The 57671-nt window shown below is 43.3% G+C and carries 54 protein-coding genes (1 of these 54 cut by a window edge); 14 read left to right on the plus strand and 40 right to left on the minus strand.

The window, feature by feature from the left end; all coding sequences use genetic code 11:
• Positions 1–25 precede the first annotated feature (25 nt).
• From BGP76_RS06525 to BGP76_RS06535, 3 genes are all read right to left on the minus strand, one after another.
• Positions 26–985: a FecR family protein gene (locus BGP76_RS06525; RefSeq protein ID WP_119844039.1), complete on the minus strand. Its 960-nt coding sequence runs from the start codon at positions 983–985 to the stop codon at positions 26–28.
• A 66-nt stretch (positions 986–1051) separates the two neighbouring features.
• Positions 1052–1636 carry an RNA polymerase sigma-70 factor gene (locus tag BGP76_RS06530; protein WP_073123061.1) on the minus strand — a complete coding sequence of 195 codons (585 nt, stop codon included), beginning with the start codon at positions 1634–1636 and terminating at the stop codon, positions 1052–1054.
• Between the two features lie 47 nt (positions 1637–1683).
• Complete coding sequence (locus BGP76_RS06535; RefSeq protein WP_255416069.1) at positions 1684–2826, minus strand: ABC transporter permease; 1143 nt, start codon at positions 2824–2826, stop codon at positions 1684–1686.
• Positions 2827–2954: 128 nt separating this feature from the next.
• On the opposite strand from BGP76_RS06535, the gene BGP76_RS06540 reads away from it, so the two are divergent.
• Complete coding sequence (locus BGP76_RS06540) at positions 2955–4145, plus strand: exo-beta-N-acetylmuramidase NamZ domain-containing protein (RefSeq protein WP_119844041.1); 1191 nt, start codon at positions 2955–2957, stop codon at positions 4143–4145.
• Here BGP76_RS06540 and BGP76_RS06545 read toward each other — a convergent pair.
• On the minus strand, positions 4142–4525 hold the full coding sequence (locus BGP76_RS06545) for a rhodanese-like domain-containing protein (protein WP_119844042.1): 384 nt from the start codon (positions 4523–4525) through the stop codon (positions 4142–4144). The genes BGP76_RS06540 and BGP76_RS06545 overlap by 4 nt on opposite strands.
• Positions 4526–4690: 165 nt before the next feature.
• Between BGP76_RS06545 and BGP76_RS06550 the strand changes: the two genes are divergently transcribed.
• From BGP76_RS06550 to BGP76_RS06560, 3 genes are all read left to right on the plus strand, one after another.
• A complete protein-coding gene (locus tag BGP76_RS06550) occupies positions 4691–5302 on the plus strand; it encodes a DUF4136 domain-containing protein (RefSeq protein ID WP_119844043.1) in 612 nt (203 codons plus the stop codon).
• 1 nt (position 5303) lies between these two features.
• Positions 5304–5900, plus strand: a complete 597-nt coding sequence (locus BGP76_RS06555; RefSeq protein WP_073123069.1) for a hypothetical protein — start codon at positions 5304–5306, stop codon at positions 5898–5900.
• Positions 5901–5991: 91 nt separating this feature from the next.
• On the plus strand, positions 5992–7725 hold the full coding sequence (locus BGP76_RS06560; protein WP_073123071.1) for an ABC transporter ATP-binding protein: 1734 nt from the start codon (positions 5992–5994) through the stop codon (positions 7723–7725).
• A 19-nt stretch (positions 7726–7744) separates the two neighbouring features.
• Here BGP76_RS06560 and BGP76_RS06565 read toward each other — a convergent pair whose 3' ends face one another.
• From BGP76_RS06565 to BGP76_RS06585, 5 genes are all read right to left on the minus strand, one after another.
• Positions 7745–10336 carry a M1 family aminopeptidase gene (locus BGP76_RS06565; protein ID WP_158584107.1) on the minus strand — a complete coding sequence of 864 codons (2592 nt, stop codon included), beginning with the start codon at positions 10334–10336 and terminating at the stop codon, positions 7745–7747.
• Positions 10337–10441: 105 nt separating this feature from the next.
• Positions 10442–12226, minus strand: coding sequence for an ATP-binding protein (locus BGP76_RS06570; RefSeq protein ID WP_119844045.1), 1785 nt, complete (start codon positions 12224–12226; stop codon positions 10442–10444).
• 68 nt (positions 12227–12294) lie between these two features.
• Complete coding sequence (locus BGP76_RS06575; protein WP_158584109.1) at positions 12295–14943, minus strand: CHAT domain-containing protein; 2649 nt, start codon at positions 14941–14943, stop codon at positions 12295–12297.
• A gap of 10 nt (positions 14944–14953) precedes the next feature.
• On the minus strand, positions 14954–15937 hold the full coding sequence (locus tag BGP76_RS06580; protein WP_147407393.1) for a hypothetical protein: 984 nt from the start codon (positions 15935–15937) through the stop codon (positions 14954–14956).
• Between the two features lie 158 nt (positions 15938–16095).
• Positions 16096–16413, minus strand: a complete 318-nt coding sequence (locus BGP76_RS06585; protein ID WP_147407394.1) for a hypothetical protein — start codon at positions 16411–16413, stop codon at positions 16096–16098.
• Between the two features lie 217 nt (positions 16414–16630).
• On the opposite strand from BGP76_RS06585, the gene dnaX reads away from it, so the two are divergent.
• A complete protein-coding gene (dnaX, locus tag BGP76_RS06590; protein WP_073123084.1) occupies positions 16631–17746 on the plus strand; it encodes a DNA polymerase III subunit gamma/tau in 1116 nt (371 codons plus the stop codon).
• Positions 17747–18159: 413 nt separating this feature from the next.
• Entirely contained in the window at positions 18160–18339 is a 180-nt protein-coding gene (locus BGP76_RS06595) for a hypothetical protein (RefSeq protein ID WP_216011972.1), read from the plus strand.
• Between the two features lie 26 nt (positions 18340–18365).
• Here the strand turns inward: BGP76_RS06595 and BGP76_RS06600 are convergent, their stop codons facing one another.
• The 7 genes from BGP76_RS06600 to BGP76_RS06630 all read right to left on the minus strand — a co-directional run bounded on the left by BGP76_RS06600 (position 18366) and on the right by BGP76_RS06630 (position 28194).
• Positions 18366–20732 (minus strand): penicillin-binding protein 1A, encoded by a 2367-nt coding sequence (locus tag BGP76_RS06600; protein ID WP_119844049.1) that lies wholly within the window; start codon positions 20730–20732, stop codon positions 18366–18368.
• Positions 20733–20800: 68 nt separating this feature from the next.
• On the minus strand, positions 20801–21958 hold the full coding sequence (locus BGP76_RS06605) for a tetratricopeptide repeat protein (protein WP_221409850.1): 1158 nt from the start codon (positions 21956–21958) through the stop codon (positions 20801–20803).
• 90 nt (positions 21959–22048) lie between these two features.
• Positions 22049–24622, minus strand: a complete 2574-nt coding sequence (gene gyrA / locus BGP76_RS06610; protein ID WP_119844051.1) for a DNA gyrase subunit A — start codon at positions 24620–24622, stop codon at positions 22049–22051.
• Positions 24623–24770: 148 nt separating this feature from the next.
• Positions 24771–25847: a hypothetical protein gene (locus BGP76_RS06615; RefSeq protein ID WP_119844052.1), complete on the minus strand. Its 1077-nt coding sequence runs from the start codon at positions 25845–25847 to the stop codon at positions 24771–24773.
• Entirely contained in the window at positions 25844–26911 is a 1068-nt protein-coding gene (locus BGP76_RS06620) for an FKBP-type peptidyl-prolyl cis-trans isomerase (RefSeq protein ID WP_147407395.1), read from the minus strand. The genes BGP76_RS06615 and BGP76_RS06620 overlap by 4 nt, the downstream gene beginning before the upstream one ends.
• 94 nt (positions 26912–27005) lie before the next feature.
• Complete coding sequence (locus tag BGP76_RS06625) at positions 27006–27617, minus strand: hypothetical protein (protein ID WP_119844054.1); 612 nt, start codon at positions 27615–27617, stop codon at positions 27006–27008.
• Between the two features lie 97 nt (positions 27618–27714).
• Positions 27715–28194 carry a DUF4168 domain-containing protein gene (locus tag BGP76_RS06630; RefSeq protein WP_084190554.1) on the minus strand — a complete coding sequence of 160 codons (480 nt, stop codon included), beginning with the start codon at positions 28192–28194 and terminating at the stop codon, positions 27715–27717.
• Between the two features lie 126 nt (positions 28195–28320).
• On the opposite strand from BGP76_RS06630, the gene BGP76_RS06635 reads away from it, so the two are divergent.
• Complete coding sequence (locus BGP76_RS06635; RefSeq protein ID WP_119844055.1) at positions 28321–28671, plus strand: arsenate reductase family protein; 351 nt, start codon at positions 28321–28323, stop codon at positions 28669–28671.
• Positions 28672–28679: 8 nt separating this feature from the next.
• Here BGP76_RS06635 and BGP76_RS06640 read toward each other — a convergent pair whose 3' ends face one another.
• From BGP76_RS06640 to BGP76_RS06680, 9 genes are all read right to left on the minus strand, one after another.
• Positions 28680–31034 (minus strand): TonB-dependent siderophore receptor, encoded by a 2355-nt coding sequence (locus tag BGP76_RS06640; protein WP_119844056.1) that lies wholly within the window; start codon positions 31032–31034, stop codon positions 28680–28682.
• A gap of 42 nt (positions 31035–31076) precedes the next feature.
• Positions 31077–32729 (minus strand): S8 family peptidase, encoded by a 1653-nt coding sequence (locus tag BGP76_RS06645; protein WP_119844057.1) that lies wholly within the window; start codon positions 32727–32729, stop codon positions 31077–31079.
• On the minus strand, positions 32710–33405 hold the full coding sequence (locus tag BGP76_RS06650; RefSeq protein WP_119844058.1) for a hypothetical protein: 696 nt from the start codon (positions 33403–33405) through the stop codon (positions 32710–32712). The genes BGP76_RS06645 and BGP76_RS06650 overlap by 20 nt, the downstream gene beginning before the upstream one ends.
• The gene (mnmA, locus tag BGP76_RS06655) at positions 33392–34510 is read right to left on the minus strand and encodes a tRNA 2-thiouridine(34) synthase MnmA (RefSeq protein WP_073123110.1); all 1119 of its coding nucleotides are present in this window, start codon (positions 34508–34510) and stop codon (positions 33392–33394) included. The genes BGP76_RS06650 and mnmA overlap by 14 nt, the downstream gene beginning before the upstream one ends.
• A 405-nt stretch (positions 34511–34915) precedes the next feature.
• Complete coding sequence (locus BGP76_RS06660; RefSeq protein WP_119844059.1) at positions 34916–35827, minus strand: universal stress protein; 912 nt, start codon at positions 35825–35827, stop codon at positions 34916–34918.
• Positions 35828–35961: 134 nt separating this feature from the next.
• Complete coding sequence (locus tag BGP76_RS06665; protein WP_119844060.1) at positions 35962–36516, minus strand: hypothetical protein; 555 nt, start codon at positions 36514–36516, stop codon at positions 35962–35964.
• Positions 36513–36881, minus strand: coding sequence for a hypothetical protein (locus tag BGP76_RS06670; RefSeq protein ID WP_147407396.1), 369 nt, complete (start codon positions 36879–36881; stop codon positions 36513–36515). The genes BGP76_RS06665 and BGP76_RS06670 overlap by 4 nt, the downstream gene beginning before the upstream one ends.
• Before the next feature lie 284 nt (positions 36882–37165).
• Entirely contained in the window at positions 37166–37567 is a 402-nt protein-coding gene (locus BGP76_RS06675; protein ID WP_119844062.1) for an HU family DNA-binding protein, read from the minus strand.
• Between the two features lie 703 nt (positions 37568–38270).
• On the minus strand, positions 38271–38879 hold the full coding sequence (locus BGP76_RS06680) for a transposase (protein ID WP_073123120.1): 609 nt from the start codon (positions 38877–38879) through the stop codon (positions 38271–38273).
• A 265-nt stretch (positions 38880–39144) separates the two neighbouring features.
• Between BGP76_RS06680 and BGP76_RS06685 the strand changes: the two genes are divergently transcribed.
• Positions 39145–40158, plus strand: coding sequence for a zinc-binding alcohol dehydrogenase family protein (locus BGP76_RS06685; RefSeq protein WP_119844063.1), 1014 nt, complete (start codon positions 39145–39147; stop codon positions 40156–40158).
• Positions 40159–40249: 91 nt separating this feature from the next.
• On the opposite strand, the gene BGP76_RS06690 is transcribed toward BGP76_RS06685, so the two are convergent.
• Positions 40250–40756 carry a hypothetical protein gene (locus BGP76_RS06690; RefSeq protein ID WP_073123124.1) on the minus strand — a complete coding sequence of 169 codons (507 nt, stop codon included), beginning with the start codon at positions 40754–40756 and terminating at the stop codon, positions 40250–40252.
• Between the two features lie 256 nt (positions 40757–41012).
• On the opposite strand from BGP76_RS06690, the gene BGP76_RS06695 reads away from it, so the two are divergent.
• The 4 genes from BGP76_RS06695 to BGP76_RS06710 are packed head-to-tail and all read left to right on the plus strand — an operon-like array spanning position 41013 to position 43882.
• Positions 41013–41789: a hypothetical protein gene (locus tag BGP76_RS06695; RefSeq protein ID WP_119844064.1), complete on the plus strand. Its 777-nt coding sequence runs from the start codon at positions 41013–41015 to the stop codon at positions 41787–41789.
• A gap of 19 nt (positions 41790–41808) precedes the next feature.
• On the plus strand, positions 41809–42459 hold the full coding sequence (locus BGP76_RS06700; protein WP_073123128.1) for a hypothetical protein: 651 nt from the start codon (positions 41809–41811) through the stop codon (positions 42457–42459).
• Positions 42438–43223, plus strand: a complete 786-nt coding sequence (locus BGP76_RS06705) for a sensor histidine kinase (RefSeq protein WP_073123130.1) — start codon at positions 42438–42440, stop codon at positions 43221–43223. The genes BGP76_RS06700 and BGP76_RS06705 overlap by 22 nt, the downstream gene beginning before the upstream one ends.
• Complete coding sequence (locus BGP76_RS06710) at positions 43220–43882, plus strand: response regulator transcription factor (protein ID WP_073123131.1); 663 nt, start codon at positions 43220–43222, stop codon at positions 43880–43882. The genes BGP76_RS06705 and BGP76_RS06710 overlap by 4 nt, the downstream gene beginning before the upstream one ends.
• A gap of 217 nt (positions 43883–44099) precedes the next feature.
• Here BGP76_RS06710 and argH read toward each other — a convergent pair whose 3' ends face one another.
• From argH to BGP76_RS06780, 14 genes are all read right to left on the minus strand, one after another.
• Positions 44100–45434: an argininosuccinate lyase gene (argH, locus tag BGP76_RS06715; RefSeq protein WP_119844337.1), complete on the minus strand. Its 1335-nt coding sequence runs from the start codon at positions 45432–45434 to the stop codon at positions 44100–44102.
• 152 nt (positions 45435–45586) lie between these two features.
• Positions 45587–46666, minus strand: coding sequence for a M20 family metallo-hydrolase (locus BGP76_RS06720; protein WP_119844065.1), 1080 nt, complete (start codon positions 46664–46666; stop codon positions 45587–45589).
• The gene (gene argB / locus BGP76_RS06725) at positions 46654–47436 is read right to left on the minus strand and encodes an acetylglutamate kinase (RefSeq protein ID WP_119844066.1); all 783 of its coding nucleotides are present in this window, start codon (positions 47434–47436) and stop codon (positions 46654–46656) included. The genes BGP76_RS06720 and argB overlap by 13 nt, the downstream gene beginning before the upstream one ends.
• A gap of 11 nt (positions 47437–47447) precedes the next feature.
• Complete coding sequence (locus BGP76_RS06730; RefSeq protein WP_119844067.1) at positions 47448–48404, minus strand: N-acetylornithine carbamoyltransferase; 957 nt, start codon at positions 48402–48404, stop codon at positions 47448–47450.
• Complete coding sequence (locus tag BGP76_RS06735; RefSeq protein WP_119844068.1) at positions 48401–49525, minus strand: aspartate aminotransferase family protein; 1125 nt, start codon at positions 49523–49525, stop codon at positions 48401–48403. Before BGP76_RS06735 ends, BGP76_RS06730 begins: the two co-directional genes overlap by 4 nt.
• A gap of 2 nt (positions 49526–49527) precedes the next feature.
• Complete coding sequence (proC, locus tag BGP76_RS06740; protein ID WP_073123141.1) at positions 49528–50334, minus strand: pyrroline-5-carboxylate reductase; 807 nt, start codon at positions 50332–50334, stop codon at positions 49528–49530.
• A gap of 43 nt (positions 50335–50377) precedes the next feature.
• Positions 50378–51343: an N-acetyl-gamma-glutamyl-phosphate reductase gene (gene argC / locus BGP76_RS06745; RefSeq protein WP_073123143.1), complete on the minus strand. Its 966-nt coding sequence runs from the start codon at positions 51341–51343 to the stop codon at positions 50378–50380.
• Positions 51336–52523 carry an argininosuccinate synthase gene (gene argG, locus BGP76_RS06750; RefSeq protein ID WP_119844069.1) on the minus strand — a complete coding sequence of 396 codons (1188 nt, stop codon included), beginning with the start codon at positions 52521–52523 and terminating at the stop codon, positions 51336–51338. Before argG ends, argC begins: the two co-directional genes overlap by 8 nt.
• The gene (locus BGP76_RS06755; RefSeq protein ID WP_073123147.1) at positions 52520–53143 is read right to left on the minus strand and encodes a GNAT family N-acetyltransferase; all 624 of its coding nucleotides are present in this window, start codon (positions 53141–53143) and stop codon (positions 52520–52522) included. Before BGP76_RS06755 ends, argG begins: the two co-directional genes overlap by 4 nt.
• A gap of 323 nt (positions 53144–53466) precedes the next feature.
• On the minus strand, positions 53467–54432 hold the full coding sequence (locus BGP76_RS06760; RefSeq protein WP_119844070.1) for a GSCFA domain-containing protein: 966 nt from the start codon (positions 54430–54432) through the stop codon (positions 53467–53469).
• Positions 54433–54508: 76 nt separating this feature from the next.
• Positions 54509–54952 (minus strand): 50S ribosomal protein L9, encoded by a 444-nt coding sequence (gene rplI, locus BGP76_RS06765; RefSeq protein WP_073123151.1) that lies wholly within the window; start codon positions 54950–54952, stop codon positions 54509–54511.
• Between the two features lie 9 nt (positions 54953–54961).
• A complete protein-coding gene (gene rpsR, locus BGP76_RS06770; RefSeq protein ID WP_073123153.1) occupies positions 54962–55213 on the minus strand; it encodes a 30S ribosomal protein S18 in 252 nt (83 codons plus the stop codon).
• Positions 55210–55566 carry a 30S ribosomal protein S6 gene (gene rpsF / locus BGP76_RS06775; RefSeq protein WP_073123155.1) on the minus strand — a complete coding sequence of 119 codons (357 nt, stop codon included), beginning with the start codon at positions 55564–55566 and terminating at the stop codon, positions 55210–55212. The genes rpsR and rpsF overlap by 4 nt, the downstream gene beginning before the upstream one ends.
• 352 nt (positions 55567–55918) lie before the next feature.
• The gene (locus tag BGP76_RS06780) at positions 55919–56389 is read right to left on the minus strand and encodes a hypothetical protein (RefSeq protein WP_139281015.1); all 471 of its coding nucleotides are present in this window, start codon (positions 56387–56389) and stop codon (positions 55919–55921) included.
• Between the two features lie 322 nt (positions 56390–56711).
• Between BGP76_RS06780 and BGP76_RS06785 the strand changes: the two genes are divergently transcribed.
• Positions 56712–57194: a nucleoid-structuring protein H-NS gene (locus BGP76_RS06785; protein WP_119844071.1), complete on the plus strand. Its 483-nt coding sequence runs from the start codon at positions 56712–56714 to the stop codon at positions 57192–57194.
• Between the two features lie 26 nt (positions 57195–57220).
• Positions 57221–57671: the 5' portion of a hypothetical protein gene (locus tag BGP76_RS06790; protein ID WP_255416071.1), read on the plus strand. Its footprint extends 125 nt past the window's final position; the window shows 451 of its 576 coding nt (coding positions 1–451); its start codon is at positions 57221–57223; the stop codon falls past the right edge of the window.

Consider the following 57671-nt stretch of genomic DNA (forward strand, 5'->3'; position numbering starts at 1 on the left):
CAAATATTGTCCTATAACGGACGGATTAGCAACTCGGACCGCTCAGAACGACGACTTTCTCGTCATCAGAGACATTAGTAATATTAGCTATCACTTTAAGTACCTCTAGTATTTCAGACATGGTCTTCCCTTCAAATTTAGAAGTGATCAGACAACTATCAATCCCTGACTGTAGCTGAATCTCAACACCATAATGCTTGGTCAGCACCTGCGCTACTTCTCGCAGTGGTGTACTTTGAAAATTCAACTCACCTAATCTCCATACAAGTGTTTTAGTGTCTATGTGCTTAAAAGACTCCAATTTAGCATCAACGATCGTCGCACTATTATTCTTCTCTAAAACAACCTTATCATTCGATTTCCTTCCTTTAAAAGAGACGCTACCAGACAAGACATTGACTTGACTATAAGTTTGTTTAGCGATCAAATCAAAAGAAGTACCTAATACCTTCGTCACTGAAGATCTGCCAATAATTTTGAAAGGATGATCCTCGTCACGCTTCACTTCAAAGAAGGCCTGTCCATCCAGATACACCTTTCTTTCACTACCGTCAAAGGCTTCAGGATACTTTAGCGTAGAGTTTTCATTGAGTGTAATGCTCGTACTGTCACTTAGGATCACACTGAGAACCTCTCCTTCCCTAGTATTAACGGCCACCAAGTCAGGACTAGAAAAGTAAGAAATCGAAAAGAATACAAGACCTATTGTCACAGCTATAGCTGCGGCAATTTTATAAAAGACATTACCAGAATTAAGCGCAATGGAATGCTTCGCTATCTTCTTCTCTACTTTTAGCCAAGCCATCTCCACATTAGGGCAGAAACTACTTGTATCCAGCTCCGACAGCTCATACAACTTACGATGCTGAGCCAATAGTTTAGCGTTCTGTTCCGATGCATTCGCCCAGTTCTCTACTTCCTGACGCTCATCTTTGGACAGTTTCCCGCTGAGATAACCTTGAATTTTTTCTTCTAAATTTTGCATTCCAGTATTTCTTTCAATTATAGGTCAACAAGAATGTAAGCTCCCCCTATTCAAGGCTCGTGTTTTTTACAGAAATTGAATTAAAATCAAAACCATGATTTTGTCCCATATCGGATTGAGTTGTTCACGCAGTTTACGAAGGGCATGACCTATCTGATTTTCGACAGTTTTGACTGATAAATCGAGTTCTTCCGCAATCTCTTTATAGGTCATCCCAGCATTTCTACTCAAGTTGAATATAGTCTGGCATTTAGGAGGTAGTGTATCAATAGCTTGCTGAACGTAGACCCTAAGTTCATCCATGACCCAGGCCTCTTCTCTATTCTCTGCTACGTCACTGAGGTCTACCACGCCTTCCACATCTACCTTACGTAGTTCTTTAGGCATCTGTAACTTCAGGTAATTGAAGGATCGGTTGCGTACTGCAGTATATAGATATGCCTTAACCGAAGTATTGACAGACAGCGTATGACGCCTCTCCCATATATTGATAAATACCTCTTGTACGAGCTCCTCTGCTGCAAATTCATCTCGGACATACTTGAGGCAAAAACGAGACAACTCTGTATAGTAGTTACGAAACACTTGCTCAAATGCTGCACGATCATCATTGCCTATTTTGGCCAGTATATCTTCTTCTGTTAATTGCACTTAGATACTATCGTATGATTTATGTTTTAGTTTCCTTTTCGATGAAATTAATCAAATTTCAAAGCGGTCACTGGTTTTACCCGAGTAATCACCGCTAAAGGTATTCTCAAAGCCAACAACACGACGAAGAATGTCAATACATTCAGTAGCAACAATGCTTTGAAATCCCAAAATATCGGTACAAAATGCATGTAATAACTCACAGGGTCTAATGGGATCAAATGAAACTGATCTTGCAAAAAGGCCAACAAAAGCGCGATAGCATTGCCAAGTGTCATTCCTTTGATAACCAGAAGCATCCCATTGTACATGAATATCTTCTTGATCTGTCGCTTACCAGCACCTAGTGCTAGAAAAACACCTATCATGTACGTTCTTTCCATAATTAAAATCAATAAAATCGAGATCATATTGAAACAAGCAACAATCAAAATCAATATCAGAAAAACCGATACGTTTTGATTCAGAAGATCAAGCCAATCGAAAATCTGGGCATACTTATCACGAACTTTATCTACATATAGATGTGCATCCACATTTTCAAAAAGGGTATTTTCGGCTATTTCCAAATCATAACCATCCTTAACAAAAACTTCGACCCCTCCCACCAAAGTATCCGGCCAATTGTTTAGACGCTGAACCATACCTATGTCCCCCAGAACCATAGTCTTATCGATCTCCTCTAAACCAGTCTCATACAGCCCTACGATCTGTACCCTCCTAAATTTCGGTGGATTCTGGACGAAATAGATCGTCGCATCATCCCCTACTTCTAGTTTGAGTTTTCTAGCGATTCGCGCACTCAGTACTACCTCTTTGGAGTATTCAGAATCAGAATAAGCTATAAATCGACCTTTTGTCATATTCTCCTGAAAGCGCAGCGTATCAAAATCACGACTTACTCCTCTCAGTAGAACCCCCTCTACCTCTTCCTCCGTGCGAAGCATGCCTGCTTTATGGGCAAACGACTGTATATGATCAATAAATTCATACTGTTCTAAATCATTGAAAAAGTGAGCTCCAGTACTGATGTGATGATCTCCCAGCGCACTACCTAGCGTATATTTCGTAATCTCCAGATGCCCTTTGAAATTGTATATTTTATCTTTGACAGTCTGTTGAAAGCCTCCCAAAATAAAATAGGCTAATATCATAGCCGATAGTCCCAGAGCAATACTAACGACGGCCAATTTGGAGATAATTTTGGTAAAAGATGAGTGAACATCTTTAGAAATACGATGAGATATAAAATATGGGAAATTCAAACTTCTAAAATCTTGCTACATTCGTGTGGTGGCGTAAAATAAACCAAAATTCGATGAACAGAGATCACAATATTAAGAAATACTTGCTCGTAACTTTTCTATTACTTTTAGGGCTCAAACTGAGCGCTTGCACTCCTCCACCCGAGCAGTCTCGCCCAGTCATAACAGGTGCGGAACAATTGCATCGGTACCTCTCCCTGTTACAAGGCAAAAAGATAGGACTCCTCGTGAATCACACATCTTATATAGGTGATACGCACTTACTGGACACACTACTAAGTCATGGGATTCAGGTTCAGACAATTTTTGCGCCTGAGCACGGGTTTAGAGGTGATCTTGCCAATGGCGAAACAGTCTCCGATGGCAGAGATGAAAAAACTGGGTTACCTGTTATTTCCCTCTATGGGAAAAACAAAAAACCTAGTAAAGACCATCTGGCCGATTTAGATCTAGTCATATACGACATCCAAGATGTAGGAGCTCGCTTCTATACTTATATCAGCAGTATGCATTATATGATGGAGGCATGTGCTGATTCGGGATTAGAATTCCTCATTTTGGATCGTCCTAATCCTAATGGTCACTATGTAGATGGGCCTGTTTTGGATATGGACTACCAGTCATTTGTGGGGATGCTCCCTATACCTATAGTATATGGAATGACTGCTGGAGAACTAGCACAGATGATCGTCGGTGAAGCGTGGCTCGAAACGGCTTCTGACCTAAAACTCACGATAATCCCTATCGAAAATTGGGATCATCAACAGGTTTACCCTCTGCCTATCGCACCATCCCCTAATCTACCTAACGACCAATCTATCAACCTGTACCCTAGTCTCTGTCTATTTGAGGGAACGAAAATCAGTGTAGGTAGAGGTACCCACTTCCCATTTCAAGTGATAGGCTATCCTGGAGACTCTAGTCTATTGGGTAACTTTTCCTTTCGCCCCGTGAGTATGCCTGGCTATTCCAAACACCCAAAACATGAGAAGAAAACCTGCTACGGCACTGATCTACGCTCAACCAAACCACTCAGTGCTATCAATTTGGAATATATCATCGAACTCTACCACAAGACACCAGAGGAGTTTTTCAACTCCTTCTTCAACAAACTCGCAGGCAATAGTCGACTTCAAGAACAAATCCTAAATGGACGATCTGCTCAAGAAATCAAAGACAGTTGGGAGCCTAAGCTTGGGAACTTTAAAAAGGATAGAAAAAAATATCTGTTATATCAGGACTAGGGAGTCACTACGGGTAAGCCCTCAGTGATCCAATCGGATATCCCGCCATCAAGATCATAGACTTTTTGGAAGCCATTTTCCTTCATCAACTTAGCGGTACGACCACTTCGCCCTCCACTACGACAGTAGATGTAGTAGGTCTTAGACTTATCTAACGCTAAGAGGTCATTGTTAAAGCTAGGTTGATGAAAATCTAACTGAACGGCTCCATCTAGGGCTCCATCCGCCATTTCTTCAGTGGTTCGAAGATCCAAAAGCACAGCATCTTCATCGTCTTGGTAGGATTGATGAAAATCGTTGGCCGAAACCAGTTCTACTTTTTGAGAACCACAAGAACAAAAGATTATACTCATTACGAGCATTAGTAAGGTTGATTTCATAACAATGCTTTAAAGTTAGGTGTCCAAAATTAAGTAAATTTATTTTAGAACAAAACGGAGAATACTTTTCACTTATTTTAGTAAAGTCATTTTAATTCATTCTCGAACAATGAGCCATTGATTTTTACTAATTTCGTCTATTCACTATCTAACATTATCATTTCCATGAAAAATCTCATTTTAATTCTTATAGCCATTTCAGGGCTTTTATACGGATGTTATTATGACGATGTGACTACTGCCGACCAGCTGGATGTAGTAGCGACCAGTTATAATTTAGAAGCTATCGAATCTGGAAATTTCATCACCTATTCCATCCCAGACTCTATTCTTCATCATGATGCAAACAATGATTCTGATCATCAGTTTGATCAAATTATTCTTGACGAGATCAAACAAAACCTAGATGACTATGGCTATACAGAAGTAAACCCTAGTCTCACTACCCCGGACCTCATCGTTCTACCCGAGGTACTGACCAACGAGCAGTACGAATGGGGTGGTTGTTGGGACTGTTGGTACTGGTGGGATCCATGGTACCCTGGTTGGGGATGGGGATATTACCCTCCAACACCTGGATATGTCTATTCGTACGAGACGGGATCTATCATCATCACCATTATTGATCAAAATGCTATACAAGAGCAAGATGAAAACTCAAAGGCACTATGGGTCTCCGTTATCAACGGGGTGCTTCGCCAAAATTTGACTAAAGCCCGCATCAATGAGTTAATCGATCAAGCCTTTGTCCAATCTCCATATTTAGACCAGAATTAAGATGAAACTAAAATCAATCATATTAGCGCTAGTCCTCATAACTAGCTTCAACGTTGCGCGATCACAAGAATCCCTGTTCATAGCCAACTGGTCTATAGCGATACCTGTGGCCGAATTAGTAGACTACACAGATCAGCCTAGCTTCGGTGGATTCAACATTGGTGGCCGAAAATTCATCTATGATTTTGTCTCATTCGGGGGCTATGCGGGATGGCAATTGTACCATGACAAATCCACTGGACTACACGCTGTCAAAGACGGTCTAGATATATGGGGTAGAAAAATTCGACATCTCAACATCTATCCAATCATGGCCAACGTCCATATATACGGTGGTCAAGACGGAGGAGTCAGACCTTATTTTGGTATCAACACAGGGGTATCGATCGTCAATGAAAACATACAAATAGGTCTCTGGGAAGTATCCGAAACCACTGGAAACTACACCCTATCTCCCGAAATCGGTGTTTACATCCCAGTGGGTTTGAGAGGTGGTGGACTAAACCTCAGCGCAAGATATGATCAAGCCTTTCAGTCTTCAAATGATTACCAAATTCAGTCATTTATCATCAACATTGGTTACGGTGTAGGGTATTAATCTTTAGATCTACTTTTTTTATCTTTCATAATCTTAATCTATTTCGTAAAAGCTGCGTAAGTAGGTTAAGATTATTTTTTTACCCCTTTCTATGAGTCAAAAAACTACCCTTGGTCAAGTATTCAAGACCATCATCCTACCTAGAAAAAAGCTCCTTCTCATCGGTTTAGTATTGATTATCGTCAGTAGACTGGCGAGTTTGATTCTACCAGGCTCCAGCCAGTACCTGATGGATGATGTGATCGCCAAAGGTGACTATGAAATGCTCAAAGTCCTCGTAGCAGTCGTAGGCGGTGCTATCGTAGTACAAGCCATCACCAGTTATGCGCTGACTCGCCTACTCAGTGTAGAGGCACAACACTTGATCGCCCAACTCAGAGTCAAGGTGCAAAAGAAAATCATTCAGCTCCCGATCAACTTCTTCGATAACAATAAGAGTGGTGCACTGGTCTCTCGTATCATGAGTGATGTAGAAGGCGTCCGAAACCTTGTCGGAACGGGATTAGTACAACTCTTTGGTGGTATTCTCACTGCCATCATTTCCCTAGGGCTGCTCATCCGAATCAGTCCGATGATGACGCTATATGTACTGATACCCGTGGGAATCTTTGGTTTTATCTCCATGAAAGCCTTTAGTTACATTCGTCCGATATTTAGAACCCGAGGCAAAATCAATGCGGAAGTAACCGGCAGACTCACCGAAACACTAAATGGCATTCGTGTCATCAAAGGCTTCAATGCCGAAGAACAAGAAATCAAAACCTTCGAAGCAGGTACGATGAAGCTCTATGACAATGTCAAGAAAAGCCTCACCTCTACTGCCATTGTTACCAGTTCGGCTACTTTCCTGCTCGGAATCGCCTCTACAGGTATCATGGGTATAGGAGGATACATGATCATTCATGATGACTTGACGATTGGCGAATTCCTGTCTTTCACCCTCTACCTAGGGTTTATGATCGCACCCATCGTGCAGATGAGTAACATCGGCAGTCAACTCACAGAAGCCTTTGCAGGGCTGGATCGAACTGAGGAGATCATGACCATGGATAGCGAAGATGAAATCAGCGAACGAGACATTATCCTAGATCAGGTATCTGGTGATATCAAATTCGATCAAGTCTCTTTTGCCTATGAAGAAGGCAAGAATGTCATCAAAGAAGTATCCTTCGAGGCACCGAAAGGCAGTGTAACCGCGCTAGTAGGCACATCAGGGTCTGGTAAGTCTACGATCGCTGGATTAGTAGCTTCTTTTATTTCTCCTGCATCTGGGCAAGTGATGATCGATGGGAAAGATCTATCAAAAGTCACACTCCAGAGCTATAGAATGAATCTGGGTGTAGTATTACAAGATGATTTCCTATTCGAGGGGACAATTCGAGAAAACATCCTCTTTCCTCGTCCCGACTCTAGCGAATCAGACCTCATCAACGCAGTGAATGCTGCGCATGTGAGAGAGTTCACGGATCGGTTCGAAGATGGATTAGATACTGTAATCGGCGAACGTGGCGTCAAGCTATCAGGAGGCCAGAGACAAAGAATCGCTATCGCAAGAGCGATTTTGGCTGATCCCAAAATACTGATCCTAGACGAGGCAACTTCCAACCTAGACACGGAAAGTGAATCTTACATTCAAGAAAGTCTCAAATCACTGATGAAAGGACGGACAACCTTTGTAATCGCACATAGGCTCAGTACTATCAAACAGGCAGATCAGATACTCGTCATCGAGGGTGGACAAATAGAAGAATCAGGAACACACGACCAACTAATCCAAAAAGAAGGACGCTACTACGAACTCTACACCTATCAGGCTAGAATCTAATTCGATATACTCCGTCTAATTATTCTCCGAGATATTCGCTCAGGTTCTTCTCTGATCGAAACAAGAGATCGGAAGACTGTAGCAGTTTGTTGCGCGTATGCACATCGAGTGGTGCGGTCTCTATAAAATCACGAACCGTCTGTACTGCCGTAGCAGAGTTGTAACCATATAAGGTCTGATCTAGCCATCGTTTCGTAAAGAAAATATCTCCAGTCTGCTGTAGTTCCGCCAGCAGTTGCAGCGATGGTGCGATCATAGCCACAGACGCTTCGTTTCGTATCGGGTGATGCAAGTAGTACAAGGCAGAAATCACCCAAGGTTCATTTTTACGATTGGCTGGTTTTTTGAGTCCTTCGAAAAAAGACATCCTAACCGCCGAGTCATGCGACACAGCTGGCCGGATAAACTGTAGTCGTTTGATCCTATCCTCATTGTCCATGCGATCGATCTGCCAATCGATATATGACTCATCCTCTGCTGTCCCTTTGAGCGCAATATTGAGGGCAAGACTCTCGAACTGACGGCTGGAAAGCATGATCCCATCGGGCAGCCCTTCACTTTCCCAAAACTGTTTCATGCGATCTACAGCTTCTGGCGAAGACGCCATACGTATATAGGCATTGAACAGCGATGTCTTCACTTGCACATCCTCTACCGCATCTAGTTTTGCGAGTAGTGTAGATTCGATCTGCGCCACATTATCAGCACGCATCGATCCGTTAAAAAACTGGTCATATACCTGCTCTAGATTGGACAGTAGATACGCTATAATTATCTCATTCTTTTCCTCTCTGAGATAGTTCTGTAGGAAATAAAAATACAACTGTGGGTGAAAACCTTCTTGGAGTAGATACTCATGAAGATTGATGTAGGCAGCCCCACGAGTCAAGTCATCTTCATAACGAGACAGATCTACCCTGGCACGATTAAACAGAAATTCGCCCTTGATATAACCTAACCCATGGGTAAACACGCCATAACCTTGACCACCAGCATTGAGCAATATCATGCGACTATCTTCTACAGTAGCATTGATTGGCAATACGGTATGTATCTTATCTAACGTCAAATTCTCTTTCACAAACCCAACCTCATCCGAGAACATGATATCCGAATACTGCGGCCAGACTCGGCCTTCACCTTTCGGATCATGCTGTATGATATCAAACTCATTGACCGCCTCACTGCGCACTTCTTTGAGCTCAAAGAATGGCATCCCCGTCTGGTAAACCCACGCTTGATTGAAAGCAGACAGATCCTCTCCCGATACCCGCTGTAGGATAGTCATTAGATCCTCCCAGTCCGCGTTGCTGTAAGAAAAACTATCCAGATAGTCCGTCAGTGCGGACTGCAAGACGCGTTCCCCCACACGCTGCTCCAACTGCCGCATCATGATAGGTGCCTTGTCATAGATGATGTTGCTGTACATATTCGCTGCCTGATTGAGATTAGCCAATGGCTGTCTGATCGGTACAGTACCCGCAGTGCGGTCTACAGCGTAGGCACTAGGATAATGATCGTAGAGAAAAACTAGATCATCATTAACCTCAGGGTACAGTTGAGCCACGATCTTGTCTGCCATAAAACTGGCAAAAACCTCTTTCATCCATACATCGTCGAACCAAGTCATGGTCACATAGTTGCCAAACCACATATGCGCGGTCTCGTGTGCTATCAGTGCTGCACGTCTGCGTTCTGCCTCTGCGGTAGCAGAAGATTCGAGCATGAGCAAAGAGGCCTTGTAGTCAATCACACCTGGATGCTCCATTCCCCCAAACTGAAAACCCGGAATGAGGGATACCCCAAACTTGTGGAAAGGGTAAGCAATCCCCGTATAAGACTCCAGCCACGCCAAAGACTGAACGTGCAACCGAAGTATCTCATCCAAGTTCGTCTCCAACATACTGTCTATGGGCTCGCGATGCATGACTTCCATGGAGAATGTGCCATTTGATAAAACCCGCTTGTCAAAATCCCCCACGACAAAAGCAAACAAATAGGTACTAATAGCCTCTGTCTTTTCAAAAACTACCTTTACCTGATCGCCATGAACCGTTTCTTCCTTGACTTTGGCGTTAGCCATACTTGACCATCCTGATGGATAATCGAGCGAAAGGCTAAACGTACTTTTTAGATTCGGCTGATCAAAACATGGAAAAGCACTTGACGCTTTGTTGGGTACGAACAGCGTGTACATGTAGTCTTCTGTCCGATTGAGGGCTTCCGCTCCTGCGACAAAATCAATTTCTATTGAGTTATAGCCTGACTTTAGTTGATCACTTGGGATGAAAAGGTGCTCATTTTCTTCATAAACCTCTTCGGTCTCACCATTAACGATCCATTTGGTGATGTGCTGTTTCCCCTCCGTAAAATCCAATATCAAGTCCTTTGGTGTTTTGATTTTGAAGGAAAGAGTTGCTTGACCGAGTACAACCTCATTTTGATCTTTTGGGATGGTAAAATGCAAATCGTAATGAATGGATTTGATCCACTTCGCACGATCATCTGCCAGTTCCTTGGACACACCTGGCGCCAACGTCCTCTTGGGTCGCTCAGAACACGACACCCCTACCATAGCACCTAACCACAACCAAAAAAGAATTGACCTCATATCGATAGTATTATTTACCACTAAACTACACATGAGACAGGACTTCTGGTCTCATCCGATTCTTAAAAGATTGCGTTTGGTAAAAATAGAAAAACCTCTATTCAGCTATCTAGCTGAATGAGAGACTGCTTTAAAAGACACGATAAAGGCCGTACCTTCTCCTAATGTCGATTCGCAGCGAAGGTTACCCTCTAAGAGTCCTATGTATTTGCTGACGATAGATAGGCCGAGTCCATTGGACTGTTCTCCTCCCGTAGCTTTAGCAGTCAATACCTGAAATTTATGAAACATTTTAACCTGGTCTGCCTCAGAGATACCAGGCCCTTCATCTCGTATACTGATTTCTATGTCTTCCCCTACTCGGTTCGTACTGATATAAATGCTCTTTTTAAGAGGAGAAAACTTGATGGCATTGGATAACAAATTGTCAAACACATGGAAAACAAACTCATCCAACCCCATAATGTAGGTACCTTCCTCCAAATCTGTCTCTATCGAAATACTCTTTGCCGCTGCTGCTGAAGAAAAATTCTTTGCTATCTCTGCGAGCAGCTTACCAAGGTCTACGGGCTGGTATTCGTCTATTGTGCGAGACTCTATCTTTTCGATATCCAATATCCGTGTCACCATGTCACTCAGACGCTGTGACTCGGTCGTGATGTGGTGTAGCATCTTGGTTTCTCCTTCTTCTAGTTTCAGGTCAGCGCTCAAGATCTTTGAGATGCTGTTGATGTTATTGATGGGAGCACGGAGGTCATGCGATAGGATGTGAATGAAATTATTTTTGTCCTGATTCACAGCGATGAGTTCTTCGTTTTGCTTTTCGATCATTTCTTGATGTTCGAGGAGCTGTTTATTCGCTTTGGATTTGATCCAACTCCGGTTGAATAAGAAGAAGGCAATAACCACCGCAAAAGCAATGATAACCAGCATGAGGTTTTTGACACGGGTCTGACGCTCTACCTCCTGGCGATTTAGTTCTAGTTCCTCGTCCATGAACATTTTTTCCTGCATCAGGAGGACGACTTCTTCGTCTTGATGGTTCGAGAGATTCTTGATGAATGCATTGAACTCCGAGCCGAAGTAGCGCTGTACGCTACCCTTCTTGATACGCGCAAATTCAGGGCTTGCCAGGTACTCATTGAAGGGGGCATCCCAGTCCGAGTTATGATTAAAAACCACGCCCAACCCATGCCCTTTCATGGCAAAAGCATTGAGCCGTTTGATAGGCCAGTTCTGATCTAGCGCCAAAAGATACCGCGTCAGGTCGCTATACCCAAAACTCCTAGGCGTAGCGGCCACTTCTTGGATGATCTGTGTACTCTTATCTATGTACTTCAACTCGAACCCGAACTGATTAGCTTCTTTGATCCGTTTCAGGTTCTGATCATAAGTCGTACCGAGTACAGAGATCGCTGTATAATCGCTGTATGGATTGCTAAAATCCTCCTCATGCAGGACTGTAGGGTTGGTCCTATGAGTCACCAAAACCTGAAAATCAGGAAAGTAGGGATTGGAGAATTTAACATTCCGCTCACGATCAGCAGTCCATGAGATGATGTCCAGACCTATGTCACCCGCATTCTCTTCATTCTGTATTTGCCCGAATATCTCGGCGAGGGTTTGCCACTCGTGCCACTTGTATTGAATTTTTACGCCGTATTTTTTGGACAAGAAACGCTGAAACCCAATCATCATCTCATACTCCAGCCCTTCTAAGACACCATCGTTAGAGAGCAGAAAAGGCTCATTGAGTTTGTACTGTATTGTAATGACACCCCCTTTGTTTTGCTGCGCCTGCTGCCATGTCAAGTCACTTGCTTGCGCGCTTGCCAAAAACGAAAACAGTACCACTATCAACCAAAACCGCAAGAAAAAAGTCCTTTTCATAATTCCAGTTTGATAAAAAGTAACGGTGTAAACTTAGCCAAAACAAAACACATCTCATGATGACCGGTTTATCTCCCAACCAAAACAAATGGTGCCCAATAGTAAGGTGCTGAAAAATCGTCTGAACCAATCATTTTCAATTTGGCTTTTCTCAAATCATCACTATACCCTTCCTGATCCGAATGATACAAGTGGTTTTGATAAAAGGAAATCATCATATCTGAGGTAGATTGATCATTGACCTGCCATAGTGAGACCATGAGATTTTTAGCACCTGCGTACTTAAGCGCACGACTCAGACCTATCACGCCCTCTCCCTTCGAAATCTTACCTAACCCCGTCTCACAAGCTGACAGGGACACGAGCCCTGCATTGAGTTTGAGATTATATATTTCGCTACAGTACAGTCTACCATCGCTGCTAGCAGTCGAATGCATATAGATTCGTGACTGATCTGGATTGGACTCGTTAACTACCCCATGCGTAGCAAAGTGTAGATAGTGGTAGCTAGACAGATCGCCTACCAAAACTTCCTTGGATGCATCAGCCCTTACCGCCATATTTACCTCTACATCATTCCCTCCAAAAAGGTATTTGATCTCATTCACTTCGTCCATAGTCGCAGGCAGGTCTGACATTCCATCCAAACGATCAAAATCCACTGGCGCAATCAATAGCACTTGCCGGTTGGTAGCCGTCGGTTGACTGGATATATTACTGAGGTATAGCGTGGCACTATAGTCATAGTTCACCGCTGCTTGCTCTATCAAATATCGGTTCCCATCACGATCAGACTTTACTAAGCTCTCGAATGGAATCGTCGACAACACTCCGTCAGGCAATATGGTCAACGTATGCAACGGGTCTATCCCAGACGGTATCAAGGTCTCGTACATTTGTTGGGATATATCCATGAACTCTTCCTGCATCTGGTATTTGATGGCGTTTCTCATACCTATGACTTTACCACTCCAATTTTGCCCTATTTCGACCTCCGTCAATATTGACTTTCGGTGCGTCACCAAGAATATGTAGATTTTATCCTTTGCTGTAAAGTAAGACAATACACCTTCTCCTTCGGCCAAACTAACTTGCAACTCTGACAAAGTCGCTAGATGCGTATCATATTTCAATTTGAAATACTCAGGGTGTTTTTCTTCCAACAAAGACACAAAATCTCTCAATGCTGACTCATAGGTAAAGAGTTGATTTTGAAACTCGCTCCGCTGCACATCTGAAATATCCTGCAACATCATCTGCTCCAGCATATCAATCTCCGTTTTCAGGCTGTCTTCAGTAGCAAGATCCTCATCCGAAATACCGGCAAAGTGTTTGGCCTTCGTCTCCGTAATCGCCTCTAGCAACACAGCCGCTTTACTTCTCTCCATGAAATCAAAAGCGATATCCAGGTAATGCTTGCGCTGAAAAGTCCGCTCGCTGAGGTACTTGGAGACACTGATCCCGTTTTCATAGACATCTGCGGCAATAGCCGCCAGACGGAGCTTGTCCTGCTCATTGATGCGCTGCTGACGAATCTTACCGATCAACTCGTCACAGCGCAGGTAACTATCCAGTGCGCCGTTGATATCTCTCAGCTTTAGCGACTTCTCAAAATGTAGCGCCTCTAAAGCCTGTGCTTTGGATTGTAGAGAGGACAATAAGATTTCTGCGTGGTAGTAATTTTTAACCTCTGGCACATCATACAAGTCCTCATACTGCTGATCGTAGAGGTTGGCATAGATCGATTGTTGATAGTAGCTCGCTGCTTGCTGGTAATCCTTTCGTTCTTGGTACAGCTGCCCGATCAAAAAATAGGTATTGGCCACATCTGGATGCTTCTCTCCGTGTAGCGACTTATACATTGCCAAAGCTTCTTCTTGATAGGTCAATGCCTCATCATAGGCGCCCTTCAATTTGAGAATACGCCCCCTACTACTCAGTGCAAACGCCTTATTGGGATGATCCCCAGCGTACAGTTTCGTCCACATACTATCCAGCCTATCCAAATAATGCAAAGCATCTTGATAGTTGCCCAACCCCACTTCGGCAAAGGCCAAATTGATATAACACACACCTATCTTTTGACGGTTTTGATCTACATCTGACTGATAGTACCTCAAGGCACGATTGAGATAAATCATACTTTGACGTGGTTCATCCTTGATATAAACGAGACCTATATTGTTGTTAGAGTCTCCTAACAGTCCATCAGGAGCACCGAGCTGCTTTCGCATCCCAAAAGCTCTCTCATGATACTGCAGTGCTAAGTCATCGTTTCCATTGTTCCAGTACGCTATCGCCATGCTTTCATAGCACTCGGCTTTATCCAATGTAGCGTCAGAGATATTCGGTTCAGCTAGAAGTAGTTGTTCCAGAGCAAGGTCGTTTCGCCCCACATGTAGGAGCGCACTGCCCATCAGTAAGCGTGTCTGCCCTACCAACTCACTTGTGTCTTGCAGGTATCCGTGGGCAAACTCCAAGATACGCTCTGCTTCTTGAATAGACACGTCGATATGGCCTAATGCTAGTTCACAGGTCGATATCTTGAGCCGAGATACTGCATAAGAATTCCATTGTTTGTTTTCCCAAAACTGATCCGCCAACTCAGCATACATCTGATGAGCCTCCAGATACTGTGATGACTCTAGCAGTTGATTGGCTTTTGCCATATCCTGTGCATGTCCAGTCCATACCATTGTCCCAAATAGTATTATCAAGACGAACGCTTTAAAATCTATACACATAGCTCAGACTGGTTACATAATTTCTGGTCAATCCATCTGGATTAACTTTTCGATCCGTTATTTTCTTTCCATACAAAAACTTAACCCCACTGTTGACATTAAAACTATAGCCTGCCCCTAGCAATGCCGTCAAAGCCAGTCCAGTTGTGCCATCTAGCTTCACGCGCTGGTCAATGTCGAAATCGTACACTTCGTCTTTAGTAATTCGATATATTGGTAGTAGCCCCACATTGAAGTTGAAATTCGTGAAACGAAAATTTCTCTCCACTCTCAGCATCACGTCTGTTCCTCTTTTGAGATTATTAGCTAGTGGATACTCAAATATATAAGGGTCAGGTTCAGCGTGCGGCTGCCCATTAGGGTATCCAAGCCACTGTCCCCACCTGAAGTCATTTTGATTTTGCGTGAGGGCTATCTGAATACCTGTTGCGAAAAGCCATTTTTCGTTGATCCAAGCCCCCCCAGCAATGAAGTCGTAAGAACCCAAACTGGTTTGATAATACATCGGCAAATCCTGACCCTCTGACAAGAATTCATTGTTTTGCTTTTCGATATCTGAATGATTTGAAGGAATCTTGGTACCAACAGTTGCACTAAGGACACCTTTTTTTGTCTCTAGCAAATTTCGAGTTAAACTCAGAGATATGTCTCCTAAGCCTCCAGTGTCTCCTAGATTACCCGTCACAGTCTGGTAGGGCACTTTGGCTTGTACAAACAGTTTATTGGTGATAGAAAAAGTCATATCAGCCGTCAATACATAGACCACTGGAGACAATGTCGTCGTGCCACGATAGGCATTGATCTCTACCGACCGGAGTTTAACGTCTACTTTTTCACTATAATATTGGTCAGGCTTCATGGCTCCCATGGTGCAAAACCCTGCATCACTACAACCTTGTCCTAGCATATCAGACCACGTCGCTACTAGTAAGAGTAGCACTAAATAGGATATTCTTAGTTTTTTCAATGAGTTTGGAGTTATATTGATTTTGAATCGTAAATTAATGACTTAACGATTCAGAATAGAATTATTACAAATAATCTAGCACTAAACGAAAAAACCGAAGTTTACACATCGGTTCATTTCATTCCTTCACAACAGAAGGGAGCACATAATTCAAACGGCTACTTTTTCAAAGTAGCAACTTCTTGCTCAGTCATAGGTCGCATATACTTTTCTTTCACCTTGCCTTCACGGTTCCCGTGCCACTCACGCACCCAATAGGTCTTCCTCGACAAATGCCCGTGGATCACAGCCTCTACTTGTGCACCATCTTTTTTGGTGATCATCACATGCTGATGTATGTGAAAGGCATGCTTTTCAGACACATCTCCTGATTTTACCTGTTCTTTACTCTTTTTCGTTTTGCCATCCTCCTGACACAAGGCTGTAAAACAAATAAACAAACTGAAAACAGAAAGTAATAAAATTCTCTTGTACATAGCTATTGATTAATTGGTTGAAGTATCTAACTTATTATCAACAAATCTAAGGCAGAGGCATCATGCAAACAATTCTCATAGTGCAAATAATTATAAAAATCACCATACTAAACTCAGGCTAACTTGTAGAGCATAGCCATTCCCCACTTCCGAAATTTAAATAAGAATATTAACCTACGACTTGTAGATATATCAAACGCATGCTTAAATTGCACGCATGGAGAATTTCGTAGTATCGGCAAGGAAATATAGACCTCTGGGCTTTGATGAAGTGGTAGGACAAAGCCACATTACGACGACTCTAAAGAATGCCATTGACAACAATCACTTGGCTCAGGCACTGCTTTTCTGCGGACCTAGAGGAGTAGGTAAAACCACTTGTGCGCGTATTTTAGCGAGAATGGTCAACAAATTCGATGACCAACAAGGAGGTGAACAAGTCAACGCACTCAACATCTACGAACTCGATGCTGCCTCTAACAACTCGGTAGAGGACATCCGAAACCTGATCGATCAGGTACGTTACCCTCCTCAGCAAGGTTCCTTTAAAGTCTATATCATAGATGAGGTTCACATGCTCTCGAATCAGGCTTTCAATGCTTTCTTGAAAACCCTCGAAGAACCACCTTCTTATGCGATTTTCATCCTAGCGACGACCGAAAAACATAAGGTCATCCCTACTATATTATCTAGATGTCAAATATTTGATTTCAACAGAATTGAAATAGATGACATTACCTATCAGCTCAAAAAAATAGCTGAGAGCGAAAACATTGACGTAGAGGACGAAGCGCTACATCTCATTGCTCAAAAGGCTGATGGTGCGCTCAGAGATGCACTATCCATCTTTGACCTGATTGTAACATTTTCATCAGGTAACAAAGTTACCTACCAAGACACAATCAAGAATCTTCATATTCTTGACTATGATTACTTTTTTAAACTGACCGAAAATCTATACGCTGAGAATGTATCTTCATCACTACTGATCTATGACGAGATTCTAAGAAATGGTTTTGATGGGCACAACTTCCTCGTAGGTCTGACGGAACATTTTAGAAACCTCATGGTCTGCAAAGACCCTGAAACGGTGAAGCTACTCAACGTATCAAAAAGCATAGAACAAAAATACATCGAGCAGGCAAAGGCAGTGAACCTGTCCTTCCTCATGTCTGGCCTCAACATACTGAACCAAGCAGATTTACAGTATAAGTCTAGCAAAAATCAGAGGTTACATGTAGAGTTAGCCATCATGAAATTAGGCTACCTCAAACAAGCTTTTCAGTTATCTACAGGCACAGAGCCCGTAAAAAAAAAATTAGCGACGGCATAAGCGCAGAAGCTTCTACCAAAAGTACTTCAACAGCTTCACCTTCATCAACTCTAGGGTCCACACCATCGGCAGACTCCTCCGAGCGTAAAAAGCCACAATCAGAGAAGCTAACTCCGCCAGAAAAACCACAGACCAAGGCCAAAGAAACGCCTAGTCTGAAAAATATTTTCAACAAACCAAAGGCAGAAGAGATTTCTAATCAAACCAAAGAAGAGGCTCCCGTAGTTGTTGAATCTCGTCCAGTCACGAAAGATGATATTGTCAGAAAAATAACTGAGTATGTAGAAAAATTCTCTCCATCAGTCTCTGTCAAAAACGTACTTAAACGTCCTTTTCAGCTAAATGAACTCACCATTGAGTATCCTATCTCTAACCGTGTGGAGGCTACTATGGTGCAAAATGTAGAAGTAGAGATGTTAGAGTTCCTAAGAAAGGAATTAAAAAATTCTATGATACAGGTCAGCTACAAGTTCTCTGAAAATCAGGAAGATCGAAAACCATACACCAGTACTGAGATCTTCGCTGTGATGGCTAAGAAAAACCCTAGCCTACTTAAACTGAGAGATGATCTAGGGCTAGATACAGAGTTTTAAACACCATGATCTCCTGTAGTCTCGTTCTACTTATTCCTTTTGAATAGCTTTTTCAATTTCTTAAAGACTCCTTTATCCTCTTCTTCTTTGCTTTCTTCTTGATCATAGTCATCACTCGGTTCCTCTTGATCATAGCTTTTCTCTTTGGGTTTCCCGTCTTTACTAAATAAGCCCTGAAAGAAATTTTCTTCCTCTACCCCTACACAGTCCAAGTCTTCCATGACCTCTTGATCGGGTGTCTCAAATCGGGCTTGTGTGATAGAACGATAATCTTGGTCGGCATTCAGCTTTTGATAGAATAATCCGAATATAGGTAGTGCCGAATTAGCGCCCTGACCGTAACGGGTATCCTTGAAATACAGACCAGGGTTGTCTGCCCCTACCCAACTAACAGTGACTAAATTAGGCGTCAGCCCGACGAACCAACCATCTCTATTGGATTGAGTCGTACCTGTTTTTCCAGCTATATCATTGTCGAGTTTATATTTCCATCTCAACCGACTTCCTGTCCCTCCTGCTTCAGTCACTGCCTGAAGGAGTTCCTGCATGATCTGGTAAGTATACTCACTGATTACTTGCTCTTTTGGCCTTGGCTTTTCTCTAGTGTATATATCTTCTCCATCAGCATCTACTATTGAGGCTATCATATAAGCCTCCTGTCCTCGACCCTGATTCACAAAGACACAGTATGCCTCTGCCAGCTCCGTCATACTAAGCTCGGCTGTCCCTAGAGCCAGTGATGGAACTCGAGGTAGATGACTATGAATGCCTGCGTCTTTGGCCAGATCCATCACACGATCCACCCCTGCCTTCTCCATCATCTTCACTGCGACTGTGTTGATAGAGCGGGTCAGAGCAGCTTGCATAGACAGGTATTTATCATCATACTCATCTGTTCCATTGCTGGGTGTCCAGTTTTCGAAATTGGTATATGTTATCGTCTTACCTGAGATATGGTCACATGGGTCTACTCCACTTTCCAATGCAGCGGCATAAACGAAAGGCTTGAAAGTTGATCCTACTTGTCGTTTGCTTTGGTTGACATGATCATATTTGTAGTAGTTATGATTGACACCTCCTATCCATACCTGTATAGCTCCTGTAGTAGGCTCTAAAGCCAGAAAGCCTGCATTGAGCAATTTGACATAGTGCTTCAGGCTATCAATCGTACTAGCATTCATGAGAGCTTCCTCATCTTGATCCCAATCAAACCAAGGCATATCGGACTTAACAGACATAGAATCAAGACTCTCCTGATGTGTATAACCAGCTACCTTCAAGTGTTTGTAGACAGGACTCTGTATGATGAGGTTGTTTATAAAGTTACGGTCACTTTTCCATGGTGCCATTTCTCCCCAGTTATTTTCAAAACTACGTTGTATGGTTGGCATATGCTCTCTTAAGGCCTCTTCAGCCTTTCTCTGCATACCTAGGTCTAGCGTAGTATATATTTTAAGTCCATCCGTATATAGGTTATATTGAGACTCATCACCTTTTACGTGTTTGGAAAGAAGTTTTTTGGCTTTAAGGCGTACTTGCTCTAGAAAGTATGGTGCAGTAGCATCAGCAGTTCGCACTTTGGTATATTGCAGTGCTGTTGGGGTTTCTTTGATCTCATCGTACCGTTCCTTTGTCAGGTAATCATATTTAACCATTTGATACAAAACCACATTTCTTCTGGACTGACTTTTCTCAGGGTGGATTCTCGGGTTATAGGTATTAGTAGCTTTGAGTGAACCAATAAGTGATGCTGACTCGCCTAAACCCAATGCAGATACAGGCTTGCTATAGAACTTCCTCGCCGCTGACTCTATGCCATATGCATTGTCTGGGAAAGAAACTGTATTAAGATAGAGAGTGATGATGTCCTCTTTGGAATAAATTTTCTCTAAGCGCTGTGCGGTGATCGCCTCTTTGATTTTAGCAATTGCTAAACCAAGCTTTCCATTTTTCTCTCTGGGGAAAAGGTTCTTAGCCAACTGCTGTGAAATGGTACTGCCCCCACCCGAAGAGCGATCACCAAGAATAAGCGTCTTCACCAAAACACGCCCCATACTGAGATAATCTATCCCAGAATGAGAATAAAATCGAGCATCCTCCGTCGCGACGAGTCCTTGTACGAGGTGCTCTGGCAGATCATCAAAAGAGATAGAAGTACGATCGAATAAATAAAACTTACCTATGATCTGCTCGTGCTTATCATAAACAATGGTAGACTGACTGTTGGAGATGTTTTCTAGCGTCTTTTGATTGGGGAGTGCACCCCACATTCCTAAGTAGATACTGGTAATGAACAGGGCAAAAATAGACACGCCGACAACCATCAGCTTTACACCAAAACGGATCAGCTTTTTACCCCATGTTCTTCCCTCTACTTCTTTCTTCTTAGCCATAAAATTTGTGCACAAAAAAACCCTGACGCAATGTATGCAATCAGGGTTTCTCTAAATATTGTTATTTCTTACTGAGCCGCTTCTAAAGCGTCAACTTTGTCTAGGATAGCTTCCGCCTTATCCATCATTTTCAACTGTGTGTACATCTGCTGCAACGCTTTCAAGCCGTCGATATCATCTGGCTTAATGCTAATTGCTTTTTCCATGTATGGCAATCCTTGCTTCAAAATAGCATCTGCCTTTTTGATTTTAGCAGGACCATATTTGTCATAGCTTTTAAGATCCATGTCTCTTACTTCGTCATAGTATCCTTTCGCCATGTTGACATAAATCACACCAGCATTGAAGTTAGCGATATAGTTATCTGGATCGATCTTGATCGCATTCAAGTAGCTTTCTTTAGCCTTTTCAAAACTAGCATCAGCTTCTGTTTGCTTGTCTTCACTTGCCTGCGCAGAACCTAAGTTATCATACAATACACCTAGATTCAAATGTAAATTAATGTTGTTTGGATCTTCTTCGATCGCTTTGAGCAATTGTGCTTCCGCTTCATCTAGTTTGTCCATTGACAACAACAAGCTGATTTCTTCTTGTCCGAATCTACTGTCCGTTGGGAATTTCTCTTGCGCTGCTCTCGTTACTTCGAGTGCCTTCTCTGAGTTTTCTGATTGTCTCTCATAAAAGATAACAGAAGAGTAGATGTCTTCATTGGCGATATCCAGTTCGATCATTTTGTAGTAGTAAGCCAAAGTCTTTTCAACTTTACCACCTTGCTGTGCTGCTACACCCGCATAAAACAATGTCGTAGAATCTTCGCTCTTTACTTCCAATGCTTTCTCAAATTGATTTAAAGCTAGGTCATAATTTTCTTCCCCATATGCAGTACCACCAGCATTTAAGAAGTTGCCCCACATTTGATCCAAGTTAGTCGTAGCGATCAAGTAGTATGAGCTATTCTCTTTCTCCATAGACAAAGTCTTGTTGTATGCCTCTACAGCTTTTGCTAGAGCCTCTTTATCAATCGATTTGTTTGATTCATCTTCACTTGTAGCAATGGCTTGGTATATTTTACCTCTAGTAAACCAAGTTTTTGACTTCCCAGCATTTTTTTCAATAGTAATTGCCACATCAATCTCTGCCTTTGCAGACACCAATTCGCCTTTGGTCAGATAAGAATCCGCCTTGGTCACCGATCCTTTCTGCGCGAAAGAAATGGTACTCATCATGATAGCAATAGCTAATACAAGTATTCTTTTAGTGTTCATAATTTCCAATTGTTTGCGTAATGGATTTTTGGATAATCCTGTCTTAATTGTTTATTGATTGTTATCTGTTTCTTCTTCTGAAGAACTATCTGTAGCGTCTGGATTTTCGGAGCTATTTTCAGGAGTATCTTCTCCTTTCATCTCTTCGACCTCATCGCTTTCTATTCTTTCGATTTTTTCGACAGATGATATCGCATCATTGTCACCTAGTTTGATCAATCTAACTCCCTGCGTCGCACGTCCCATGACACGTAGTGTGTCCACGGCCATACGAATCGTGATACCAGATCGGTTGATAATCATCAAGTCATCTGTATCGATGACCTCCTTAATAGCAACAAGTGCGCCAGTCTTTTCGGTGACGTTCATTGCTTTCACTCCTTTACCGCCTCTTTTAGTGATCCTATAAGCGTCGATCTCTGAGCGCTTACCATATCCTTTTTCAGATACAACAAGTAGGTTTGCATCTTCACGAACGATACACACCATACCCACTACATAGTCATCTGCACCTTCTAATGCCACACCTCTAACACCAGAGGCCGTTCGTCCCATAGATCGTACATCTGCCTCATGGAAGTGAATTGCTCTACCAGACTTTTTGGCAATCACGATATGATTGTCGCCATTGGTCAAGCTTACATTAAGCAACTTATCTCCTTCGTGGATACTAATGGCATTGATACCATTTTGTCTTGGTCTTGAGTATGCTTCTAAAGCGGTTTTCTTTATTGTACCTTTTTTGGTACACATTACGATAAAGTTGTTTTTGATATAGTCTTCATCGCTGAGTGTCTTCACGTTGATCACCGAACGGACTCTATCGTCTGGTTCGATATTGATCAAGTTTTGGATGGCACGACCTTTTGTCGCTTTACCTCCTTCTGGGATTTCCCAAACTTTCTTCCAGTAGACCTTACCAAACTCTGTAAAAATCAACAAGTAGTTGTGTGCAGTCGCCACAAAAAGGTGCTCTGTAAAGTCATCCGTTTTGGTCGCAGCACCTCTTGATCCTACTCCACCTCGACCTTGGGTCTTGTACTCTGTAAGTGCAGTTCTTTTGATATAGCCCTCATGGGAGATCGTGATGACCATCTCATCGTCAGGGATCATGTCTTCAGCCGTGAAGTCGTCCGCAGCGTGCTCTATATCAGATCTTCTTTCATCACCATACTTATCCTTAATTTCGAGGAGTTCCGTTTTGATGATGTCCATTCTCATATCTTCACTCGCCAAAATAGCATTCAAGTGATCGATGAGTTCTTTGATTTCGTCGTATTCTTTCTGAATCTTCTCTCTCTCCAGACCTGTGAGACGCTGTAGTCTCATTTCCAGAATCGCTTTTGCCTGAATCTCAGACAGACCGAAATTCTCCATCAAGCCAGTTTTAGCAATCTCGGGATCCCTAGAGTTTCTGATCAAGCTGATCACTTCATCGAGATTATCCAAAGCAATCAAATATCCTTCTAAGATATGTGCTCTTTTCTCTGCCTCTTCTAGCTCGTACTGCGTACGTCTAATGACTACCTCGTGCCTGTGTTCTACAAAATGAACAATGAGGTCTTTCAAGTTCAACGTATGCGGACGCCCCTTGACCAGTGCCACATTGTTGATTCCGAAAGAGGATTGTAATTGCGTGTATTTATATAGGTTGTTGAGAACAATGTTAGGGATTGCATCTTTTTTGATGTCGTACACGATACGCATACCATCTCTATCTGACTCGTCACGTATATCGCTAATACCTTCCAGTTTCTTATCATTGATCAAAGCAGCAGTCTTTTCGATCATGTTTGCTTTATTGACCTGATAAGGAATCTCATGGACGATGATCTGCTCTCTACCTGTCTTAGTCACTTCGAAAGTAGCCTTGGCACGTAGTACGACACGACCTCTACCCGTTTCATATCCTGACCTAACTCCCTGGTAACCATAGATAGTTGCCCCTGTCGGGAAATCTGGCGCAGTGATATGCTGCATCAGCTCTGGGATATCAATTTCTTTGTTATCAATGTATGCCACGATACCATTAACCACCTCGGTTAGGTTGTGAGGTGCCATATTAGTAGCCATACCTACTGCGATACCAGAAGTACCGTTGACCAATAGGTTAGGGAATTTGGCAGGTAACACAGAAGGTTCCTTCAGTGAATCATCAAAGTTAGGTTGGAAATCTACCGTACGTTTGTTGATATCCGTCAACAACTCTTCCGCCATTCTTTTGAGACGCGCCTCTGTGTAACGCATCGCAGCAGGTGAATCACCATCCACAGACCCAAAGTTACCCTGACCATCTACCAGCGGATATCTAAGCGACCAATGCTGCGCCATACGCACCATCGTATCGTATACAGATGAGTCACCATGTGGATGGTACTTACCGAGTACCTCCCCGACTATTCTTGCTGATTTCTTATATGCTCTATTGTGTAGTACCCCTAAATCTAACATCCCATATAGTACGCGTCTGTGTACGGGTTTCAAACCGTCACGCACATCTGGCAATGCTCTGGATATAATAACTGACATTGAATAATCAATGTAAGCACCACGCATTTCATCCTCGATATTGATAGGAATAATATGCTGATCCCCTATAGGAAAGTCTTCGTTATCTTCTGCCATAAATAGTTAATTGAAAACGCATTTTTCAAGCCTGCAATTTAACTAAAATAGGGGCGAAATAGCAATATTTTTAAATAAAGAAAGTGCCTTAAATGCGTCAAAGAAATGGGTAAAAAAACATCTTTGTAAACAACTGTTTTTCAGTTACTTAATAAGGGTTGATTTTCCTCTTATTTCGCCACTTGTATCTCCAAAGTTTGCGATGATTCTGTCCCACCTTTGGGTTTTGGACTTTCCAAATTGGCTGACCTCTTACCTCAGTGTACCGACCAGTTTCGGGATCTACAATCACATGCTTGAGCTGTACATGATCACTTTTCATAGGAGTTCTTGGGATTTCGGGAATGGTAATACTAATTCCGAAGTTAATGTTGAATGAAGGCGTGTTATGCTTGATACTTCCCATGCTTGGCATAGCCATTTGGTAGGATTGAAAATTATAAGATGGTTTGACCACTACACGGAAGTACTCTGAGAGATTCTTTTCGATAGATATGCCTAGATTAAAATAGACACTTTGGTTCATGAGTGCCGTATTGAATTTATCTCCGAGATACTTTTCTTTCCCGAACTCTACTTCCCCAGCAAAAGAGTAGTCCCAAAAGTCATAGAATTTATATCCCACCATCCCAAAATATTTGAACTGAAATACAGAACCGATGTTAGGCTCATAGTTTCGAATCCCTAATCCCTCTACGGTAGGTTTAAGCGAATTAATCTTCTGATACAGAAAGGATACACCTCCCCCTACTCTAAAGCCCTTGTAGTTAAAGCGCACGCGTAAATTCAGCGGGACAGCCCAACTGGTTCTTTTAAATCCTAGACCCAACGAATCAGCGTTAAAGATACGGTCACTATTGACCAGTAGAGGATTATTTACTGGATTGGAAATACCAGGATATGGCACATCAAAAGTATCCTCTAAGTTTACTGGGATTCCGATCTGGGGATCATTGAGCCAGTTTTCGTAAGTTTCAAACTCCAAAGGGAGTGCTTCGCCCGTATTCTCAGTAATGTATTGTCCCGTTTGGGTTTGAATCAAATAATAACCAGATAGACTGTGTTTGTAAGTTGTCGCATTGTAACCAGTACTCACTGTCATAGAAAACATATTGAGTACAGCCCGTACTGGAGATCGATAGATATCCTGCTCAGTGTACTCGTACTCCTGTGCTACTGCGCTCCATGAGATAACACAAAACCATATGATTAGTTTATATCTCAATTGACGATGGGTTGAGGTTGCAACAATTCGACTTCAAAAACAAGAATTTGATAAGGAGAGACTTTACTTGCGTAAGTGGGTATCACATCTTTCTCGACCAGATAGTCCTTTCTATTTCTAGGTGTGACAAAGGCACTTGCCCCGTAAGCCGTACGTGATGGCATAATCAGCAACGCACGCTCTTCTCTTTCCATCACGTCTACTCCGGCATCCAATCCAGTGATCACTGCCTGATCATTCAATGGGAAGGAAAAAAAGTCACTACCAGTAGTCCCATCAAACGAAGAGCCACTCGCATAGCTTTCCATTTTATAAGCCAGATACTGGATATCTGCCAATTCCCCCGCATTGACTGTTTGGTTAGTTTGTCCCTCTTCGGTACGCTTGTAGTAGACTCCTGATGGCAAAAGCTCCACAGAGTCCACGGGTAGGTACATCGTAGTATCTCTGACCCAGACACCACCGATCATGGTACTATCGATGATCGCACTGTCCAGTTTCTGTTCAGAGATAAATGCTTCTATCATCAAAGTTTCTTCTGAATCCTGTTCGGTCTCCGACTGTATCCCTACTAGCTCGACCGTCATGATGATCACACTATTCGCTGGGATGATAGAGGACAGTTCATCTAGCCCTTCATAAGCCAATGATGTAGGGATATAAAAAATGGCTGTATCTCCTTCTTCCATCAATCCTAATGAAATATCTAAGCCTACCGGGAAAATTGATCCCGTATTGAACTGCATTTTTACAGGTTCGTTGCTTCCATTGTTGGTAACTGCATCATAGGGCTGGTTGTCTACTGCTTGGGCAGTGTAATAGATGGACAGCACATCGCCTGTGCTTGCAGATATACCGGATCTGTTTTCGGTAATGATTTGGTAGTAAATGCCTGATTCATCTTTTTGGGTAGAATCACTCAAGTCATTCTCTTGGAGATAATCCAAAATGATGGCTTCTTGCGCAGCATAAGCTTCGTCTACCACCTCATCTTCTTTACAAGATACGAGGATAGCCACCGCCACCAACAACATAATATATGGGTAAAAAACGTGTTTATTCAAATCACCTACAATTGAGACACAAATTAGATCGAATAACGCCGTAAAAGAAAATTAATTATAGAAAAATGTAAGGGACTGCCCTTGCTTACCAGAATTAATGCACTTCGAATGTGGCACAGAAATAATGAAACAGCGGCACTTTATTCAACCCCAATTTGTCCCCGATCGCCAATAGACGTTCGTGATCCGTCTTAGTCATACTGCGCGGACTAATAATATCTTCGTCGCTATCTAGGAAAAATGAAGCCAAAAACCGGATGAAAATATAGGGAGTAGCGAGTACTGCTTTTCGATAATCATCGAGCGTTACTTTCACCTGTGGATCGTAAGGTTGCTCTAGACTAGCAATATCGAATGATTGCTCCATGGCGATTCGAATCACCGCTAAGAATTTCATCTCCCAGACATCGTACTTAGACAGCAAAAATTTCATTCCGAAAACCACAGGGTCTTTCCCCCAGAAATAGCCTCCTTTCGATAGCTTTCGAGCCTTTTTGTTCAGTGCCATTTCTTCAAAGAAACTCACCTGGCCATCTGCCAGTGCTACTCCAACAGTAGGTGCCATCATGATGAGGGAGAAAAAGTCTTGATCGGAAATTTCTAAATATGGAGCTTCTGCTTTGACAAATTCCTTTTTGAGTGCTGCAGTAGCCTCAATCACATCGTCTAGTGCAATGAGGCTTTCAATCTCAAATTCTGTAAACATGGTTTAGATATGGTTTAGTCAGTCGATAGGCGTTCAATATATACATATCGGTTTACAAATCAGAGCAGAAACCCCATATTATCAACAAGATAACCTCCTATCCTTCTTGCTCCTCTGTGGCTGGTTGCTGCAAGGTTGCGACGATTTCATCATAACTTTCTTTCAGTGCAGGGTCTGCTTTGAGTGCTTTTTTGACTTTATTGTAGTTGCCAGCACCTAGATCATCTTTGATCGCTGCAGTATAGTTGGTCTTAAAATTTGCCTTCAATACTTCGATATTGCTCTGAATGGAATCATAGGCAGCCAGTTGCTCTGGGGAGATCTCTGCTGCTGCAAGCTTAGCACTGTCTCCATTGGCCTGTTTGATAGCATTGAATGTACGTCCCATGTCCATCAATGGATCATTCTTCACCATGTCATTGGTTTTGGCCTGCAAATCTGCTTTCATGGAATCTATCGACAACATGACCTTGGCATATTGGGTAAGTTCTTCTGTTGTTATTTCTTCTTCTTGCGCTTGTGCTACAAATACCGCCATGCTCAAAAGCACTGCGGATAGTACTGTTCTAATCTTCATAAAATGTTTAGTGTTTATTAATTACCAACCACGAATTAACCACCTTCATGTTGAAATTTCAAATGAACCCCTCCTTCATTCGAGTATTGCACCTAGATTTGTATGATTCTTAACAAATAATAACGAATGAAAAAGATATACTATCTCTCTACCTGTAGCACTTGCAGTCGTATCATCAAAGAACTGGATCTCACGCCAGACAACATCACGATGCAAGACATCAAAACAGAAGCAATGACCGCTGAGCAAGTGGAGCAAATGAAAGATATGGCTGGCAGTTACGAAGCGTTGTTTAGCCGCAGATCGATGAAATACAAGGCGTGGAATCTAGGAGACAAAACCCTAACAGAAGAGGACTACAAAAACTACATTCTCGAAGAATACACCTTCCTCAAGCGTCCTGTGATTATACTCGATGATCAAATATTCGTTGGGAATAGCAAGAAAGTCGTAGAAGCTGCAAAAGCTGCGCTATAGTATCTCAGTTAGAACTTAGCAATCAAACGCAGATTGAGAAACCGTGCGGACAGTGCATTGGGCACAGCGAAATTGTTATTGTTTACATCCTTGACCCATGTGTAAGTCAGGGCATTGTCCGTACCGAGTAGATTCAATACCTCCGCGCCTATCCATAATGATCGTGGCAACCAAATCTGTTGGGACTGAAAGGTGAAGCTTTTAGAAAACCCGACATCTACACGTGTATAGTGGTCGCCGGAGTAGACACTCCGGTTGTCATCATCGCCTGGAGGACCAAAAGGCAATCCGCTACCAAACTGCATATTGAGACTAACTTTGACACTCGGGTCGTTAGGGATATGATCCTGAAAGAATATACCGAGGTTGAGGCGCTGATCGGTGGGTCTGCGGACATATCCGTTACCTGTATGAAGGTTTTCTTCGGTTTTCAATATCCCCAGACTGAACCATGACTCTGTTCCTTCTATAAACTCCCCATTGATTCGAAAATCAAAACCATAGGCATAAGCCGTAGCTTGATTGCTCGCGAAGTAGCGGATTTTGACATTCTCCACATCGTAGGGATTTACATCCCAGAGATACTTGTAGTAGCCCTCAGAACTCAATACAAAAGATCTCCCCCAGATCATCAACTGTCTATCCCATGCCAGCAGTGCATGAACGGACTGCTGTGCTTTGACATTAGGATTGATTGTCCCTGTGCGATCACGCAGCTCTCTATAGAATGGATGTTGGGCATAGTGCCCCGTAGACACACGTATTGTATTTCTATCACTGAGACCAAAACGGTAGGCATATTGCAAGCGAGGGCTGAGGATGAACTGCTCACTATAAGTCCAGTAGCTTGCACGTACCCCCATGTTGAGCTGATGTGTTGATCCAGGGTTACCGATGACCAACTGCACAAAACCTCCTACCTTGTCAGATGACAGCTCTGCCTCACTATCCAACACTTCAGTGACCGTGACATAATCTACCGAATCGATCAGTTCGTACTCATCTAGTCTGTCCTCGATCATTTCATGATCCCAGTTCACCCCGAATTGCAACAGATGCTCCCCTATCTTTACTTCGTTCTTTTGCTCTACTGCGATGATCTGTGCATCAAGCCGATTGCGTCCATAGCTGTAATTCGTCCCTACGCCGAGTACGTTTACACATTCGTTGAAGCGATTCGATCCGATATTGGTATTGACATCACAGAGCAAGTAGCCCGCTTCTATTTCATAGTTTTCTCGCTCAGAGGACAATACTCCCGATAGTGAAAGTGTAGACTGAAAACGATCTGAGAACTGATGACTGAGGATCAGTGCCGCCTGATTCGTATTATAGTCCAACAACTCACGCCCGTCGAATGCAATACTGAGGCGATAGGACGCTTGCAGGTTTCCGAAATCCGTCTGCTGACGTTCGGGTATGGTTTCGTAGTTATTGATGGCAGTGGAGATCAATAGGCTTAGTTTGGTTCTATCCCCGAATTTCTTGGTGATGAAAGACTGCACATCGGTGAACTTTGGCAAATATTGCCCCTGCGTCTCTAGAGTACCTAGTAGGTACTTGGTGTTTTTGTGTCGGGCGCTGATCGTGTAGCTGAGATCCTTTTTGTCATTGATACCTCCCAGGTAGATACTGCCACCGAGCAAACTTAGGTTGATGGTCGCTTCGTGTCGAGTGGGTTCCTTGTAGTAGACATTGAGCACAGAGGACAGCTTATCACCATAGGCAGCTTCCCAGGCACCGGCTGAAAAATCAACCTGATCTACCAAATCTATATTGATAAAACCGAGTCCTTCTTGACGACCTGCGCTGACGATCTGAGGACGGTAGATCTTGACGCCATTGACATAGATGAGGTTTTCGTCATAGTTACCACCACGGACAGAATAGGCCGAGGACAATTCGTTGTTGCTGCTCACTCCTGGTAGCGTACTGAGTACTTTGGAGAAGTCTCCAGTGGCTGAAGGAAGGTTGTAGACATCCTTGGCATTGACATGTATCGTCGTGATGTCGTCTTTATAGATACGATCTGTTACGCTGACATCCTGTAGCAATTCAGTTTTGTAGGTAAGTGGGACTTGGAGGGTCAAATCTTGTGATACGGAGAAGTTCTGAATGTACTTTTCGAACTGGAGATGAAAAACTGAAATGCTGTGCTGCCCTTCTGGCAATTGAATACGCACCTCTCCTCTTCTATTGGTAGTACGGAGTATAGAATCGGGCATGACAATGACCTGTGCATCTTCTACAGGCTGATTCAAACTATCGACTAGCTCCAACTTTAGCTCATAATTGGTTTGAGCAAATCCTGATAGACACAGGGCAAAGAGAAGTATAAAAGTAGTGATGAAAATTCTTGACATAGTACTGGTCGATCAGCCTTGCAATATATGATGATTAGCAGATCAGTACCTAAGCAATTTTACATTTTTAGTCTCTGATCCAGACTGCAAATGAAGGATATATATGCCGCTGGAGTTTCCAGTCACCGGGAGAGTAAGTACCTCTCCTTTTCTTACTTTCTGTGGGCTTTGTTTGGCAACTATTTTACCATCAGGTGCATAGAGTGTCACATTCAGCTCCTTACGCGCATATTCACGCTCTACTTGGATAGAAATATAATTACCTGTAAAAGGATTCGGAAAGACCGTAAAGCTATCCTCAAACACACTAGACACTGACAAAACTGAATCTCCAATCACACGCAGGTAATTGGGCAAACCATGACCTAACTCGTTGTCTGGATTAGCATGCTGACTACCGATAGACGCTATGAGTTCCTTAATTTCCAAATTGTTCAATTCAGGAAACTGCTGCCACAGTCCCGCTGCAAAACCAGCGATCAATGGAGCCGAAAAACTCGTCCCGCTATTGGTACCGATAGAGTTGTCATCATGAAAAACTGCTACTCCTTGACCTAATGCTACGACATCTGGTTTGATTCTACCATCGGCAGTTGGTCCTATGGAGCTAAAGCTCGACCTGACTCCACTGCTGTTAACCGCACCCACTGCCAAGACATCTGCTACATCTGCTGGTGGCGTGACATACTGCCATGTTTTATTGCCTTCATTGCCTGCACTACTCACTACGAGGATGCCTTTGTCTGATGCCAATGCTGCCGCACGAGAAATCAATGCCGTTTCGCCATCCATATCCTCCTGCACATAGTTCATCTCCGAATCCTCGAATATGTTATACCCCAAAGATGAAGAGATAATGTCTACACCAGCACTATCCGCACGCTCTGCCGCAAAAAGCCAATTGTACTCTTCTATACGATACTCAAAGCGACCACCGTCACTCACATCCTCGGTGACATAAAGACTGATATCAGCATTGTACCCTGTCCCTAGGAGCACTTCTTTGTAGTCCGATACGATACAACTCAGGGCATTGGTACCGTGATCATCTATCGAAAATACCTCTTGGCTATTGGTCGTGAAGTTCAAACGATCTATAAGCCTGTCATCCTCGAACAACTGTCCAAATACAGCAGACTCGTTCACTTTTGAAAACCCTCCATCCAAAACCGCTATATGTACTCCCTTGCCCGTATATCCCTCTGAATGCATCGTCTGTGCAGCGAGCATCGTTAGTTGGTTATTACTATTAGAGGAAACAATAGAAGGCACCAAAGCGGTATAGCTTAACTCGACTTCTTGCAGGTCTGCATTGAGCTTCGTGCCTGGTGCTACGTACTCATAAGCCGTGATATAACTCGTCTCCATTAATTCGATCAACTGAGATTCCTCTGCTTCGACGAGGACGGCGTTGAACCATCGAGAAGTGAAATAGGGCTTGACATTGTATTTGATCAGAGAGTCAATATAGTTCTGATTGACAGGGAAGTCCTCTGAAGTAATAGGCGTTTGGCGTTTGACCCGCCGGTCTATGGCGCGTTGAGAAAGAAATGCTGTAGGCAGATCGATAGAAAAAGCGGAGTTGGCTTTGTCTGAGAAGAAAACAACGTAACGGTTCTCTTCTGCCCAAGAGACTGTGCTAAATATAGTAAGTATGTAAAGTAATAATATGCGCTTAATCTTGCTTCTTGCCATATGTTATCAACGTCTGCTCTAACTGCCTGCCTGCTACTATTTTGTCTGTGTTGACGATACCATCCTCCTGATCATACGCCCACTTGGCGTGATATTTAATGATCAATCCCACCTCTGGTGCATAATACTCTAATCTATCGTCTCTTCCTATCAATGGATCTATTCCTTGATCACTTTGTATCACTTGTACCACATTCGTGAAAGCCTGCTCAGCAAGTACCGTGTCGATTTGGCTTTCTCCATATTGATAGAACTCTGACTGTCGGTTATTGTAGCTATTTCCATCCCATGATAGGTCTTCCTCGATAGGAAATACCAATTTGACAAAGGAAACATTGTTTTCTACAGCGACTACTCGCGTGGTATTGATAGATGTTGTCCAGACTGAATCCAGTTTCCACACTGCGGTCTCATCGGCACGTTTGGAGCGATGCAGCTGATACCTCACTTCGGTATCCGAGATGATTGTCGAGTCTACCACTTCCTCTTTCAACTGGTAGTTCTCCTCTTCTGGACCGATCAGATAATAATTGGTATCATGTACATCATAGATGCGGTACGCTCCCACCTCCATGGGAAAGTACTGCACACCTAATCTACTAAAATCTGTCTCTAGCTCGGATGTACACCCAAAGCAAACCACTAGCGATATCAGTAGCAGCTTATAGTACTGCATGCTGCGCTTGTCTGAAACTTGATTTGATCCAACCGCCCCCGATGACATCATTGCCTTCGTAGAACACTGCGGCCTGACCTGGCGCGATGGCACTCACTCCCTTGCCAAAGTAGACCTTCATAGTATTGTCTACATGCTCTATAACGGCAGGCGTACCGAGATCATTGTAACGTACCTTGGTCACGGTATCCATGCGTTCGCTGAGTCCGTCATACTTGCCCATGATCAGTTGGTCAACATACATGCCGTCACGTGACAGTTCATCGAAAGTACCGAGTACGACTCTGTTTTTTTCTTTCTGTATTTCAACGACATAGACAGGAAATCCCAAAGCGATCCCCAAACCCTTTCGCTGTCCTACTGTATAGAATGGATAGCCCTCATGCGTACCCACGACGGTCCCGTCCTCTAGTACAAACTCACCACCTGCGACCTTTTCTTCTAGACCATCTACTCTCCTTTTGAGGAACCCTCGGTAGTCATTGTCTGGCACGAAACAGATCTCGTAGGATTCGGACTTGTTGACCAAATCCGTAAAACCTCTTTCGATTGCCATCTCACGAATCTGTGTTTTCTTCAGATGTCCTAGTGGCAGTATGGTACGAGAGAGACTCTGCTGGGACACGCCCCACAGTGCATAGGATTGATCCTTCATCTCATCTGCTCCTTTGGAGATCACGTATCGGCCGTCTTCCTCACGTACATTGGCATAGTGCCCCGTCGCGATAAAGTCACAGCCGAGCTTGTCCGCTCTACGCAGCAGCGCATCCCACTTGATGTGCGTATTGCACAGCACGCACGGGTTCGGCGTACGGCCTTTGAGGTACTCGTCGGTGAAGTGATTGATCACATAGTCGCCGAACTCCTCTCTGATGTCTAATATATAATGGGGAAAACCAAGATCAACGGCGATGTTTCTCGCGTCGTTGATGGAGTCGAGGCTGCAACAGCCTGTCTCCTTTTTGCTACTACCCGAGGAGTTGTAATCCCAGGTTTTCATGGTCATTCCGATGACTTCATAGCCTTGCTCATGAAGCATCACTGCTGCGACGGAGCTGTCTATACCGCCACTCATCGCTACTAATACTCTTCCTTTTTTACTCATCTAATGTTTAATTGCCAGGTTCACAGTCTGGTGTTCACACTTATTTAAGCTACAAAATTAACGCAAAGAGTTGATTTGATTGTTGGATTGGGGCGATAAAGTGAGGGATTGGTCTCTTCTTATCGATTTAAAATAGATAGTCGTCCATCCAAAACGTACGACTATCTATTTTGGGAAGATAACAGGGGGTTATATGTATGTCAAAGGTTGGTTAAGACACTATATTGCTTAAATACTCAACTTGACAGACTTCACTGAACAGACTCATAAGTCAACAGACATAAGATTATAATGCAACCTCTATTGTACTGTCAGACATATCTAAAATATATGGGTTCGGTTTTAAACTTCAAGAAAACCGAACCCACATACTTTATAAAAGCCAGACTGGCTCTACTTGAGCGTTTAATCAACAGGCATTTCTATTTTGGTATAAGAGGACACCTCCATGATAGGCTCAACGCTATCCAAATCAATTCTCTTTTCATCGCTATCCATTTTGAAAGACCAAACGGGTACTTTCACATGGTTGACAGTATCTTCAGTGAGGCTACCTAGCAGCCAATGTGCGATTCCTTTTCTCGCATGAGTAGCCATTGCGATCATGTCTATGTTTTCTTCTTCTACGTATCTCAAAATACCCACGGATGGAGACACAGACCGAACAATATGAAAAGTGAAGGCTTTAATCCCCAAAGATTGAATCAGCTTGGTTGTCTCACGAGAGATTTCTTCTTCATTTTCTATATTATGAACAGTTCGAACCCATACAAAATCCAATTGGACGTTAAATAGAGCCTCCATACTTGCTACTTCTTGTAGAAAACTCATTCGGATATCATCTATGTCAATCGGAATCATCACACGTTTAATTTCGTCTAGCACCGTTTTTCCACTGATTGAGATGACCGGACATGCTGCCTTCCTAACCACCTTTTCTGTGTTTGACCCTTCCAAGAATTCATCTATACCAGAACTTCCGCTCGTTCCCATGATCACCAAATCGTAAGCTTCATGAGTGATCTTTTCGTTAAGTATGGTGATGAGCGTTTCATCAGAAATATACTCATCAATAGATACGCCTGATACATGGTATCTTGCGATCAGTTGATTCATTTGCTCCTTGGACGATTCCTCTACCTTCTTGAGCAATGTACTGGTCACTATAGCTGCGTTATGAATTTCTGGATAAAAATCATAGTGAAGGCTGGTTACCAAAGTAATGGTCGCTTCATATTTTTGAGCCACTTCAATCGCGAACGCCAACGCATCTTCACTCAATTTTGAGAAATCAGTAGGGACTAGAATCTTCTTCATGGTAAATCTATTATAGGGTTAAATCTTTGTTCAATAATATGTGTAATTATACGTTTCATCCTACCTCCTAGTTCTCTATTCAGTCGCTATTTTAATCATTTGTTTAAATGATTAAAAACATGTGATATGGGACCTCACAGACTCCCCACTACCCAACCGACCCCAAAGGCTGCTAAACCAATGACAACCTTGTCGGCGGTGGATTTCCACCAGATGCGGCGAATCTGCTTCTTGAGGTGCTTGACGGTGCGCTCCATCTCTGCCAGTTGCTGGTTGAGCTGCTCATTGGTGGACTGCAGCTCGGCGTTGGTGGTTTGGAGCACGACGATGCTACGGTCTAGCTCGGCGATGATCTGGTTCATGTTGAGCGCAATATCGTGTTGGTCACGCTCGATCTTATGGACGAGCAGCGCCGTGAGTCGCTCGATCTCCCGTACCTTGTCTAGGATCTCTTGATTGGTCTGCATCAGTTCTGCATGGGCAGCTGAGACGGTCTGCAGCTCTTGCAACTTCTGGTTGAGCAAAGCAGCCCGCTGCATGCTGATCACCCAGGCACCGTCGGCCTGTACATGGACGGTCTGCCCCTGGTAGACTTGGAGGCTGTCGTCCGCTTGCGTGAAATCCACCACCTGCGCTGCACTGACGGGCAGTGCTGCAAGGATCCATAGTATGAAATACAGCGTCTTCATGGCGAGGGTATTTGATGGTGAGACATCATATTGGGTGAAACCGCATCGTAGGTTCGGAGGACTTGCCTCAGGCTATCCCGGATCTGGATCACGTCCTGCTGCTGCTCATCCGAGATACGCGTCAGGTCTTGGTTCATGTCGCTGATGCGGTGGTGAGACAGCAACAGTTGGGCATGGAGTGTTTCGTAGTTTTGATGGATGCGCTCGTACTGTGCAGCGATAGACTGCAAGGTATCGATCTGCACCTTTAGAGACTGGCTCAGGCTTTGCGCTTGGCGAAAGCTATCTTGGTTGACGAGGCTTTGGTAGACAATGAGACCAACGAGCACCAAGAGTATGAGGGTGTATATATGGGTAGTTTTCATGATTTCCTTTTTTTTAGATGTGAGACTTTTAAACATTATGTTTTAGATCGCTAGACGCTAGACTTTTGTCTAAAATCTACATACTAGCTACTAGTATGTAGTAAAAAAAGAGGCCCTCACTAAGAATCAACCCATCACTATCGTACGAAACGGTATGGTTTTATTTTTAGCTGTTTGAACACCAGACTTGATACATGAGATAGATTGTCTAAATACTAAAATCTAACTACTAACATCTAGTGTAAATAAGACCTCTCCTATCATTTGAATGCGGATACAACAACTTAGACAATCGGTTCAACATCTTGCTTTACGAACTTTATAGTTGCCAAACGATCGTGCAGCTCCATGCTTGGACGAAAATTCACCTTGAGCCTTTTGATCGTATTTTTATCTACATCCTCTATGAGATCCTCCCCATAACTAGCAATAGCTGGTGAGAAACTACCCATATCCCCTAGCCTCACAATGCGGCCTTCTTCGAGATAGGTGTGCATGCGATCCAAGAATGACTCTAATACACCAAATATATCGGTAGTATGCAAACTCGTCATTTTGGAGATTTCCGTAGCGATCTTTCGGATGCCCACTGGGCGCTCACGAATGATGCTCGCGTAATACTTGATTTGACCTCCGCCAACCACTCCCGGTTGCGCTTTGGGTACAGCTTTATACATAATTGACATGACTTGAAAATTTAAAATGTGAAAAATGAGTTAAACTTTGCTTCACAAGGACGTACCACGGACACGTCTACTGAGCGTAGCATCAACCTTTCAAAACCGGCAGAGCCTGCCTGAGGTTTTGCTAAGTAATACTGATCATACTTGCATCTATTGGGTGCTTTGCTAGGTCGTAACTATGCGTAGTGAGACTGTGCGGTGCGTGTGCTTGCGAAAGCGGGGTGCTTGTCCATACTTGGATCAAAACAGCAGAACTGTTCATAAATTGGGTGAAGACAAACGGGGTTATCGAGTGGCCTTTTCGATGTGTCTGAAGACAATTCTTCAAGAACAATATCCGTTCCAAAAATGTTCGGGAAAATGCCAAAATATGTTAAAAATCCAGTGCTTAGTTAATTTTTCACTAAACAACTTTAACTAGTTGTAATTCAATTAGTTAACAATCTACGCTTGCCGTCAAAAGGGGACTAGTTACATGCCCCTCAAAGTCTGCGCAGACTTAGCCTCAAATCCGTGCGGATTTTGCTTCAAATCTGCGCAGACTTTGTCCCAAACCCGTGCAGACTTTCGTACAAACAACAGCAGGTTTTCACACAAACCACACTATGTTTTGGAGTAAACCCGCGCGGGTTTTTGAAAGTCAGTAACGAGGTTACTTTGAGTAACCTCGTTACTGACTAAGGTAAGCTCCAAAAAAACAACCTTGTTACTCCCAAAACCAATCTGTATCCAAAGGTAGAACAGCGGTCTCTTCATGAAAGGAAGCATAGTTTTCTTTGCCACCAAACCAATCTAATACCTCCCTCCGATACAGCTTGGTACTGGTCGTCGCTAGGTGTGCATGATAGGATGAGTAGGGATATTCTTTGTGATCGGTAACAAATCCATGTTTGACAGGGTTGTGATGGATGTATCGGATCAATTGAGAAAAATAAGCATTGTTGGTGACGGCAATCCTCTTAAATGGCCTCTCAAACAAAGGGCCTGTGCGATCGTAATGCTTGTTGATGGCTCGGGTGTAGCCTTGCAAAAAGCTGGAGAAACCGTTGCTGACGTGCCAGTAGCTAGGCTTGTCTTTGTCTTTCAGCATCACGGCAGATAGCTCTTCTTCAGATTTGACCTGAATCAACAGGTGAAAGTGATTGTTGAGCAAACAGTAAGCGTAAGTCCTAACCCAAGGATGAACATATCTCGCATACTGCTGCAAAAAGTAATCGTAGTTCTTAGACGCAAAGAAAACAGACTGGCCGTTGACACCACGGTTGTAGATGTGGTAATAGCTTTCAGGCGCTAGTTGAGTAGTACGGGTATCCATGGGTTGGTTGGTTTAAGTTTTAAGTAACGTCACCAGTAAGGAGGTTACTTGGAGTAACCTCCTTACTGGTCTGGCTAGATAAAAATAATCAGCCTAGTGTATAAAACCATCCCTTTAATCTACTTTTTGAAATAACGAGGTTACTTAGAGTAACCTCGTTATTGACTAAAGACCGATAGTTTTGGTGTCTCGTTTTAGTGGGAGAATATTCATCCTACCGGAGACTTTTGCGTATAGTACTAACTCAGTAAACAAAAACAAATACATGAAAGCCATAGGATTCAAACAATCACTACCCATATCAGCACAGGACAGTTTCATAGCCTTCGAAATGGACAAGCTCTCTCCCACTGGATACGATCTACTTATCAAGATAAAGGCGATCTCCGTCAATCCAGTAGATTTCAAAATCCGAACAAGTGCCGCCAAGGACAAGGTACTCGACACCCCAAAAGTCATTGGTTGGGATGCCGTCGGTATCGTCGAAGCGGTGGGTGATCAAGTATCAAAATTCAAAGTTGGGGATGAAGTATACTATGCCGGTGACTTGACCCGTAGTGGCAGCAATGCCGAGTACCAACTGGTGGATGAGCGCATCGTGGGTTTCAAGCCCAAGCGCCTAAGCATAGCAGAAGCTGCTGCCATCCCATTGACAGGGCTGACGGCCTACGAATCACTCTTTGACCGCATCAAAATCAACCCAGAGACTGACAAAGGCAAGTCGGTACTGATTCTCGCAGGTGCAGGTGGCGTAGGATCTATCGCCATCCAACTCGCCAAGAAAGTAGCAGGGCTCACGGTCATCGCGACCGCTTCGAGACCCGACTCGGTACAGTGGTGCAAGGACATCGGCGCTGACTATGTCGTCAACCACTATCAGCTCAAGGAAGATTTAGAAAAAATAGGTCACAGCCAAGTCCACTACATCTTGGATTTTGTAGACCTCAAAGGATATTGGGACACGATGGCGGAGATCATCAAACCTCAGGGACACATCGTATCGATCACAGGTAGCAATGAACCCTTGAACCTTAATGTATTGAAGACCAAAAGTGTAAGCTTCTCATGGGAACTCATGTACACCCGATCCATGTACACGACCGACGATATCGAGAGACAGCACGACATCCTCAACCGTATCGCTGAGCTGTTCGATGATGGCACCTTACGCTCCACACTGACTACTACACTCCAGGGTTTCTCTGTAGAGAATCTAAAGAAAGCGCACGAGATGCAAGAGTCTGGCAAAACCATTGGCAAGACGGTGATTGCGTATTAATAGGTAGCACTGCCCCTTTTGACCCAAAACATCAAAGCCAGCCCCTCAGTAGAGGAAGCTGGCTTTTGCCTTACTTGCTAGTTTCGAACTATTATTTAGGAGCGTTCCAAGAACGACGCGTGTAGCTGGACGTATGGTCTACAGTCACCGTATCCGAAACCAATTCATTTGGAAAATCCACCCACAGGTGCAAAGTGCTATTGTCTTTGACACTTCCCGTTATTTTGCCACTGTTCACGACCATGTATAGAGACTCTGTACCTGATTTGAACAATTCAAATTTGGGAGTCACAGCATCTCCAGAGATGAGTCGATTGGTGTTCACATTGGATGAATACCTACTTTTTACGATCAATCCCCCAAGGGCTGTCACCTTAGCAGGTATACCAATGGTCGCTGCATCGTCCGCATGAATAGTTAAGGTTCCCTTCACTGTGATTTCTTCCAAGGCATGGATAGATCCACCTTTTAGTGCATTCAGCGTGAGGTCTTTTTCATACACACCACCTTCTACAGTCTTCACTTGAAAGGCACCTTCACATGTGACTATCACATCTTCTTTGTGTGTTTTTTGTTGTGTTGCTTCTAACGTTTCCATAGTTGTTTGTTTAAATAATACAAATGTTATGATGCAAGTTTAGAGACTAAGTCTGGTGCACAAAAGAGCACTATTACGGCTTTGGAAGAACACGTAAGCTCACGCAAATCCATAAGTATCAATACGGATTATGAATAAAACAAACAAATTACAACTCTGTATATCAATGCGTTACAGTTTACACCCTATATATTCATACATAACGTAATGGGGTTTTTCTGTAACATTGCATTCACATATTAAAAACCGTAAACTTATGCAGCTAGAACAAGCAAATGAAAGACATCAAAACTGGATACAATGTAGCGTCTTTGATCTTGCCAGAAATTTTGATGGGATCAATCTCCTGACCGAAATCAATACTCCTCCAGTTACTCAATTCAGCAGAGTGAGCACCTATGATATGCTCATGCCTGATGCGCTCTCTACTAAAAGTGTAGATACAGAAATGACGTCAGCTGTTTTATTCATGGGACTTTCGGCAGTCAATCCGATCAATACCGAAGTTACTTTCGCACCATACTTTGAGATCAACTATGCTGACAGCTCCAAAGCCTATGTCTCTATGGATATAAACACCCCGGATCAATCCACTGATCACGATCCAAACCTAGAGGACAGCATTATCTCAGAACGTCTCAAAGACACCCTGATTCGAAACTGGATGACTTTGGATAGCCATCTGCTCGACGATATTTTTACGCGAGAGGAACTCATCAACCGCAGAAATGAAAGAGTTAGACTCATGGGCTATAAATTTGGTGAGGGCACGCCCAATACTATATTTTTGGACTGTATGAATGAGCACAGAGGAAACATCAGTCGCGTATCCTTACACATGGGGATGGACTACAACAAATTCCAACAAGGAGATCAATTCTCGTTCTCTCCTATTTTGGAAATCCAGCTGAACAGCACGCTAAACCACGAAGAGATCGGAAAAATCCATGAGTTCGGTGCGCGCTATGAGGCGACAGCAAAAGCATCTACTATTGTCATAGAGTACATCACTCCTTGCCCTACGACTTGTTAAGTTAAATCTGTTAAAGTAAATGGCTAGCGAAGAAATTTTCCAAATTTTGCATACGATTCCCTATGTATTCATAGGGATCGCCTTATTGATCGGAGCGGTTCGGTTCAAGCAGCAAAACAACATACAGCGCAAGCTATTTGCTTTAATCATCATCACTGCCGCAGTAGAACTATGCTCGCGACTGCTGTGGCAGTACCAGATCAACAACATGGCGGTCTTTCATGTTTTTACGGTCGTAGAGTTTTGTATCCTCACCTCGATATACAAGCACGAATTGAACCTACTTCGTCAAAACAACGCCATCCAATGGATTAGAGGAGCTTTCATTCTCTTCGCCATAGCGAATACCCTGCTCTGGCAAGACTTCACCATATTCAACTCCAACACACTCACCATCAGTTCAGCCTTGTTGATTGCGCTGTCTGTGATGTATTTCTATCAGCTACTCCAGCAGACCAAGTACGAAAAGCTAGAACAGAACCCCATGTTTTGGATCAACTCGGGGGTTCTTGTTTATTTCTCTAGTTGTATCGTATTGTTTCATGTCACCAATGAACTAGGTTTGGAGGCCAAACAAGTAAGAGAACTCTCGTTTAGCATCAATGCTATCTTTAATGTTTTCCATTATATCGCCTTCTCTATCGCCCTATGGATCAGACCAGTTCGTTAAGTCTCCTAGAAGTACTCCTTTTCTCTATGCTTGGGATGTTTTTCATGGCGCTAGCCATTATTATGTTCTTCATCGTCTACCAGCGTAGACTGCTCGATCAGCAACTACAAAATCAAAAACTAGCGACCGAACATCAATCCAAACTCCTCAAAGCCAGCATGGACAGTCAGGAAAAAGAACGAAACCGCGTCTCCAAAGACCTACACGACGATATCGGTGCGATGCTCACCACCATCAAACTGTACACCGATCAGATCGACATGGAAAACACCCCTGCTCAACTGACCCAACTCAAAGAAAAAACCAACCAGCTCGTAGACGACACTATCCACAATGTACGACGTATATCGCACGACCTACACCCTGCCATCCTCGAAAACCTCGGCATACTAGAAGCCATCGAAAACCTGATCGACAGCATCAATGGCGCTAAAAACATCCTCGTGGATTTCCATCACAACGCCGTAGCGGGGATGAACTACCAGACCGAACTGATGTTGTTTCGCGTCATCCAAGAGCTAGTCAACAACACCCTCAAACATGCCCATGCCAGTCACATACAACTGAGACTCATCCAGACCCATCAAAACCTGCACATGACCTACATGGACGATGGTGTAGGCTATCTACCCAAGGACACGCTAAATTTCAGTGGACTGGGCATCAAAAACATTGAAAGCAGAGTTAACTTGCTGGGCGGTGAGATTACCTACCGCCAACAAGACAACCACACCATTGTATCGATTCAAATCAGCTTAGTATGACCACATCCACCATCAAAGTAGCCCTCGTGGATGACCATGACCTCTTCAGAGAAGGGATACGCTCCATCATGCTAAGGATGGAACATATCGAACTCGTCGCTGAGGCCTCCAACGGGATCGAGCTATTGGCAGCCATGAAGGACACGCCCATAGATGTTATCCTCATGGATCTAGAGATGCCCGACATGGACGGCATAGAGGCCACCGAAAACGTACTCGCACAGTACCCCGATAGCAAGATACTGGTACTCACCATGCACAACGAGGACCGAATGATCACCTACCTCATGGAGTCCGGCGTACATGGATACCTCGTCAAAAACACCCAAAAAATAGAACTGGAACAGGCCATCCATGAAGTCCATACCAAAGGGCACTACTTCAACCACCAAGTGTCTCAGGCCCTGCTCACGGGACTGAAAAAGAAAAACAGAAACCGACCCAGCTTCACTCCAGGTAGAAACCTCAGCTCACGAGAACACGAAATCCTACAACTGATCTGCCAAGAGAAGTCCACCCAAGAAATCGCCGAGATACTATTCATTAGTCCACGTACGGTAGAGGGACACCGTCAAACCCTGCTGATCAAACTAGAAGTAAAGAACACCATAGGCATGGTCCTGAAAGCTGTCAAAGAAGAATTGGTTTCTTTGGTCTAAGGGGTATCGAGGGGATCACCTTGACTTGCTAGACTGTCACCCTAGCTGCTGTGGATCAGCCTGTATTTCCGGAGATAAAATCAATATTCGACATTGGGTGTTCATTATTCCAATCATTTAAATATCACCTCAAAGACTCATAATAGGTGGTTATTTTAAAGAAAAACAGTAACGAATTTCGAACAATGAATCTTGAATAACGAAGTGATCTACTATGTCACCCCATCAGCCCCTTCAAAGCCTCTTCAGCTTTCTCGAAACCAAAGCCCGCCAATACAGTCTTTAGTTTAGCCTCTATCTGATCATTGGCTGGGTCACCGATACTACCGAGGTGCGTATGCTTCACTTCCTTAGAGAGCTTGTCAGAACCCTCTTGGATCGCTTGACCGACTTGTATGTAAGCATCTCTAAATGGTACACCTTGCAGTACTAGTCGATTGACTTCCTCTACACTGAATAGATCCTTGTACTTCTCATCTTGAATGATACCGTCTTTGACCTTGATGTTCTTCATCGCAAAGATGGCTATCTCTAGAGTAGATTTCAGTTCATAGAAAGCAGGCAAGAAAGTCTCCTTGATCGTCTGCATATCTCTATGATAACCAGAAGGTAGATTGGTAGTGATCAAACTGATCTCAGTGCTAAGCGACTGCAGCTTGTTCATTTTTGCGCGGATGAGCTCAAAGACATCCGGATTCTTCTTGTGCGGCATGATACTAGACCCAGTCGTCATCTCTGCGGGCAACTCCAAGAATCCAAAATTCTGAGAGTTGTACAGACAGATATCCATGCTCATTCGTGCCAAGGTTGACGCGATGCTGTTCATGGCGAATGCCACTGTTTTCTCCACCTTGCCACGACTCATCTGTGCATAGACGACATTGTAACTGAGGTCATCAAACCCGAGCAAATCAGTTGTCATCTGTCTATCCAGCGGAAATGAAGACCCATAGCCTGCCCCCGAACCTAGCGGGTTTTGGTTAGTCACCTTGTAGGCCGCCTGCAAAAGATGCATATCATCGGTCAGACTCTCGGCATAAGCGCCAAACCACAAACCAAAAGATGAAGGCATAGCCACCTGCAAATGCGTATAACCGGGTATCAGTACGTCTTTGTGCTGTTTGCTGAGGTCATTGAGTGTTGTGAAGAGTTCCGTCACCAAATCAGCAATGGTTTTGATCTCATCACGGATAAACAAACGGAGATCAACCAAAACTTGGTCATTGCGCGAGCGACCACTGTGTATCTTCTTGCCTGTATCTCCTAGCTTTCGGGTCAGCATCAGTTCCACTTGTGAGTGAACGTCTTCTATACCATCTTCGATGACAAAATCACCTGCTTCGATGATCCCCAAAATCACTTTGAGTTCACGGTGTACCTCGGTTAGCTCTACTGACGTCAGCAGGTCGATACTCTCTAGCATCGTCGTATGCGCCATCGAGCCATATACATCGAATCTAGCCAACAACAAATCCAGTTCTCTGTCTCGTCCGACGGTGTAGTTTTCTATGTCCTTAGATACCTCTGTATTGCCTTTGTCCCAAAGTTTCATGTTGTATTGCTTTTTCTTATTGACCTGAGTCCTATTATCAAATATTGAAATACATTCATTAAATGTATTTTTTGTCACTATGCTTAAATATCATCCTCTCAACAAATCCCAGAGACTTTACAAAGCACTTTTATTAGTCTAAACCCTTCAAACTATATCTCCAGCCCATCCAACAACTGGATGTAAAGCTGTATTCCTTTTTCGATCTCATCGACGTAGATGAACTCATCTGCCGTATGCGACCTTGCCGAATCACCTGGGCCAATCTTGATGGAATCAAAAGGCATTAGGGCTTGGTCTGACATGGTTGGTGATCCATATTTTTTCATTCCTAAGTGATCCCCTCGCAGCACAATAGGATGCGTATTCGATATACCCGATGAGTTGAGTCGCAGCGACCGAGGCTTGAACTCCACGTCGATCTCACGCGCCAAGATTTCTACAACCTCTTGGTTGGAGTAGGCGTCTGTGGTACGCACATCTAGAACGAACTTGCATGAGTCTGGCACGACGTTGTGTTGTGTACCTGCTTCGATCAGCGTGACAGTCTTCTTGATCGGCCCGAGGTAGTCCGATTCTTTCTCGAACTGATAGTTCTTCAATTTCTCTATTTCGGTCAGCGCCTTGTAGATGGCATTGACACCCTCATCACGTGCTGCATGACCACTCACTCCTTTGGCCTCACAGTCGATGACGATCAACCCCTTCTCGGCAATCGCCATATCCATGAGTGTCGGTTCGCCTACTATAGCCAAATCGATTTTGCCTAAAACTGGCAACAGCGATGCTACGCCGTTGGCTCCTGACACTTCTTCCTCGGCTGTCGCTGCTAGGATCAGGTTGTAGGGCAAGTTTTCTTGTGCATAGAAATGCAGAAAGGTCAAAATCAACGAGACCAATGGACCGCCTGCATCATTACTCCCTAGACCGTGCAACTTGCCATCAATGATCTGCGCTTTGAATGGGTCCAATGTATAAGTCTTGGCAGGTTTGACTGTATCGATGTGGGAGTTCAAAAGTATCGTGGGTTTCTCATCAGAAAAGTACTTGGATAGTGCCCAAATATTATTTCCCTGTTGCTGTACCTCTACTCCTTTTTCTTCCAAGAATATTCGAACCACTCGGGCTACATTTTCTTCCTCGCGACTAAAAGACTGCGTCTCTATCATAGCCGCCAATAGTGCCACAGCCTCTCGAGTATACCTGTGATATGATGCGTCTATTTCAAGCATAATGTCGTACCAGGATAATCCACAGATTGCACTTTGTCTAGTGCTTCGAAATGACATATTTTCACCGTATCAACGCCCGCATTGATCGCATCAAAAGCATTATCTAGTTTAGGAATCATCCCATCGACAATCACTCCTTCTTCCTTGTATTTGGCGTAACCCTCAGGAGTAATCTCAGGAATCACTACTTTATTCTCAAAGTCACTCAATACCCCTGGCTGCTCAAAACAGTAGACTAAATCCACTTGATAGTGATCTGCTATGCCACGAGCCAGTTCAGAAGCGATTGTATCCGCATTGGTGTTGAGCAATTGACCTTGATTGTCATGCGTCAATGCACAGACTACTGGCACGATTCCTAAATCAAACAAAGCCTTCAGAAACTCTGCATTAACCTCTTCTACATCACCTACATAACCATAATCAATAGTGGTAACACTTCTCTTGCGAGACCGAATGAGGTTTCCATCCGCCCCAGATACGCCAAGAGACTGAATGCCAGCAGACTGTAACTTGGCAACTATCTTTTTATTGAGGCCACTGAAGACCATCGTCACGATATCGATAGCGTCTGCATCCGTGATGCGTCTACCCTCTACCATTTTGGGCGGTATACCCATTTTGTTTTGCACGACAGAGGCGATATTCCCTCCCCCATGTACGAGTATTTTATTGCCTTTTAGTGCTGCGAACTTCTTCAAAAAGATATCCAACTCAGCCTCTTCGTTGATGACTTTCCCTCCTATTTTGACAACTGTCAAAGACTCCATTCTACGTGTGATTATTTGACGTTAAGTAATTTTTGTAGCACGGCTTGTGCTGATGTAATGCGGTGATTAGCCTGTGCAATCACAATGGAACTCTCATGATCCAGTACCCCATCTGTCGCGATGACATTGCGTCGTATCGGCAGACAGTGCATGAACTTAGCCGCATTGGTCAACGCCATTTTTTCTGGAGTGATCGTCCATGTCGGATCTTGCGAAACAACCTGTCCATAGCTCTCATCATTGAAGGCAGACCAGTTCTTGGTATAGATAAAATCAGCCCCATCGAATGCCTTATTTTGGTCGTATTCTACGGTTGCATTGCCTACGATCCCAGGATCCAATTCATAGCCTTTAGGGTGTGTCAATACCAAGTCATAATCCATTCGATTGCTCCAGTTGAGGAACGAATTGGCTACAGCCTGAGGCAATGCTTTGGGGTGTGGCGCCCATGACAATACGACTCTAGGCTTATCGACTTTCTTGTATTCTTCGATCGTGATCATGTCTGCAAAAGACTGCAAGGGGTGAGAAGTCGCTGACTCCATATTGATCACTGGTACCGAGCAGTGCTTGACGAACTGACTCAATATTTTCTCTTGATAATCCTCCTGCTTGTTGCTCAGAGAAGCAAAGGCTCTGATACCAATGGCGTCAAAATAACTACTCATCACACCAGCAGCCTCGATGATGTGCTCACTGGTATTGCCGTTCATCACGACTCCATCACCGAACTCCAACTGCCAGCCTTCGGTATTGAGGTTGAAGATAAAAGACTCTATCCCCAAATTGAAAGATGCCTTTTGCATACTCAACCTCGTCCTCAGACTTGGATTGAAAAACAAAAGGCACACTGATTTCCCACTCTTAGTGAACGGACCATCTTGCTCTATTTTTTTCTTTAACTCTACTGCACTTTGGATCCACCCAACGGGATCATCTACATCATCGATCGAGCAAAAGTTTGTCATACTAATTCTTTTATTGCATTGATTAAAACATCCGCGTCAGCCTTGGTCACCGTCATCGGTGGTAGCAATCGCAACACCTTCGGATCTGTGGCTGCACCCGTAAATATCTTATATTTTTTCAACAATTCGCCTCTTAATTCCTTGACAGGTTCGTCAAACACCAACCCAAGCAACAATCCCTTGCCACGTGCGGACTTGATTGCGCTCACTCCTTCGAGTTCAGAGAGGATGTAATCACCTATCTCTGTGGCATTTGTCATCAAGTCTTCGTCTTTGATCACATCCAAGACTGCATTTCCTGCTGCGCAGGCGAGATGGTTGCCCCCGAATGTCGTACCCAACTGACCAAAACTAGCTTCAAATTTTGGCGTGATGACTACTCCGCCAATCGGAAAGCCATTCCCCATTCCTTTGGCGATGGTGATAATGTCTGGTTGGATGTTCGCATACTGGTGCGCAAAGAACTTACCCGTACGACCATAGCCTGACTGTACTTCATCTAGGATAAATACCGTATCAGTCGCACGGCAAGCTTCCTCTAATCCTTCTAGGAACTCCGCTCCTGGATCGTTGATTCCACCGATCCCCTGAATCCCTTCGATGATGACACACGCCACATCCTTGGCAGCCAAAGCGTCTTTGACCCCTTCTAGGTCTCCTAATTCAAATAACTGGATATTGTCCGTAAAGTTGACAGCAGCTTGTATTTTAGGATTATCAGTAGCTGCTACTGCAAGTGAAGTACGCCCGTGGAATCCATTTTTGAAAGCGATGACTTTTCTTCTTCCATTTTGAAAAGAAGCTAGTTTCAGCGCATTCTCATTCGCTTCGGCACCAGAGTTACAGAGGAATAGATTGTAGTCTTCATAGCCACTCAACTTACCAAGCTTTTCGCTCAGCTCTTCCTGCTGTGGAATCACTACAGAGTTGGAGTAGAACCCAATCTTACTCACCTGCTCTGTCAATGCTTTCACGTAAGTGGGATGAGAATGCCCGATAGAAATCACGGCATGACCACCATAGAAGTCAAGGTATTTTTCTCCGTCCGTATCATACACATAATTCCCTTCTCCTTTTTCGATCGTAATATCGAACAAAGGATAAACCTTGTAATTCTTCATTGTTATTTATCGGTCATGATTTGAGATATCTTTTCGTAGGATTTCATCAATCCTTTGATCAATGCAGAGCTGAGTCCTTCGTGCTCCATTTCATTTAACCCAGAGATGGTACAACCCTGTGGAGTCGTCACCTTATCGATTTCTTCCTCTGGATGATTGCCTGATTCGAGGAGAAGCGTCGCTGCACCCATACACGCTTGAGTCGCCATATGCTTGGCCTCTGGTGCATCAAACCCAAGTTGAATGGCCCCTTGAGTCGTCGCTCTGATCAGCCTCATCCAAAATGCAATCCCACTCGCACAAACCACCGTAGCGGCCTGCATTTTACTCTCATCGATCACCAGTGTCTCTCCCATCGCGTTGAAAATCTCCTCTGCCAACCCTATCTTAGCTTTACCTGTCCCGTTGGTGGAAATACAAGTCATCGATTCACCTACTGAGATTGCAGTATTTGGCATACTGCGAATAATTGCAATTTTATTACCTACGATTTCCGCGATCTCACTGATCTTACGGCCTGTGATCGTAGAAATTAGCACATGCCTCTTCTCATCTAGTTCATCCTTTATTTCATTTAAGATTGTATTGATCTGACTCGGTTGTACGCAAAGAATGATAACATCCGAAGCTCTCACTGCATCAATATTGGATGGGGTCACGAGTACATGAGGGTGCTTTTTCCAACCATCAAGATTAGAGACATTCCTTTTGGTCAGCACCAGCTGCTCTATATCAAAATTGGTTTGGTCTACGAGTCCTTGTGCAATCGATAATCCTAAGTTTCCTACTCCTATTAATGCAATTTTCATCGGGTAATAATTTATATGATGGGTGTGTTATCCTAATTCTTATTTAAAATCCTACGCTCTTGAGCTGTAGTCCTGTTTTTTGATCCAATCCAAACATTAAATTCATATTCTGAACAGCTTGTCCAGAAGCTCCTTTGACCAAGTTATCGATACATGAAGTCACCAAAACGGTATCTCCATGCTTCTCCACATGGATCAAACATTTGTTGGTGTTGACCACTTGTTTCATATCAGGTGCATAGTCCAACACGTGGACGAATGCAGCATCCTTATAAAACTCCCTATACATCTCGATCACTTCCTCTTCACTGAGCGTACATTTGGTGTACAAGCTAGCAAAAATCCCTCTTGGGAAATTGCCACGGACTGGGAGAAATTTCACCTCATGACCGTAATCACTTTGCAACTGCTGAATCGACTGATTGATCTCACCTAGGTGCTGATGGCTAAATGCCTTATAGATCGATACGTTATTGTTTCTCCAACTGAAATGGCTCGTTTTACTTGGGTTTTGCCCCGCTCCTGTGGATCCTGTAATTGCATTGACATGTACATCCTCGTTCAACTCGCCATTGGCTGCTAGTGGCAGAATCCCCAATTGGATCGCCGTAGCAAAACAGCCAGGATTGGCTATTTTAGTTGCCTTCTTGATCGCTCCCAAATTCAGCTCAGGCAATCCATATACAAAACCATCGGCATCAGCCTTGAGTCGGTATTCATTGCTCAAATCTATGATCTTGACACCTGCTGGGATATCATTCCCTTCCACAAACGTACGCGAGTGACCATGTCCTGAGCAGATAAACAATACGTCTACATCAAAATTTAGCTGATCCGTAAAGTCTCCTTCTATATCTCCCACGAGATCCTTGTGTACCGAATCAATCGAATTACCTGCATTGCTCGTACTGTGTACGAAAGCTACATCCGTCTCCGGATGCCCTGCCAATACTCTCAACAACTCACCTGCTGTATAGCCAGCTCCACCTATTATCCCTACTTTAATCATTGTTAATCGAGCTATAAATTTTCGTTTGGTTTGCTAATATCTTTGTAAAGCCTTTGACATCTTCACCCGACCATCCGTTGTTCATTTCACCATACTGCCCAAAATCCGATGACATCAGATCCTTGTCAGATTCGATCCCTATCACTTGGAAACGGTAAGGTGCCAATTTCACTTTAACAGTCCCTGTAACGTTTCGCTGCGTATTTTCTAAAAACACTTCAATATCTCTCATCACTGGGTCTAAAAACTGCCCCTCGTGTAGTAGCATTCCGTACCAGTTGGCCAGTTGCTCCTTCCAGTGTTGTTGCCACTTGGTCAAGTTGTGCTTCTCTAACAGGTGGTGTGCCTTCAATATCACGACTGGTGCTGCTGCCTCGAACCCCACACGACCTTTGATTCCGATGATCGTATCCCCGACATGTACATCACGCCCGATTCCATACTTGGATGCGATATCGTTCAGTGTCTCGATCACCTCGACAGCTCCCATGGTTTTGCCATTAAGCCCTGTCAATTGCCCTTTGTCGAAAGACAATTCTACCTCTTCGCTCCCATCCTTTTCTACTTGGCTAGGATAGGCCTCTTCGGGCAATGTCAGATTAGACGTCAAAGTCTCGTCACCTCCAACTGAAGTCCCCCATAATCCTCTATTGATCGAGTATTTGGCTTTCTCCCAAGAGATATTGACACCCTTTTCTTTCAAATATTCTATTTCCGCTTGACGCGAAAGTTTGTTATCTCTGATCGGTGTAATTATCTCTACATCTGGACAGATGATTTGGAATATCAAATCAAAACGCACTTGGTCGTTGCCTGCGCCTGTACTACCGTGCGCGATATAATCCGCATTGATAGACTTGGCATATTTAGCAATCGCCAAAGCCTGAAACGCTCGTTCAGCACTCACTGATAGTGGGTACGTGTTGTTTTTTAAGACATTGCCGTAGATCAAATACTTGAGACACTCATCATAGAAGTCCTGAGTTTTTTCAAGATTGACATGCTCGACTACACCGTATGATCTTGCCCTACTTTCGGCCTCTGCCATTTGCTCAGTAGTAAACCCTCCCGTATTGACCAGAGCGGTATATACATCCAGATTCAAACCTTGTAAATAGAAAGCGCAATACGTGGTATCCAATCCACCACTGAAAGCCAACACTACCTTTTTGTTACTCATTTCTTCTTCTGTTTTCTTTGATTCTTGAAATTCGCTAGACGCTGAAAACGCTTCGCAATGATTCCTTTTTCTTTGATTACAAATTTATTGGAAGCTTCGTGAAGAAGCATCCCCGTACAGAGACAATTTCTGCGTTCGTTTCTTTCTAAGATATCGTAATTGGGACAGCTGCGACAGCCGTTCCAAAACTCTGAATCAGTGGTCAGTTCAGAGAATGTCACTGGACGATAGCCCAACTCATAGTTGATCTTCAGTACCGCCAAACTGGTCGTGATACCAAAAATCTTCGTCCCTGGAAACTTTTCTTTAGAGAGCTTGAGTACTTTGAGCTTAATCTTCTTTGCCAGTCCCAAATTCCTAAAATCGGGATGCACAACGAGACCAGAGTTCGCGAGATACTCCTTGTTTTGCCAAGTCTCGATGTAGACGAACCCTGCCAAATCTCCCTTGTCACTCAAAGCGATGACCGCTTCACCATTGTTGATTTTCTTCTCGACGTACTTTGGATCGCGTTTAGCAATCCCAGTACCCCGCGCTTTTGCTGCGGATTCTATCAACTCACATATAGCTTGGGCATATTTAGCATGCTCAGGCGTTGCATAATGCACTTCAACGTTCATAGTTTATGAACTTAGTTAAGTAAAAAAATAATTGGTGTTTATATATACGATGTGCGACTACCACGTAGGTAATCCTTAATTAATTGACCCCAAAGGGTCTCCTATTCCTCCTAGGGCTAGGAGCAACTGTAGTGAAATCGATATGTGAAGCGAGTGTCTTCATTATATTATAGCCCAAAGAAAGTGGTATTTATTGAAAATACAGCCAATCACCGAGCCATTTCTTAACAATATTGATAAAATTTACGTGAATTTTAAAATTAAGAGTCTATAAATACCATTTTCATAATTAACTACTCCCCTTGCCATACTTTTTAACAGGCTCATAGAGCGGTCAATTGCTGCTCGAACCATGCGTATTCTTCCTGAACATCTACTACGTCCCTCCACGCTGAGAGTTTAGCTTGAGACTGTAATAAAAACTGGCGGTGTGCAGCAGTCTTAGGATTAAAAGGGCGGTGAGCCATAGCTGTACGAATCAAATACCACTGCTTGATAAAGTCTTTGCTATGTTCATCCATAGCCGCATGCAAAAAAGAATTCCAGATATACTCTTCTGCTTGCTCAGTCGGGTGCACCATATCAGACTTATAAAACCGATAGTCTCTTAGGTCATCTACCATCACTTCATAAGACGGGAAGTAGTACACTCCGTTGTTCTGGGACAATTGATCACAAAGCACGCGGAGCAGCGATTTACTCAGTTGGTTTTCGGTAATCCCGTCTTTGATATGACGTACAGGACTGACAGTGAGTATCACTTTTAATTTCGGGTTATGTTTTTGCAATGTCCCCAATACATCCTGCATGTCTCTGTTCATTTCATCCGGCCTTAACATTCGCTTGTCAAACAAATGCTGCGGCTGCTTGTGGCAGTTCGCGACTACCTGCCCGTTGTATTCATAGACGGTTGCGCTACCGAATGTCAGTATCAGCCAATCCGCAGATTGAAGATAAAACTGTACTTGCTGGCGTTTTGCAGCAATCTGCTCCACCAATAACTCTGGACTTTCCGCCCGCACATCAAAATGATAGTCATAGTGACAGCACAAACCATCACGCTCCACAAAACGTGACGTATCAAGCGGAGAGTCCCGCAGCAAGTTCGCCAGAGACACGGGGTTAAAAACCACACCAAAGGGATTGACAAGCGTATCGAATTTAAACTGCTGCAATCGTTCCCCCATCCCCTGTGCAAAACACGAACCGAGCGTCACGATCTGCTGACCGAGCTGGATGGACTCGTTAAAAGATTTAATTTTGATATCGGTTTTGAGGGGTAGCTGCATGATTCTGGTCAAATATAGACACAAAAAAACCTCCGACACAGGTCAGAGGTTTCGTTATCTTGAGTGTTGAGAGTGATTATTCAGCTACTACGTTAACAGTAACCTCATGCTTCACTTCTTTATGCAAATCTAAAGTCACACCGTACTCACCTACGCTTTTGATAGCGGTGTTGAATCCGATTTTCTTACGATCTACTTCGAAACCTTTAGCAGCAAGAGCATCAGAAATCTGAAGTGCAGTGACTGCACCAAAGATTTTACCGCTTTCGCCAGCTTTAGTTTTGATTTCTATAGCACTTTCACCGATCTTCTTCGCCAATTCTTCAGCATCTTGCTTGATTTTTTCTGCTTTGTGAGCAGCTTGACGAACATTTTCAGTGATCATTTTTTTGTTTGACGGGCTACCTATGATAGCGAATCCTTGAGGAATCAAGAAATTTCTACCGTAACCAGGCTTCACAGTTACAATATCATTTTTATAACCAAGGCCTTTGATATCTTCTTTCAATATAATTTCCATGTCCTTGTATTATTTTAATGAATCCGTAACATAAGGTAACAAAGCTAGGTGTCTCGCTCTTTTGACAGCTTGAGATACTTTACCTTGGAATTTCTGACTCGTACCAGTCAATCTTCTTGGCAAAATTTTACCTTGCTCGTTGACGAACTTCAATAGGAAGTTAGCGTCTTTGTAATCGATATACTTGATACCGTTTTTCTTGAATCTGCAGTACTTTTTCTTCCTGTCAGTTCTGTTCATTGGTTCGTTAACTAATGTCATGATGCAGCCTCCTCTTTCTTTTTGTTAAATGCACCGCTTTTTCTCTTTGCATTGTATGCCAACGCGTGTTTGTCTAAAGCAGTCGTCAAAAATCTCATGATTTTCTCGTCACGTCTGTACTCAGTTTCTAGAGCATCAACGATAGTTGTTTCACCTTCGAACTCGAATAGTTGGTAAAAACCTGTTGATTTGTGCTGAATCGGATAAGCTAACTTTTTCAAGCCCCAGTTCTCTTCGTTGGTGATCTTAGCACCATTGTCTTGGAGAACTTTTTTAAACTTTCCGACAGCATCCTTCATCTGATCATCAGACAAAACGGGAGTTAAAATGAATACCGTCTCGTAATTTTTCATTAGGAAATATTTAGTTTTAAAAATCGAGGGGCAAAATTAGAAAAACATTATTTGAAATACAAGGGTATTTTGAGATACTACAAGAGTGAAACGCAAAGACTAATTCAGGCTCACTGAAAAACATTTATGACCTAAGCTGACAGAGAGTTAGGAGATGAATATCTTGCTTGAAGTGCAAAAAAAAGCCAATGACCTCCCCTCTACGCGAAAGGAATATCTTCATTTGATTCAAAAGAGGCTAAAACGGAGAAAAGCTATCCACAAGACCATCAGCAAGCAACTTCGGTATTTGTGCAGAAATCTGAATAACATTAAAGACCTAAAATCTCGCTTCTTTTCTAGTATTCGTTAACTACTCCCCCATCACCAATAAAGAGAAATCACGACAGGTTTCAGTGCAACTCACCTTAGTACTATCAATGATACTGCGATACTCTTGTATAGAGCTTTGGTATGAAGTAATTAAACCCTCTGCACTTTGTATCTTATCATCTATATCGGCAGATGCTTCACCGTTCTCTAATACTAACATTAGCTCTTGTATATCCAGCCCTACATTTTCTATATCCTTAATTTTTCCATCCATGATCTCCTGAACCTCCAGCAAGACATCACCATGTGCCAAACAAGCTTTTTTCAGAACATTTACTTTCGCCATCGTATGGTCATCCAGCGTATCTGACAGCTCGGCATACATCCCATGATACATGGATTTCCAATCTGAAATCTCCTGACTAGCCAACACAGACAAATCACTAGCATCCTGCGCTGTGATCTGCCACTCGGTACTCAAAGTTTCGATAGACACTCTGTATTTATCCACTGAACTGCAACTATACAGTCCACTTATGACAACACACATAATCCAAATACTCGCTCTTGATATAGTCATATCTATAGTTATTTGGTGTAATAATAAGAAAGGAGCTGATTAAACCACTCAAATCGACTGACTATATCCACCAGAGTAACCACATCAATCCCATTCTTATATCGACCGTTGGATTCTTAAATCGAGAATATTATTTCATCAAAACAAATATTTTCACTTCATATATGAACTGGAACACTATTTGCTCAGTAGGAAAAGGTAAATTTATACGTGATTTCATTTGAATCACTAACTATACATAACAATAAGAACAATGACAAAACACATCAGTAATATCCCCTCTTGGTCTATGGTCATCATATTGGCCTTACTCGTTGGTTTTTCCTCTTGTAAGAGCAAGAAAAAACTCACCAAGTCTAGTGATGCACCTATAGTCACCACGACACAAGAAGTGGAACCTATCGAAGAGCCTGAAGAAGAACCCGAAGTAGAACCTGTAGAAAAAGTACTCAGTAAAGAGGAAAAACTCACCAACTACTTTAATGCCGTGGCTACTTCATCATCTACCGCGTCTGCTAATGCGAGTATCGAAGAGGCTCTCACGATGTTTGGCAGACCTGACGCACCAGTATTAATCGTCATCTATAAGGATGGTAGTGAAGCAGGCTATGATGAGCCTACCACGATAGACAACTACCTGCACTATCTCAAGGATACCAAAAACAACAAAGCAGTCATCGAAGAAATCGTTTATGACGACAATGGCCAAATCAAAGAATTGGTTCTTAAAAAATAATCCACGCAAATTAGAATATTAACAACATGCAAATCATAAAATACACAGCACTATCACTCTTGCTGGCACTGACAACTAGTGCCTTTGCGCAGACGAACATTAACCCTAGTAGAAAACAGGCGATAGACTCGCTCGCACTAGAGAAAGTCAAAGACCTGAGTAAGTATATCAGTATCATAGGCAGCAAGGATACCCAGTTTTCTGAAGCCCAGCGTGTCATGGATAGAGCCGAAGAACTATTCGCCGAGGATAGCGAAATGGGAGTTTCGTCTCTAGAGAGTGAAGAAATCAGCTATTTCAAAGTGCGAGACTACTTTGAGCGACTAATGGCTCTCAACTATGACAAGGTCAAAATCCAATGGTACGACATACACTATGTCAGTGATCTAGAGCAGCAGCCTGACGGTACTTATGTAGGTGTGATTACGATCTATCAACGATTCGAAGGGACGTCCAAAGATGGTAGCCTCAGTTACA

Source organism: Reichenbachiella sp. MSK19-1, assembly GCF_003590315.1.
Lineage (GTDB): Bacteria > Bacteroidota > Bacteroidia > Cytophagales > Cyclobacteriaceae > Reichenbachiella > Reichenbachiella agariperforans.

What these genes read in the sequence shown, in the direction of transcription:
- BGP76_RS06525 (WP_119844039.1), bottom strand. Translation starts at nt 985, where the DNA reads ATGCAAAATTTAGAAGAAAAAATTCAAGGTTATCTCAGCGGGAAACTG.
- BGP76_RS06540 (WP_119844041.1), top strand. Translation starts at nt 2,955, where the DNA reads ATGAACAGAGATCACAATATTAAGAAATACTTGCTCGTAACTTTTCTA.
- BGP76_RS06545 (WP_119844042.1), bottom strand. Translation starts at nt 4,525, where the DNA reads ATGAAATCAACCTTACTAATGCTCGTAATGAGTATAATCTTTTGTTCT.
- BGP76_RS06550 (WP_119844043.1), top strand. Translation starts at nt 4,691, where the DNA reads ATGAAAAATCTCATTTTAATTCTTATAGCCATTTCAGGGCTTTTATAC.
- BGP76_RS06555 (WP_073123069.1), top strand. Translation starts at nt 5,304, where the DNA reads ATGAAACTAAAATCAATCATATTAGCGCTAGTCCTCATAACTAGCTTC.
- BGP76_RS06560 (WP_073123071.1), top strand. Translation starts at nt 5,992, where the DNA reads ATGAGTCAAAAAACTACCCTTGGTCAAGTATTCAAGACCATCATCCTA.
- BGP76_RS06565 (WP_158584107.1), bottom strand. Translation starts at nt 10,336, where the DNA reads ATGAGGTCAATTCTTTTTTGGTTGTGGTTAGGTGCTATGGTAGGGGTG.
- BGP76_RS06570 (WP_119844045.1), bottom strand. Translation starts at nt 12,226, where the DNA reads ATGAAAAGGACTTTTTTCTTGCGGTTTTGGTTGATAGTGGTACTGTTT.
- BGP76_RS06585 (WP_147407394.1), bottom strand. Translation starts at nt 16,413, where the DNA reads ATGTACAAGAGAATTTTATTACTTTCTGTTTTCAGTTTGTTTATTTGT.
- dnaX (WP_073123084.1), top strand. Translation starts at nt 16,631, where the DNA reads ATGGAGAATTTCGTAGTATCGGCAAGGAAATATAGACCTCTGGGCTTT.
- BGP76_RS06595 (WP_216011972.1), top strand. Translation starts at nt 18,160, where the DNA reads ATGTTAGAGTTCCTAAGAAAGGAATTAAAAAATTCTATGATACAGGTC.
- BGP76_RS06600 (WP_119844049.1), bottom strand. Translation starts at nt 20,732, where the DNA reads ATGGCTAAGAAGAAAGAAGTAGAGGGAAGAACATGGGGTAAAAAGCTG.
- BGP76_RS06605 (WP_221409850.1), bottom strand. Translation starts at nt 21,958, where the DNA reads ATGATGAGTACCATTTCTTTCGCGCAGAAAGGATCGGTGACCAAGGCG.
- gyrA (WP_119844051.1), bottom strand. Translation starts at nt 24,622, where the DNA reads ATGGCAGAAGATAACGAAGACTTTCCTATAGGGGATCAGCATATTATT.
- BGP76_RS06625 (WP_119844054.1), bottom strand. Translation starts at nt 27,617, where the DNA reads ATGTTTACAGAATTTGAGATTGAAAGCCTCATTGCACTAGACGATGTG.
- BGP76_RS06630 (WP_084190554.1), bottom strand. Translation starts at nt 28,194, where the DNA reads ATGAAGATTAGAACAGTACTATCCGCAGTGCTTTTGAGCATGGCGGTA.
- BGP76_RS06635 (WP_119844055.1), top strand. Translation starts at nt 28,321, where the DNA reads ATGAAAAAGATATACTATCTCTCTACCTGTAGCACTTGCAGTCGTATC.
- BGP76_RS06640 (WP_119844056.1), bottom strand. Translation starts at nt 31,034, where the DNA reads ATGTCAAGAATTTTCATCACTACTTTTATACTTCTCTTTGCCCTGTGT.
- BGP76_RS06645 (WP_119844057.1), bottom strand. Translation starts at nt 32,729, where the DNA reads ATGGCAAGAAGCAAGATTAAGCGCATATTATTACTTTACATACTTACT.
- BGP76_RS06650 (WP_119844058.1), bottom strand. Translation starts at nt 33,405, where the DNA reads ATGCAGTACTATAAGCTGCTACTGATATCGCTAGTGGTTTGCTTTGGG.
- mnmA (WP_073123110.1), bottom strand. Translation starts at nt 34,510, where the DNA reads ATGAGTAAAAAAGGAAGAGTATTAGTAGCGATGAGTGGCGGTATAGAC.
- BGP76_RS06660 (WP_119844059.1), bottom strand. Translation starts at nt 35,827, where the DNA reads ATGAAGAAGATTCTAGTCCCTACTGATTTCTCAAAATTGAGTGAAGAT.
- BGP76_RS06665 (WP_119844060.1), bottom strand. Translation starts at nt 36,516, where the DNA reads ATGAAGACGCTGTATTTCATACTATGGATCCTTGCAGCACTGCCCGTC.
- BGP76_RS06670 (WP_147407396.1), bottom strand. Translation starts at nt 36,881, where the DNA reads ATGAAAACTACCCATATATACACCCTCATACTCTTGGTGCTCGTTGGT.
- BGP76_RS06675 (WP_119844062.1), bottom strand. Translation starts at nt 37,567, where the DNA reads ATGTCAATTATGTATAAAGCTGTACCCAAAGCGCAACCGGGAGTGGTT.
- BGP76_RS06680 (WP_073123120.1), bottom strand. Translation starts at nt 38,879, where the DNA reads ATGGATACCCGTACTACTCAACTAGCGCCTGAAAGCTATTACCACATC.
- BGP76_RS06685 (WP_119844063.1), top strand. Translation starts at nt 39,145, where the DNA reads ATGAAAGCCATAGGATTCAAACAATCACTACCCATATCAGCACAGGAC.
- BGP76_RS06690 (WP_073123124.1), bottom strand. Translation starts at nt 40,756, where the DNA reads ATGGAAACGTTAGAAGCAACACAACAAAAAACACACAAAGAAGATGTG.
- BGP76_RS06695 (WP_119844064.1), top strand. Translation starts at nt 41,013, where the DNA reads ATGCAGCTAGAACAAGCAAATGAAAGACATCAAAACTGGATACAATGT.
- BGP76_RS06700 (WP_073123128.1), top strand. Translation starts at nt 41,809, where the DNA reads ATGGCTAGCGAAGAAATTTTCCAAATTTTGCATACGATTCCCTATGTA.
- BGP76_RS06705 (WP_073123130.1), top strand. Translation starts at nt 42,438, where the DNA reads ATGGATCAGACCAGTTCGTTAAGTCTCCTAGAAGTACTCCTTTTCTCT.
- BGP76_RS06710 (WP_073123131.1), top strand. Translation starts at nt 43,220, where the DNA reads ATGACCACATCCACCATCAAAGTAGCCCTCGTGGATGACCATGACCTC.
- argH (WP_119844337.1), bottom strand. Translation starts at nt 45,434, where the DNA reads ATGAAACTTTGGGACAAAGGCAATACAGAGGTATCTAAGGACATAGAA.
- BGP76_RS06720 (WP_119844065.1), bottom strand. Translation starts at nt 46,666, where the DNA reads ATGCTTGAAATAGACGCATCATATCACAGGTATACTCGAGAGGCTGTG.
- argB (WP_119844066.1), bottom strand. Translation starts at nt 47,436, where the DNA reads ATGGAGTCTTTGACAGTTGTCAAAATAGGAGGGAAAGTCATCAACGAA.
- BGP76_RS06730 (WP_119844067.1), bottom strand. Translation starts at nt 48,404, where the DNA reads ATGACAAACTTTTGCTCGATCGATGATGTAGATGATCCCGTTGGGTGG.
- BGP76_RS06735 (WP_119844068.1), bottom strand. Translation starts at nt 49,525, where the DNA reads ATGAAGAATTACAAGGTTTATCCTTTGTTCGATATTACGATCGAAAAA.
- proC (WP_073123141.1), bottom strand. Translation starts at nt 50,334, where the DNA reads ATGAAAATTGCATTAATAGGAGTAGGAAACTTAGGATTATCGATTGCA.
- argC (WP_073123143.1), bottom strand. Translation starts at nt 51,343, where the DNA reads ATGATTAAAGTAGGGATAATAGGTGGAGCTGGCTATACAGCAGGTGAG.
- argG (WP_119844069.1), bottom strand. Translation starts at nt 52,523, where the DNA reads ATGAGTAACAAAAAGGTAGTGTTGGCTTTCAGTGGTGGATTGGATACC.
- BGP76_RS06755 (WP_073123147.1), bottom strand. Translation starts at nt 53,143, where the DNA reads ATGAACGTTGAAGTGCATTATGCAACGCCTGAGCATGCTAAATATGCC.
- BGP76_RS06760 (WP_119844070.1), bottom strand. Translation starts at nt 54,432, where the DNA reads ATGCAGCTACCCCTCAAAACCGATATCAAAATTAAATCTTTTAACGAG.
- rplI (WP_073123151.1), bottom strand. Translation starts at nt 54,952, where the DNA reads ATGGAAATTATATTGAAAGAAGATATCAAAGGCCTTGGTTATAAAAAT.
- rpsR (WP_073123153.1), bottom strand. Translation starts at nt 55,213, where the DNA reads ATGACATTAGTTAACGAACCAATGAACAGAACTGACAGGAAGAAAAAG.
- rpsF (WP_073123155.1), bottom strand. Translation starts at nt 55,566, where the DNA reads ATGAAAAATTACGAGACGGTATTCATTTTAACTCCCGTTTTGTCTGAT.
- BGP76_RS06785 (WP_119844071.1), top strand. Translation starts at nt 56,712, where the DNA reads ATGACAAAACACATCAGTAATATCCCCTCTTGGTCTATGGTCATCATA.